The sequence below is a fragment of the Thermomonas sp. genome (assembly GCF_047606765.1).
Taxonomy (GTDB): Bacteria; Pseudomonadota; Gammaproteobacteria; order Xanthomonadales; family Xanthomonadaceae; genus Thermomonas.
In genome coordinates, this window is sequence record NZ_JASGED010000122.1 from 1 (window position 1) to 52475 (window position 52475).

The 52475-nt window shown below is 65.0% G+C and carries 49 protein-coding genes, 1 tRNA gene and 2 rRNA genes; 17 read left to right on the forward strand and 35 right to left on the reverse strand.

Going from position 1 to position 52475, the window contains the following annotated elements:
- Positions 1 to 751 (forward strand): dihydrolipoamide acetyltransferase family protein (locus tag QM612_RS11235; RefSeq protein WP_415253972.1); only part of this gene is annotated, 751 nt, incomplete at its 5' end.
- Between the two features lie 103 nt (positions 752 to 854).
- The gene (locus QM612_RS11240; protein ID WP_415253973.1) at positions 855 to 1241 is read left to right on the forward strand and encodes a VOC family protein; all 387 of its coding nucleotides are present in this window, start codon (positions 855 to 857) and stop codon (positions 1239 to 1241) included.
- A 54-nt stretch (positions 1242 to 1295) separates the two neighbouring features.
- Here QM612_RS11240 and QM612_RS11245 read toward each other — a convergent pair whose 3' ends face one another.
- Both QM612_RS11245 and QM612_RS11250 read right to left on the reverse strand, forming a co-directional pair.
- Positions 1296 to 1607 carry a hypothetical protein gene (locus QM612_RS11245; protein WP_415253974.1) on the reverse strand — a complete coding sequence of 104 codons (312 nt, stop codon included), beginning with the start codon at positions 1605 to 1607 and terminating at the stop codon, positions 1296 to 1298.
- Positions 1604 to 2923 (reverse strand): tryptophan--tRNA ligase, encoded by a 1320-nt coding sequence (locus QM612_RS11250; RefSeq protein WP_415253975.1) that lies wholly within the window; start codon positions 2921 to 2923, stop codon positions 1604 to 1606. The genes QM612_RS11245 and QM612_RS11250 overlap by 4 nt, the downstream gene beginning before the upstream one ends.
- A 170-nt stretch (positions 2924 to 3093) precedes the next feature.
- On the opposite strand from QM612_RS11250, the gene QM612_RS11255 reads away from it, so the two are divergent.
- Positions 3094 to 3855, forward strand: coding sequence for a hypothetical protein (locus tag QM612_RS11255; RefSeq protein ID WP_415254017.1), 762 nt, complete (start codon positions 3094 to 3096; stop codon positions 3853 to 3855).
- Between the two features lie 126 nt (positions 3856 to 3981).
- Here QM612_RS11255 and QM612_RS11260 read toward each other — a convergent pair whose 3' ends face one another.
- The 8 genes from QM612_RS11260 to QM612_RS11295 form a co-directional block, all read right to left on the reverse strand.
- On the reverse strand, positions 3982 to 4134 hold the full coding sequence (locus QM612_RS11260) for an entericidin A/B family lipoprotein (RefSeq protein ID WP_415253976.1): 153 nt from the start codon (positions 4132 to 4134) through the stop codon (positions 3982 to 3984).
- A gap of 126 nt (positions 4135 to 4260) precedes the next feature.
- The gene (rocF, locus tag QM612_RS11265; protein ID WP_415253977.1) at positions 4261 to 5184 is read right to left on the reverse strand and encodes an arginase; all 924 of its coding nucleotides are present in this window, start codon (positions 5182 to 5184) and stop codon (positions 4261 to 4263) included.
- Positions 5185 to 5236: 52 nt separating this feature from the next.
- Positions 5237 to 5312: transfer RNA gene (locus QM612_RS11270), tRNA-Thr, on the reverse strand.
- A 45-nt stretch (positions 5313 to 5357) separates the two neighbouring features.
- A complete protein-coding gene (locus QM612_RS11275; RefSeq protein WP_415253978.1) occupies positions 5358 to 6053 on the reverse strand; it encodes an SPOR domain-containing protein in 696 nt (231 codons plus the stop codon).
- A 9-nt stretch (positions 6054 to 6062) separates the two neighbouring features.
- The gene (locus QM612_RS11280; RefSeq protein ID WP_415253979.1) at positions 6063 to 6782 is read right to left on the reverse strand and encodes a type III pantothenate kinase; all 720 of its coding nucleotides are present in this window, start codon (positions 6780 to 6782) and stop codon (positions 6063 to 6065) included.
- Positions 6779 to 7750: a bifunctional biotin--[acetyl-CoA-carboxylase] ligase/biotin operon repressor BirA gene (birA, locus tag QM612_RS11285; protein ID WP_415254018.1), complete on the reverse strand. Its 972-nt coding sequence runs from the start codon at positions 7748 to 7750 to the stop codon at positions 6779 to 6781. The genes QM612_RS11280 and birA overlap by 4 nt, the downstream gene beginning before the upstream one ends.
- A gap of 16 nt (positions 7751 to 7766) precedes the next feature.
- Positions 7767 to 8429 carry a glycerol-3-phosphate 1-O-acyltransferase PlsY gene (gene plsY / locus QM612_RS11290; protein ID WP_415253980.1) on the reverse strand — a complete coding sequence of 221 codons (663 nt, stop codon included), beginning with the start codon at positions 8427 to 8429 and terminating at the stop codon, positions 7767 to 7769.
- A gap of 26 nt (positions 8430 to 8455) precedes the next feature.
- Positions 8456 to 10261 carry a DegV family protein gene (locus QM612_RS11295; RefSeq protein ID WP_415253981.1) on the reverse strand — a complete coding sequence of 602 codons (1806 nt, stop codon included), beginning with the start codon at positions 10259 to 10261 and terminating at the stop codon, positions 8456 to 8458.
- Between the two features lie 148 nt (positions 10262 to 10409).
- Here QM612_RS11295 and QM612_RS11300 point away from each other — a divergent pair, with 148 nt between their 5' ends.
- The gene (locus tag QM612_RS11300; protein ID WP_415253982.1) at positions 10410 to 10700 is read left to right on the forward strand and encodes a hypothetical protein; all 291 of its coding nucleotides are present in this window, start codon (positions 10410 to 10412) and stop codon (positions 10698 to 10700) included.
- A gap of 44 nt (positions 10701 to 10744) precedes the next feature.
- Here the strand turns inward: QM612_RS11300 and QM612_RS11305 are convergent, their stop codons facing one another.
- The 5 genes from QM612_RS11305 to dusA form a co-directional block, all read right to left on the reverse strand.
- A complete protein-coding gene (locus tag QM612_RS11305; RefSeq protein ID WP_415254019.1) occupies positions 10745 to 12112 on the reverse strand; it encodes an ATP-binding protein in 1368 nt (455 codons plus the stop codon).
- Positions 12113 to 12212: 100 nt separating this feature from the next.
- Positions 12213 to 12896 (reverse strand): response regulator transcription factor, encoded by a 684-nt coding sequence (locus QM612_RS11310; protein ID WP_415253983.1) that lies wholly within the window; start codon positions 12894 to 12896, stop codon positions 12213 to 12215.
- A 52-nt stretch (positions 12897 to 12948) separates the two neighbouring features.
- On the reverse strand, positions 12949 to 13314 hold the full coding sequence (locus QM612_RS11315) for a PepSY domain-containing protein (protein ID WP_415253984.1): 366 nt from the start codon (positions 13312 to 13314) through the stop codon (positions 12949 to 12951).
- Between the two features lie 114 nt (positions 13315 to 13428).
- Positions 13429 to 14340 (reverse strand): arginine deiminase-related protein, encoded by a 912-nt coding sequence (locus QM612_RS11320; RefSeq protein WP_415253985.1) that lies wholly within the window; start codon positions 14338 to 14340, stop codon positions 13429 to 13431.
- Positions 14337 to 15281 carry a tRNA dihydrouridine(20/20a) synthase DusA gene (dusA, locus tag QM612_RS11325; RefSeq protein ID WP_415253986.1) on the reverse strand — a complete coding sequence of 315 codons (945 nt, stop codon included), beginning with the start codon at positions 15279 to 15281 and terminating at the stop codon, positions 14337 to 14339. Before dusA ends, QM612_RS11320 begins: the two co-directional genes overlap by 4 nt.
- 185 nt (positions 15282 to 15466) lie before the next feature.
- Here dusA and QM612_RS11330 point away from each other — a divergent pair, with 185 nt between their 5' ends.
- From QM612_RS11330 to prpF, 8 genes are all read left to right on the forward strand, one after another.
- Positions 15467 to 15748: a DUF4160 domain-containing protein gene (locus QM612_RS11330; protein ID WP_415253987.1), complete on the forward strand. Its 282-nt coding sequence runs from the start codon at positions 15467 to 15469 to the stop codon at positions 15746 to 15748.
- A gap of 7 nt (positions 15749 to 15755) precedes the next feature.
- Positions 15756 to 16175, forward strand: a complete 420-nt coding sequence (locus tag QM612_RS11335) for a DUF2442 domain-containing protein (protein ID WP_415253988.1) — start codon at positions 15756 to 15758, stop codon at positions 16173 to 16175.
- A gap of 165 nt (positions 16176 to 16340) precedes the next feature.
- A complete protein-coding gene (gene acnD / locus QM612_RS11340) occupies positions 16341 to 18968 on the forward strand; it encodes a Fe/S-dependent 2-methylisocitrate dehydratase AcnD (protein WP_415253989.1) in 2628 nt (875 codons plus the stop codon).
- 91 nt (positions 18969 to 19059) lie between these two features.
- A complete protein-coding gene (locus QM612_RS11345; RefSeq protein ID WP_415253990.1) occupies positions 19060 to 19317 on the forward strand; it encodes a type II toxin-antitoxin system ParD family antitoxin in 258 nt (85 codons plus the stop codon).
- The gene (locus QM612_RS11350; protein ID WP_415253991.1) at positions 19304 to 19645 is read left to right on the forward strand and encodes a type II toxin-antitoxin system RelE/ParE family toxin; all 342 of its coding nucleotides are present in this window, start codon (positions 19304 to 19306) and stop codon (positions 19643 to 19645) included. The genes QM612_RS11345 and QM612_RS11350 overlap by 14 nt, the downstream gene beginning before the upstream one ends.
- Positions 19638 to 21206, forward strand: coding sequence for a type I restriction-modification system subunit M (locus QM612_RS11355; RefSeq protein ID WP_415253992.1), 1569 nt, complete (start codon positions 19638 to 19640; stop codon positions 21204 to 21206). Before QM612_RS11350 ends, QM612_RS11355 begins: the two co-directional genes overlap by 8 nt.
- Positions 21203 to 22264 (forward strand): type I restriction endonuclease subunit R, EcoR124 family, encoded by a 1062-nt coding sequence (locus QM612_RS11360; protein WP_415253993.1) that lies wholly within the window; start codon positions 21203 to 21205, stop codon positions 22262 to 22264. The genes QM612_RS11355 and QM612_RS11360 overlap by 4 nt, the downstream gene beginning before the upstream one ends.
- A 47-nt stretch (positions 22265 to 22311) precedes the next feature.
- Positions 22312 to 23496, forward strand: a complete 1185-nt coding sequence (gene prpF, locus QM612_RS11365; protein WP_415253994.1) for a 2-methylaconitate cis-trans isomerase PrpF — start codon at positions 22312 to 22314, stop codon at positions 23494 to 23496.
- 158 nt (positions 23497 to 23654) lie between these two features.
- On the opposite strand, the gene QM612_RS11370 is transcribed toward prpF, so the two are convergent.
- The 3 genes from QM612_RS11370 to QM612_RS11380 all read right to left on the reverse strand — a co-directional run bounded on the left by QM612_RS11370 (position 23655) and on the right by QM612_RS11380 (position 25507).
- Positions 23655 to 24392, reverse strand: coding sequence for an HAD family hydrolase (locus tag QM612_RS11370; protein ID WP_415253995.1), 738 nt, complete (start codon positions 24390 to 24392; stop codon positions 23655 to 23657).
- A gap of 130 nt (positions 24393 to 24522) precedes the next feature.
- Positions 24523 to 24912, reverse strand: a complete 390-nt coding sequence (locus QM612_RS11375; protein ID WP_415253996.1) for an EF-hand domain-containing protein — start codon at positions 24910 to 24912, stop codon at positions 24523 to 24525.
- Positions 24913 to 25168: 256 nt separating this feature from the next.
- On the reverse strand, positions 25169 to 25507 hold the full coding sequence (locus QM612_RS11380; protein WP_415253997.1) for a zinc ribbon domain-containing protein YjdM: 339 nt from the start codon (positions 25505 to 25507) through the stop codon (positions 25169 to 25171).
- A 195-nt stretch (positions 25508 to 25702) separates the two neighbouring features.
- On the opposite strand from QM612_RS11380, the gene QM612_RS11385 reads away from it, so the two are divergent.
- Positions 25703 to 26101, forward strand: a complete 399-nt coding sequence (locus QM612_RS11385) for a response regulator (RefSeq protein WP_415253998.1) — start codon at positions 25703 to 25705, stop codon at positions 26099 to 26101.
- A gap of 62 nt (positions 26102 to 26163) precedes the next feature.
- Here QM612_RS11385 and QM612_RS11390 read toward each other — a convergent pair whose 3' ends face one another.
- The 6 genes from QM612_RS11390 to QM612_RS11415 form a co-directional block, all read right to left on the reverse strand.
- The gene (locus QM612_RS11390) at positions 26164 to 27189 is read right to left on the reverse strand and encodes an HNH endonuclease (RefSeq protein WP_415253999.1); all 1026 of its coding nucleotides are present in this window, start codon (positions 27187 to 27189) and stop codon (positions 26164 to 26166) included.
- Positions 27137 to 28186 (reverse strand): DNA cytosine methyltransferase, encoded by a 1050-nt coding sequence (locus QM612_RS11395; protein WP_415254000.1) that lies wholly within the window; start codon positions 28184 to 28186, stop codon positions 27137 to 27139. Before QM612_RS11395 ends, QM612_RS11390 begins: the two co-directional genes overlap by 53 nt.
- Positions 28187 to 28250: 64 nt before the next feature.
- On the reverse strand, positions 28251 to 29027 hold the full coding sequence (locus QM612_RS11400; RefSeq protein ID WP_415254001.1) for an NrdJb: 777 nt from the start codon (positions 29025 to 29027) through the stop codon (positions 28251 to 28253).
- A 79-nt stretch (positions 29028 to 29106) separates the two neighbouring features.
- Positions 29107 to 29589, reverse strand: a complete 483-nt coding sequence (locus tag QM612_RS11405) for a hypothetical protein (protein WP_415254002.1) — start codon at positions 29587 to 29589, stop codon at positions 29107 to 29109.
- Between the two features lie 114 nt (positions 29590 to 29703).
- On the reverse strand, positions 29704 to 31854 hold the full coding sequence (locus QM612_RS11410) for an adenosylcobalamin-dependent ribonucleoside-diphosphate reductase (RefSeq protein ID WP_415254003.1): 2151 nt from the start codon (positions 31852 to 31854) through the stop codon (positions 29704 to 29706).
- 714 nt (positions 31855 to 32568) lie between these two features.
- Positions 32569 to 34809, reverse strand: coding sequence for a hypothetical protein (locus QM612_RS11415; RefSeq protein ID WP_415254004.1), 2241 nt, complete (start codon positions 34807 to 34809; stop codon positions 32569 to 32571).
- A gap of 94 nt (positions 34810 to 34903) precedes the next feature.
- Here QM612_RS11415 and QM612_RS11420 point away from each other — a divergent pair, with 94 nt between their 5' ends.
- Together QM612_RS11420 and QM612_RS11425 are read left to right on the forward strand one after the other, a co-directional pair.
- Positions 34904 to 35467, forward strand: a complete 564-nt coding sequence (locus tag QM612_RS11420) for an ECF-type sigma factor (RefSeq protein WP_415254005.1) — start codon at positions 34904 to 34906, stop codon at positions 35465 to 35467.
- Positions 35464 to 38331: a protein kinase domain-containing protein gene (locus QM612_RS11425; protein ID WP_415254006.1), complete on the forward strand. Its 2868-nt coding sequence runs from the start codon at positions 35464 to 35466 to the stop codon at positions 38329 to 38331. The genes QM612_RS11420 and QM612_RS11425 overlap by 4 nt, the downstream gene beginning before the upstream one ends.
- A gap of 397 nt (positions 38332 to 38728) precedes the next feature.
- Here QM612_RS11425 and QM612_RS11430 read toward each other — a convergent pair whose 3' ends face one another.
- The 6 genes from QM612_RS11430 to QM612_RS11455 all read right to left on the reverse strand — a co-directional run bounded on the left by QM612_RS11430 (position 38729) and on the right by QM612_RS11455 (position 47201).
- Positions 38729 to 40393 (reverse strand): hypothetical protein, encoded by a 1665-nt coding sequence (locus tag QM612_RS11430; protein WP_415254007.1) that lies wholly within the window; start codon positions 40391 to 40393, stop codon positions 38729 to 38731.
- 60 nt (positions 40394 to 40453) lie between these two features.
- A complete protein-coding gene (locus tag QM612_RS11435) occupies positions 40454 to 42136 on the reverse strand; it encodes a PQQ-binding-like beta-propeller repeat protein (protein ID WP_415254008.1) in 1683 nt (560 codons plus the stop codon).
- Between the two features lie 67 nt (positions 42137 to 42203).
- Positions 42204 to 42779 carry a hypothetical protein gene (locus QM612_RS11440; protein ID WP_415254009.1) on the reverse strand — a complete coding sequence of 192 codons (576 nt, stop codon included), beginning with the start codon at positions 42777 to 42779 and terminating at the stop codon, positions 42204 to 42206.
- A 109-nt stretch (positions 42780 to 42888) separates the two neighbouring features.
- Positions 42889 to 44148: a sialidase family protein gene (locus QM612_RS11445; RefSeq protein ID WP_415254010.1), complete on the reverse strand. Its 1260-nt coding sequence runs from the start codon at positions 44146 to 44148 to the stop codon at positions 42889 to 42891.
- Between the two features lie 109 nt (positions 44149 to 44257).
- Positions 44258 to 46147, reverse strand: coding sequence for a tRNA uridine-5-carboxymethylaminomethyl(34) synthesis enzyme MnmG (gene mnmG, locus QM612_RS11450; RefSeq protein WP_415254011.1), 1890 nt, complete (start codon positions 46145 to 46147; stop codon positions 44258 to 44260).
- Between the two features lie 385 nt (positions 46148 to 46532).
- Positions 46533 to 47201 (reverse strand): hypothetical protein, encoded by a 669-nt coding sequence (locus QM612_RS11455; protein ID WP_415254012.1) that lies wholly within the window; start codon positions 47199 to 47201, stop codon positions 46533 to 46535.
- Between the two features lie 128 nt (positions 47202 to 47329).
- Between QM612_RS11455 and QM612_RS11460 the strand changes: the two genes are divergently transcribed.
- Positions 47330 to 48316 (forward strand): pyridoxal-phosphate dependent enzyme, encoded by a 987-nt coding sequence (locus QM612_RS11460; protein WP_415254013.1) that lies wholly within the window; start codon positions 47330 to 47332, stop codon positions 48314 to 48316.
- Positions 48313 to 48738, forward strand: coding sequence for a ketosteroid isomerase-related protein (locus QM612_RS11465; RefSeq protein WP_415254014.1), 426 nt, complete (start codon positions 48313 to 48315; stop codon positions 48736 to 48738). Before QM612_RS11460 ends, QM612_RS11465 begins: the two co-directional genes overlap by 4 nt.
- A gap of 266 nt (positions 48739 to 49004) precedes the next feature.
- Here the strand turns inward: QM612_RS11465 and QM612_RS11470 are convergent, their stop codons facing one another.
- The 5 genes from QM612_RS11470 to QM612_RS11490 all read right to left on the reverse strand — a co-directional run.
- Entirely contained in the window at positions 49005 to 49979 is a 975-nt protein-coding gene (locus tag QM612_RS11470) for a multidrug resistance efflux transporter family protein (RefSeq protein ID WP_415254015.1), read from the reverse strand.
- On the reverse strand, positions 49976 to 50905 hold the full coding sequence (bioC, locus tag QM612_RS11475; protein ID WP_415254016.1) for a malonyl-ACP O-methyltransferase BioC: 930 nt from the start codon (positions 50903 to 50905) through the stop codon (positions 49976 to 49978). The genes QM612_RS11470 and bioC overlap by 4 nt, the downstream gene beginning before the upstream one ends.
- The gene (gene bioH / locus QM612_RS11480) at positions 50902 to 51675 is read right to left on the reverse strand and encodes a pimeloyl-ACP methyl ester esterase BioH (RefSeq protein WP_415254020.1); all 774 of its coding nucleotides are present in this window, start codon (positions 51673 to 51675) and stop codon (positions 50902 to 50904) included. Before bioH ends, bioC begins: the two co-directional genes overlap by 4 nt.
- A 261-nt stretch (positions 51676 to 51936) precedes the next feature.
- A 5S ribosomal RNA gene (rrf, locus tag QM612_RS11485) occupies positions 51937 to 52051 on the reverse strand.
- 205 nt (positions 52052 to 52256) lie between these two features.
- Positions 52257 to 52475: ribosomal RNA gene (locus QM612_RS11490) — 23S ribosomal RNA — on the reverse strand; the annotation flags it as partial.

A 52475-nucleotide genomic window follows, 5' to 3' on the forward strand; every position in this document is an offset into this window, starting at 1 on the left:
TCCCTCTCCCCCGCTGGCGGGGGAGAGGGTGCCGAAGGCGGGTGAGGGGGCGCGCAGCACGCTCTCGCAATCCGGCAAACCCATGCGCACCCAGCCACCGGGCGTGACCGCCAGCGGCCAGCCGGAACAACTCAAGGGCGTGCGCCGCAACATGGCCCGGGTGATGGCCGATGCGCATGCGCAGGTGGTGCCGACCACATTGGTCGATGATGCCGACCTGCATGCATGGCTCGGCAGGCAGGACATCACCGCGCGCCTCGTCCGCGCCATCGTGGCTGCCTGCAAGGCCGTACCCGCGCTCAACGCATGGTTCGACGGCGGCAACCTCACCCGCACCCTGCATCCGCATGTCGATATCGGCATCGCGGTGGATACCGACGATGGCCTATTCGTGCCGGCGCTGCGCAATGCCGACATGCTGGACGCAGCCTGCGTGCGCGCCGCGATCAAGCGCCTGCGCACGCAGGTGGAAGATCGCAGCATCCCGCCGTCGGAACTGGCCGGCTACACCATCAGCCTGTCCAACTTCGGCATGTTCGCCGGCCGCTACGCCACGCCGGTGGTGGTGCCGCCGTGCGTGGCCATCGTTGGCGCGGGCAAGCTGTCCTTTGATGTGGTGGCGGTGATGGGCGGCATCGAAGTACATCGCCGCATGCCGATCAGCCTGACCTTCGACCACCGCGCCTGCACCGGCGGCGAAGCGGCGCGCTTCCTTGCTGCGTTGCTGGATGATTTGGCGCAACCGAACTAAAAACTCCGTCGCCCCGGCGAAAGCCGGGGCCCAGCTCTTCTGCCATTTCCGAAAAAGGCTGGATTCCGGCTTCCGCCGGAATGACAGCATCAGAGAATCCACCATGACCCATCGCAGCCGCCTTTCCGGCTTCATCATCGACTGCAACACCGGCGACCTTGATGCCGCTGCGGATTTCTGGGCGCAGGCGCTGGGCTGCACCGTCGCCGACCGCAATGCCGGCCACGACGCCGCCGAATACCAGATGTTCGGCAACACGCCTGGTGACCTGCACATCGAAGTGCAGAAGGTCGATCATCCATCGCGCGTGCATCTGGACATCGAAACCGATGATGTCGATGCCGAGGCCAACCGGCTGGAAACACTGGGCGCGAAGAAAATAGCGTTCGTGCATCGCTGGTGGGTGATGGAAGCGCCGACCGGGCAGCGGTTCTGCGTGGTCAGGACGAAATACCCGGAGCGCGGCGTTGCGTGGAACGACTGGGATTAGGTGAGTCCTGCCTTTGCTCGTCATACCCGCCATTCGCGGGAATGACGAGCAGTTCTAACGCGCAACCAACAATTTTCGGCGCAGCCAGAACGCACCGCCCAGCACGGCAAGGAACACGCCGTAGCCAACCGAAGTCGCCAGAATCTGCGGCCACAGTTGGCCGTAGCTGCGATCGGCGACACCGAAGCTCCAATGCAGGCTGAGCAGGCAACCGATGAAGGCAAGCGCGAGTGCGGCCACATCGAACAAACGCCTGCGCGCATCACGCGGCTGGCGTGGATAGCACCAGTACAGCGTGGCAAGGATCAGGAACCACGGCGCGAACAGGATCAGTGCCAACGCCGGCTGCGCGGCGACATTGCTCATGCCTTGCCGGCCTCGCCCTCCAGTTGCGCGGCGACGAAGGCGGCCAGCGCGGCGTTCACTTCCTCGTCGCTCACGCCCTCGCCCAGCATGAAGTCGCTGGCCGCATCGCCCACTTCACCCTGCTTGATCGCGGCGATGCGCTGGCCGGCATCGCGCGGCGAGGCAAAGCCCACGCTCTGCAACAACACGCGCTCGCCCTGCACCAGCTTGAAATAGAACTTGCCGTCGGCGTCGCGGTATTGCTTGAACACGGGCACCGCGCCCGCTTCCTTCTTCGCAGGCCTCACATCGGCAACGGCGACTTGCGACAGGTCACGCAGGCCCACGGCTTCGCGCAGGCGCAGCAGCGCGGGCGTGGCATGCACGGCGCGCAGGCGTGCGGCACCGTCGCGCAGGATCGCTTCGATCTCGGCAGGTTTCGCCATCAATGCCTCGTACTTCTCGCGCAGCGGCGCGACCTCCGCATCGATGCGCTCGAAAAGCTTCTGCTTGGCATCGCCCCAGCCGATGCCGTCGGCAAAGGCCTGCGCGAACGCGGCGGTTTCTTCCGGCGTGGCGAAGGCCTGATACAACTGGAACAGCGCGGAGCCTTCGGTGACCTTCGGTTCGCCCGGTGCGCGCGAATCGGTGAGGATGCCGGCAATCAGCTTCTTCAACTCGCCGCGCGGCGCGAACATCGGGATGGTGTTGTTGTAGCTCTTGCTCATCTTGCGGCCATCCAGGCCCGGCAAGGTCGCAACAAAGTCGTCCACCGCCGCTTCCGGCAGGACAAAATACTCATCGCCATACACATGGTTGAAACGCTGGCCGAAGTCGCGCGCCATCTCGATGTGCTGCACCTGATCGCGGCCCACCGGCACCTTGTGCGCGTTGAACAGCAGGATGTCGGCGGCCATCAGCACCGGGTACATGAACAGGCCGGCGGTGATGCCGGCATCGTCGTCCTCCCCCTCGGCGCGGTTCTTGTCCACCGCCGCCTTGTAGGCATGCGCGCGATTGAGGATGCCCTTGCCGGCCACGCAGGTCAGCAGCCAAGTCAGTTCCGGGATTTCCGGGATGTCGGACTGGCGATAGAACCAGACCTTGTCCGGCTCCAGCCCGCAGGCCAGCCACGCCGCTGCGATTTCAAGCGTGCTGCGCTGGGTGCGCGCCGGGTCCTGCGCCTTGATGAGGCTGTGGTAGTCGGCGAGGAAATAGAAGCTCTCTGCATCCGGCGCGCGCGAGGCGGCAATCGCCGGGCGGATGGCGCCGACGTAGTTGCCGAGGTGCGGGGTGCCGGACGTGGTGATGCCGGTCAGGACGCGGGTCTTGCTCATGCGATGAACGTCGTCGAAACGAAAAATCGGTTGCACAGTGTACCCGCGCATCCCATGACCCCATCCGCCGGACGTGTGCGTTGACATGGACGCAGCGCAATTCCTGCGCTTTCGGAGACACCGCCATGATCCGCCGCCTGCTGCTTGCCCTTGCCCTGACCACCGCCGCGATGCCCGCCTTCGCGCGCGAGCTCGCGCGTCCACCCCTGCCCCGCCCGCTGGTGGAGCTTGACGTGATCGACCGCGACACCGGCCACGCCCTGCCCGAATACCGCCATCGCGGGCAGGACTGGATCGCCGGCACGCCCGGCCATCGCTATGCAGTGCGCCTGACCAACAACACCGGCGAGCGCGTGCTGGTGGTGCTGTCTGTCGATGGCGTCAATGCCGTGAGCGGCCAGACCGCCGCGCCTTCGCAGGCCGGCTACGTGCTTGATCCGTGGGAAAGTGCGGAGATCGCCGGCTGGCGCAAGTCGTTGAATGACATCGCGCAATTCGTGTTTACCGACCTGCCGGACAGCTACGCCGCGCGCACCGGCCGTGCGGACAACGTGGGCGTGGTGGGGATCGCGGTATTCCGCGAGCGTCGCACGGTGTATGCGCCACCCGCGCCGCCTTCACCACCGGTTGCGATGGGCCGGCAGCGCGAAGCCGCCAAGGCCGGCGCACCGGCCAGCGCCGACCGCGCGGTGGCCGCAGAAGCGATGCCGCAACGCATCGGCACCGGCCACGGCCAGCATGAGTTCTCGCCAGTGGGCCAGACCGAGTTCATCCGCGCAAGCAGCGCGCCGCAGCAGCTCAGCCAGATCCGCTATGACGATACAAGCGCTCTGGTGGCGATGGGCATCCTGCCGCGTCCGTATCGGCAGTATGCGCAGGACACGCCGCGTGCGTTCCCCGGCGGTTTCGTCGCCGATCCGCCGCGCCACTGAAGCAGCATCCGCAAACGACGATGGCCGGCATGCGCCGGCCATCGTACGTGTACAAACAAAGCGGGCCAGGCATCCTGCCCGGCCCGCTGGCATCCCTGCGGTGCGCGCTTCCCTGTCAGTAACCGATCAGCACTTGCCGTCCTTGCAATCCTGCGCCTTGTCCTCAACCTTCTCGCCGACCTTCTGCACGTCCTTGCCGGCACCGGCAATCGTGTTGCAGGCGGTCAGCGCAGTGGTGGAAAACATCGCGAGCAGCAGCAGGGCGAATACACGCTTCATGGCATCTCCTTCGTCGGTTACCGGCACGCCGGCGTTGGTGCCCATTGAGCGTGCGCAGGCGTGAAGCCCGTGTGCAGCAATGCGGATTTTCCGAAACAGGAGATGAACGCCTGAAGCCAAGACGCCTCAATCACGCATCAAGGTCGATTTGCCGAACAGGCTTTCCACCAGATCCACCGCGAGCCGTGCGGTGGCATTGCGCTTGTCCAGCGCCGGATTCACTTCGACCAGATCCAGCGAGCCCATGCGTCCGGTGTCCGCCACCATTTCCATGATGAGCTGCGCCTCGCGGTAGTTCACGCCACCGGGTACGCGGGTGCCGGTGCCAGGCGCGATCGACGGATCGAGCATGTCCACATCGAAGCTGACATGCAGATGGGTATCGGCATCCACGCCCGCCAGCGCTTCCTCCATCACCCGGCGCATGCCGACCTCATCGATGTAGCGCATGTCGTAGATGTCCAGCGCGTATTCCTTGACCAGCCGCTTCTCTTCCGGATCAACCGAGCGGATGCCGATCTGCCGCACCTGCTGCGGGGTGATGGCCGGATGCATGCCGCCAAGATTTGTCAGCGCATCCGGCCCCATGCCGCACAGGCAGGTGACCGGCATGCCATGGATGTTGCCGCTGGGCGTGATTTCGCGGGTGTTGAAGTCGGCATGCGCGTCCAGCCACAGCACGCGCAGCTTCTTGCCGGTGTCGCGGCAGTGCGCGGCCACGGCGGCGATGGAACCGATGGCGAGGCAATGGTCGCCGCCCAGCATGATCGGCATGCGCCCGGCGCGCAGTTCGCGCGTGCTGGCATCGAACACCGCGCGGTTCCACGCGACCACTTCGTCCAGATGGCGATAACCGTCCACCGGCGGTGATACCGGGTTGCGCGGGCCAGACACGTCGCCGATGTCGCGTGCATCCACACCACGCGCGGCGATGGCTTCCACCAAGCCCGCAACGCGCAATGCTTCCGGGCCCATCGAAGCGCCACGACGCGATGCGCCAATGTCGGTGGGCACGCCGAATACGGAAACGGGCGGATGGCGATGCGTCATGGGCTCTTCCTCTGATCGGCGCTGCGGCACACACACGCAGGCGCTGGAATGGTGGTGCCGCTTATCCGAATCGAACGGATGACCTACCGCTTACAAGGCGGTTGCTCTACCAGCTGAGCTAAAGCGGCGCAGTGCAATTCTAGCCCGACCGCCGCCAGTCGCCCAAGCCCGGTTCAGCGCAAGCTGGCGCAGTCCAGTTCACGCGACGGCGCGACATTGCCCAGCGCGGCGCGGTTGGCGTTTGCCGGCAGGCGCGCATCCAGCCAGGCCTGTGCGGGCGTGTTGTCCAGCGACGCGGCCTGCGCCTCGACACCCTTGCCGCGCAATTCGGCCTGCCTGCGGCGTGCCGCTTCCTCGCTGCCATAGCGGCCCAGCGCGATGCTGTTGGCGTCCGCACCTTCGCGCATCACGTACAGATCACTGACGCCAGCGGCCTTGATCCGCTCGGCCATCGCGGTGGCGGCTTCACTGGACGCCTGCGGCGGCAGGAACACCTTCCAGCCGCGTGCCGAACGCGCGGCGGTGTCACGCGGGAGGGCATTGATGCCGAGGCCATTCAGCGCATTGCGCGCGGCATCGCGCGCGGCGGCATCGGCGAACGGGCCGAAGCGCAGGCAGACCGCCACCTGCGAAGGCGCGTCGATGGTTTCTGCAGGTGCGGGGATTGATGGTGCCGGCGGTTCCGGCACTGCGGGCGCAGCTGCTTCCGGCTTGGCGACCGGCACGGCTTCGCCCAGCAGGCGCAGCGTCGGTGTGTCCGGTGCCAGCGCAACCGATGGCGTCGCCTGCACGGGCGGATGCAGCAGCCACCACGCGGCAGCGCCCAGGTTGAGCGAGACAAGCATGACGATGGCGGCGCGCAGCAGCATGCGTGCAGTTTATGCGATGCGCAGCGCGTGCCAACGCGCCAGCCCGCGCAACACCGCATCCGGCTGCCAGCGATGCGCCGGCAGGCGGTCACGCAAGGCCGCAGCACCGCCGCCGTGCAGCACCAGCACGGGCCGCGCGCCAAGTGCCGCCTCAGCGGCCTGCAGGCTGCGTTCGATCAGGGCAAGCGCCGCACCTTCGCAGCCCGAAGCCAGCGCATGCACGGTGTCATCGGCGAACTCGGCGTACTGCCCGCCTTCCACGGGCAATTGCACGGCGCGCGCATGCAAGGCATCGCGCATCAGCATCGGCGAAGGCGCGATGCGACCGCCACGATGCAGGCCATCGGCATCCAGCAGGTCGATGGTGAGCGCAGTGCCAACACCAGCCACCAGCGCCGCGCCATTACCACACAGGCCCAGCATCGACAGGAAACGATCCACGCCAAGGTTCGCGGGCGTGGCATAGGCAATCCGCAGCGGCCCGAGCACGGCCTCGGTGTGTACGCGATGGATGCGCACAAAGCGCGTACACAACCCATCCAGCAGCGCCACCCGGCGCGCTTCGGAGGCCACGCTGGCGATGCAGGCCACATCGCCCGAAGGCAGCGCATCCCGCCATGCGTCGGTATCGCCGTGGGTGATCGCCAGCGTTTCGCCCAGCGTGCCATCTGCGCGCAGTTCGGCGCACTTCACGCGGGTATTGCCGAGATCGAACAGCCACACGCTCATGCGCGCACGCTCACATCGCCGGCATGCACGCGGCGTTCGTTGCCGGCGTCATCGCGCACGCGCAGCGCGCCGTCATCGGCGATGCCCAGCGCAACAGCGGGCCACACACCGCCGGCTTCATGGATGGAAACCGCGCGTCCGGCCAGCACGTCACAGGCCGCGTAGCGCGAAAGAAACGGCGCAAGTCCCTGCGCATCGAACCGGTCCAGCGCCGGCAGCAGATGCGCCAGCACGCCGGCCACCACTGCGTTGCGCGAAACAAACTGCGGCGACAACGATGCAAGCTGCGTCCAAGGTTGGTCGATGCCGGCAGCGAAGGCTTCGGGCATGCGCACGTTCAAGCCGATGCCGATCACCGCGCGCGCCGCGCCTGCGGCCTCGCCACCGCCTTCCACCAGCAGCCCGCCGAGTTTGCGCAGGCCATCGTCTTCGACCACCACCAGATCGTTCGGCCACTTCAGTCCGACCTGCGCGAAGCCCAGCGCGTGCAGCGCTTCGCAGACCGCGATGCCGGCCACCAGACTCAGGCCACCCAGCCGCGCCAGCCCGCCATCGAAGTGGCGCGCGACCGACAGATACACATGCGCAGCCAGTGGCGAGGCCCAGCCGCGCCCACGCCGCCCGCGTCCACCGGTCTGGCGTTCGGCCAGCAGTGCCGCGCAGCCCTGCGCTGGCGTTTCGCGACGCAGCAGTTCGCTGTTGGTCGAATCCAGCGACCACGCCACGTCCAGTTCAGCGGGCCGCGCATGCGCAGGCAACGCGGCGAGGATGGCATCGGCATCCTGCAGATCCAGCGCTTGTTCCAATGCATAACCGCGCCCCGGCGATGCGTTGATGGCGATGCCCGCCTCGCGCAATGCGGCGATCCGCTTCCACACCGCCGCGCGGGTCAGGCCGGCTTCGCGCGCCAGTGCATCACCGCTGACCGCACCTGCGGACAGGCGTTGCAGCAATTCGCGTTCGCGCAGGGATTCGGCCATCGCGTCAGTAGCGGCTGCGTCCGCGCAGGCGATGCAGCAGGCGCGCGCGTTCAAAGCGCGATTCATTGCCCTGCCACAGCCGGCGGAGGTTTTCGCGATGGCTGAACACAACGAACAGCGCCACGCCGATGCAGAACGCCATGCGCGCAGGGCTGGCATCGAACCACCATGCCCACAGCGGCATGCAGGCTGCCGCGATCACGGTGGCAAGACCGACGTAGCCGGTTGCCACCAGCAGCACGCCCCATGTCGCGATCAGCAGCGGCACGATCCACGGCCACAGCACCAGCAATCCGCCGATGGCCGTCGCCGCGCCCTTGCCACCGCGAAAGCCATGCCAGATCGGCCAGACGTGGCCGACCACGGCCAGTGCCGCCGCCAGATAGCCGTGCGCGGTGACGCTCAATCCGGTGCCGACCGGCGCAAGCCGCAGCGCCAGCCAGGCCGCAAGCGCACCCTTGGCGATGTCGATGACGACCACGCCCACGGCGAACTTCCAGCCCAGCGTGCGCAGCGCATTGGTGCCACCGGCATTGCCGCTGCCATGCTGGCGGATGTCCACGCCGCGCAGGCGACCCAGCAGCAGGCTGCCCGACACCGAACCGATCAGGTAGGCAGCGAGCATCAGCAGTCCGGTCTGGACGGGCGTGGGGAGGAAATCCGGCATCGCGCGATGATACGTGGCCGGCGCGCTCAGGTTGGCGCGGGTTGCAGTCCGACGACCAGCGTGCCCGGCCCGGCATGTGCGCCCACCGCCGGCCCGACTTCAAGCAGATGGGCCTCGGTGACCGGCAGGCGCTCACGCAGCGCAGCCAGCAGGCGCTCGCCGTCGGCCCGCGCATCGGCATGGCCCACGATCACCCGCCAGCCGCCACCATCGGGCAGGCGTTTTGCGATGTAGCGCGCGAATGCTTCCGGCGCGCGGCTGCGCGCAAACAGGCCACCCGCCACCTTCAATCGGCCCTGCGCATCCATCGCGGCAATCGGGGTCAACCCGCTCCATCGCACCAGCGGCCCGGCCCAGCGCGGGATGCGCCCGCCCCGCACCGCATGCGAGATGTCGCGCGCCAGCGCCCATGTGCGGGTGAGTGGACGCAGACGCTGCAATTCGGCAGCGATGGCATCGGCATCCAGACCCGCCTGCGCCAGTTCGCCCGCGCGCCATGCCAGCAGCGCCTGTCCCGCACAGACATGGCCGCTGTCGATGCAGCGCATCGGCTTGTCCTGCCCGCGCGCGGCGGTTTCACCCGACTGCAGGGTACCCGACAGCGCACGCGACACGCCCACATAGACGCCACCGCGCTGATGCGCCAGCACATGCCCGAACACGCGGCGGAAATCGCCGGGCGGCGGCTGGCTGGTCTGCGGCAGTTTTTCGCTTGCGGCCATGCGCCGGTAGAACTCGGCGGCGGTCAGGCCCAGCCGGTCCAGGTAATCGCGCCCGTCCAGGCTGACCCGCACCGGCACGATGTGGATGTCGAAGCGTTCCGCCAGTTCCACCGGCAAGTCGGCGGCGCTGTCGGTGATGACACCCACCCGATCCGGCATCGCCGCGCTGCGCTGCTGCAGCAGCATGTCGTCGGCCTTCATCGCATCGACATTGCCGAACGCCGCGCAGGCATCAAACAACATCTGCGGCATGCCCGCATGGCCGTGTACGCGCACCCGCGCGGCGCTGCCGGCGACCACCAGCGAATCGATGCCCCGTGCAGCCAGCGCAGCGCGCAGTGCGTCGCGATCAATATGGGTGCCGGTCACCAGACATTCGGTACACCAGCGGCGCGCGGGATCGACGTCCTCATGCACGTGCGGCACATGGCCGGCATCGTGCGCAGTGACTGCGCCGCCCTGCATGCGCAGTGCGCGCGGGCCACCCTCGATGTAGTCGGCGATACCTTCCAGCCAGTCCACGAAGCCCTGCGCGCCGGCATCCACCACGCCTGCCTTCTGCAGCAGGAGCATCTGCTTCGGGGTATCGGCCAGCGCGCTGCGGGCGCGTTGCAGGGCGCGTGCGAAACCACCGCGCAGGTCGCCGGGCTGCTGCCGCGCCGCATCGCCCAGTGCATCGGCAAACGCCGCGATCACGCTCAGGATGGTGCCTTCCACCGGCTGCGCCAGCGCTGCACGCGCACTGTCCGCACCGCGCCGCACGGCAACGGCCAGCGTGGCCGCACCCAGCGCATGCGTATCGCGCGCCTGTTCGGCCAGACCCACGAAAAATTGCGCCATGATCGCGCCGGAATTGCCGCGCGCACCGTCGATGGCGTCATTGCCCACCGCGTCCAGCAGCGCGCCGGCGTGCCGGCTGCGACGGGCCAGCGCACCCTGCAACACATGGCCCAGGGTCGCCGCCAGATTGCTGCCGGTATCGCCGTCGGCCACCGGAAACACATTGATGCGATTGAGCTCCTCGCGCGCGGCGATGACCCGACGCGCGCCGGAAATCAGGGCGCGGCGCAGGGCCGGAGCGGAGATGGCAGACGAAACGGCAGCATCCATGCGACCGGAGTCTGCCCGCATTCAGGCCAGTGGCGCGCGCTGCGCCGCAGCATCCACCGCACGGGCCCGCGTTCAGCCGGAATCCTGCACGCCTTGGTATAGTGGCCGCTGGCTGCGCACCCGCGCCGCCCATGCCCCGGTGATCGCCATGCGCCTGCCCACGCTGCGTCGAATCCTGTTCTGCCTGATCCTGTCGATGGCGTGCAGCCACGCACTGGCCGCGCAGTCACGGCAGATGGATGCCGATGGCAGCAATGCCGACTGCCCGGACACCACCGCCAGCAGCGACAACCGCAGCGACGAAGCCAACCCGGAACCGCAGCCCGCCGCGCCTTCGGCCAGCCGTACGCAAAAGCCACGGGCCAGCGCAACTGCAACCCCGCGCAGCCGTGCGCCCGCCCCGCGCTGGCACAGCTTCCTGCCCGGGATGATCCGCTGATCTGAACCGATTGCTTCGCCCCGCGCCGCCCGGCCCGGTTTCGGTTACAAGCCCGGCGGCAGCTCCACCTCGAACTTCGCTCCGCCGAGTTCATCGGAACGCCCGACGCGCAAGTCGCCGCGATAGCTCTTGATGATGTCCTGCACGATGGCCAGGCCGATGCCATGGCCCTGCACGCGCTCGTCGCCGCGCACGCCACGTTGCAGCACACGGGCGATGTTGTCCTCGGCGATGCCGGGGCCATCGTCCTCCACCACCACGCGCAGGCCCGGGCGGCGACCGGCAAGATGCTCACCCTCGGCCACGGTCAGCAGCACCCGCGACTTCGCCCACTTGAAGGCATTTTCCAGCAGGTTGCCCAGCAGTTCCTGCAAGTCGCCGGTCTCGCCATGGAAGCGTGCCTCGGGCGCGATCTCGAACTCGCACAGCACGCCCTTGGCGGCATACACCTTTTCCAGCCCGACCACGATCTGTTCCGCATGCGGCTCGATCGCAATCGGCGCGGCAAACAACTGGTGACCGGAACGCGCGGCGCGCGCCAGCTGATAGCCGACCAGATCATTCATGCGCCGCAACTGGGTATCGACCTCGGCACGCAGTTCGTCCTCGCTCGCGCCACTGTCCAGCCGTGAACGCAGCACCGCCAACGGTGTTTTCAGGCTGTGTGCGAGATCGGCCAGCGTGTGGCGCTGGCGGTCGAGGTTCTGGCGTTCGCTGTCGATGAAGGCATTGATGCTGTCGGTCAGCGGTTCCAGCTCGCGCGGATGCGCCTCGCTCATGCCCGAGGCCGCGCCCATCTGCACGCGCTTGAGTTCGGCGATCACGTCGCGCAGCGGGCGCAGGCTCCAGCGCAGCACCAGCATCTGCAACAGCAGCAGCACCACGCCGGCACCACCGAGGTAACGCCACAGCGCGGCACGGAAGGCCTGCACCTGCCGCCCCAGTGCGGTGGTGTCTTCCAGGATATAGACGGTATAGGGGATTTCGCGCCCGCTGTTCTCATCGGTGGACAGCAGCCCGTAGCCGTAGCGATAGACCTGCCCGGGTTCGCCGCTGATCTGGATCAGCGGCAGCGGGCCTTCGAACACCTGCACGCCCGCCTCCAGCATCGGCGCTTCCGGCAGTTGCGGGCCTTGTGCGGAATCCGATTCCCATTGCCCGGATGTCAGCACGATCTGTGCGTACAGGCCGCTGCCCGGGCGCTTGAAGCGCGAATCAGGCGCGTCCCACGGCGGGATCACGCTGCCATCGCGGGCGAAGTCGCTGCCGGCATAGGCCAGCGCATAGCTGTGCAGGCGCTCGCGCACGCCACTTTGCGCAGTGCTCTGGAAGGCGCGATCCAGCGCGAAGCCGGCCAGCGCGAGGAAGGCGACCAAGCCAAGGCTGGCCGCCCACAACTGGCGCGATTGCAGCGAACGCGGCTGGGCGATGCGCAGCCGCCGTGGACGCGGCGGCGATGCCTGCGATTCGCCGGGCACCGGTGGCGCGGGCGTCATCCGCCAGCGCTCGGAATCAGTCGCCGCTGCGCGCGATGGCGAAGCGGTAGCCGCGACCGCGCACGGTCTCGATCGGCTTCAACGCGCCATCCGGGTCCAGCTTCTTGCGCAGGCGACCGATGAAGACTTCCAGCACATTGGAGTCGCGGTCGAAATCCTGCTGGTAGATGTGCTCGGTGAGGTCGGCCTTCGAGACCAGTTCACCGGCATGCATCATCAGGTATTCCAGCACCTTGTATTCGTAGCTGGTCAAATCGACATTGCTGCCGTTGACGCTGACCGTCTGCGCGGCCAGATCCAGCGCCACCGGGCCGCATTCCAGCGTCGGCTTGCTCCAGCCGGCAGCGCGACGCACCAGCGCATTGATGCGCGCCAGCAATTCCTCGACGTGGAACGGCTTGACCAGATAGTCGTCGGCACCCTGCTTCAGGCCATCGACCTTGTCCTGCCAGCTGGAACGCGCGGTCAGGATCAGCACCGGGAACTTCTTGCCCTCGTCACGCAGGGCCTTGATGAGTTCCATGCCGGACATCTTGGGCAGGCCAAGGTCGATGATGCCGACATCGAACGGCACCTCGCGGCCCATGTACAGGCCTTCCTCGCCGTCCTGTGCGGCATCCACGGCATAGCCTTCGCGCTTCAGGCGGGCGGCAAGGGTTTCGCGCAGCGGGGCTTCGTCTTCGACGAGCAGGATACGCATGTGACCTCCTCAGGATGGGGAACGAACGTCCGGCGTGGGCCAGCGTGCGTGATCAATCGTCATTGTCGCGTGCAGGCGGCGACGGACGGCGCGAATCAACGCCACGCGGCTGCCCGGTGTCGCGCTGTGCCGGATCCTGCATATAGACGCGCACGCGGCCCTGCCCGTCCACCACCTTGACCCGGTGCATGTCGCGCCCGTCGTACTGCACGCGCTCGGCGGACAGCACCTGGCCACGGGCATCGCGCTCGGCGCGGCGCACGGAATCGGACATGCCGCGCCGTTCGGGCGCTCTGTTGTCGCCGCCCTGCCCGTTGGCCGGCGGCGAAGGCTGCTGCTGCGCCCATGCCGAAGCCATCGGCAAGGCCGCGAGGGTCGCGGCAGCAAGCAGGTTGGGCAATGTGCGTGAACGGGACATGGCGTGCGTGGTTCCGGCTGTAACGGGTGCCATTCTTGGAAACGGGCGGTGAATCGCCCCTGAAGTTTCCTGAACAGGATAGCGCGCCATTCAGCCGCGCGCCTGCCCCGCGCCTTAATAGACCTCGCCGATGCAGCAGCGCAGCGAGCCGCCAGCGGCCTCGATGGCGTCCAGTGCCACCGTTTCGACCCGGAACCCGGCATCCGCCAGCAGCTTGCGATGGGCCGGCGACAGCGCCGCGCCGGCCCGGTCACTCATCCAGACGGTATCCGCCGACAGCGCGATGCAATTGCCGACGAAGGCGGCGTGTTCGGCCCCGTCGCAGACCACCGCGTGCGGGGCATACAGATCGGCGATGGCCGCGGCCACGGCAGGATCGGCAAAGCCGTTCGGACAAACCACCGCCGCGCGCCCGGCCAGCACCGCCAGCACCACATTGGCGTGGTATTCGCCGGGGGCCAGATCAAACAGCAAGGTCGCGCGCAGCCCGAACGCCTCGTGCATCAAGCGCGCGCCTTCCTCATCGCAGCGCTCGGACAGGCCGCAGAAACCCAGCCCGCGCGCACGGTCGATCACCAGTGCGCCGGTGAGTTCGCAGGTGTGCGGCTGCGCGGACAGGTCGATTTCGGCAAGACCGGCCACATCGCGGAAAAACGCGCGAATGTCGCCACGGGTGGCTTCGCGCTGGCGCACTTCATGGCGCATGCGCCCGACGATGTACGTCCCCGATGCGGTGCCAAACACGTTGTTGGGGAACACCGCATCCGGCGTGGCCGGATCACCGGCGAAGCAGACCGTCGGCAACACCTGCGAAATCGCGCGTTGCAGATTGCGATGCTGCATCGAGGCGCGCTGCGCATCGAACGCGGCGGCATCGGCCATGTAGGCATTGTCCTGCGCGGACTGCTCGGCCAGCCGAAACCCATCCGGCGCGACGAGGAAAGCAGCATGCGCGGTAGCCGGGCCGAAGTTCGGCTGCACGGCGCGCGCGAACGCAACAAATGCATCAAGGTCACGAGTGATCATGCGGCTTGCCTGTCGCGCCCGGTCAATGCCAGCGCCTGCTCCACCAGCGACCAGTCCGCGCCGGGCTTGTGCGCGCCTTCGCTCAATACCTGCCGGAATGAGCGCCCACCCGGCTGGCCGGCGAACAGACCCAGCACATGGCGGGTGATGTGCTTGAGGAACACGCCGCGTTCAAGCTGCGCTTCAACATACGGGCGATACGCACGCAGCAGTTCGGCACGCGTGCGCAATTCACCACCAAACCAGCGCACATCGAGCTCATGCAGCAGATACGGCGTGTGATAGGCCGCGCGCCCCAGCATCGCACCATCGACATGCGCCAGATGCGCCGTGGCTTCCGCACTGTCTGCGATGCCGCCATTGACGATCACCTGCAACTGCGGGCGCTCCGCCTTCAACTGATACGCCCAGTCATAGCGCAAGGGCGGCACCTCGCGGTTCTCCTTCGGCGACAAGCCCTGTAGCCATGCATTGCGCGCATGCACCACGAAGGTGACGCAACCGGCAGCGGCTACCTCGTCGATGAAGGCGAGGAAGCGCACCCAGTCGTGATCGTCATCCACGCCCAAACGACATTTCACCGTCACCGGCACATCGGGTACCGCCTCGATCATCGCCGCAACACTCTGCGCCACCAATCTCGGCTCACGCATCAGGCAGGCACCAAAGCGCCCCGCCTGCACGCGGTCGGACGGACAACCGCAGTTGAGGTTGATTTCATCGAAACCGGCATCCGCACCAATCCGCGCCGCCTGCGCCAGCAACTCCGGCTCGCTACCACCCAATTGCAACGCCACCGGATGCTCCGACGCATCCATCGCCAGCAAGCGCGTGCGGTCACCGTGGATCACCGCGTTTGCATGCACCATCTCGCTGTACAACCGCGCATGCGGTGCCAGCACACGATGGAAGGCACGGCAGTGGGAATCCGTCCAATCCATCATAGGAGCGACGGACAGGCGCAGGGAGTCCTCGTAGCGTGTTTTCCCACGCAACGCCGGGGCTTTGCCTGATTCCTTATGCGGACTGGTTGCGGTCATCGTTCGGTCATGCCGCAGCGCCGTGGCTGCAGTGGGGCGATAGGGTACATGGCCACAGGTTCGCATCCGTAGCGAACTGCCTCGCCATGAAAACCCAAGAATCTTGGGATTTTGATAACATGGCTACCGTTCTTAAATTCCTTGGCTACCGGGTCGTCATCTACTCGAACGATCATCGCCCGTGCCATGTGCATGTCATGAACGTTGAGCACGAGGCCATCTTCGAATTGCATTGCCCGCATGGCCCGCCCTCTCTGAGGGAGAACCATGGATCCAGAAAGGCCAGATTGAACCTGATCGCATCGCGCTTGCAGGACAACCTCAACCATCTGTGCAGGCAGTGGAGAAACATCCATGGCAATTACTGAACGTCAGATGCAGGCAGCCCGCAGGCGCGCGCAGGCGCTCAAAGCGCATGTGCCGCAGGCGACGGACGCTGCCTACAACCCGAATACCGGCCTGGTGTGCATCCGCTTGTCCAACGGCATCGTGATCGGATTGCCGGCCGCACAAACACTGGGACTGGAAACCGCCAGTACCGAAAATCTGTCAGCAATCCGCATCAGCCCCAGCGGCTATGGCATCCATTTTCCTAAACTGGATGTGGACATTTACCTGCCCGCGCTCATGGAAGGCATCTTCGGAACCAAGGCGTGGATGACAGAACGCGGTCGCAAGGGCGGTCAGGCGAAAACCAAGGCCAAGCAGGCTGCGGCACGTGCCAATGGCAAATTGGGTGGGCGTCCGCGCAAGAACGCCGACGCCGAACCCAAATCGAACCGAAGGGCGGCATAGCCGGGGAACAACGACGGGGTTGCACAGTCACGCCACCCGGCACAACGCATTGATCGGTTCAATCAAGATTGATCAATGCAAGCCACGGTGCCAGATTGGCTGCCGTCCGCGCGGCCCGTGAAGGCCTGCTGCGGGCACAGGCCAGCCTGATCCCGGACGCCCGCCATGAACACCGCTTCCAACCACCCGTTCCGCAAGCCGCTGCCCGGCACCACGCTCGACTGGTTTGATGCCCGCGCGGCGGTCGAAGCCATCCAGCCCGGCGCGTATGCCGGACTGCCCTACACCGCCCGCGTGCATGCCGAGAACATCGTGCGCAAGGCCGATCCTGCGATGCGCGATGCGTACCTGACGCAGTTGATCCAGCGCCGCCGCGACCTGGACTTCCCGTGGTTCCCGGCGCGCGTGGTCTGCCACGACATCCTCGGCCAGACCGCGCTGGTTGATCTTGCCGGCCTGCGCGATGCCATCGCCGAGCAAGGCGGCGATCCCGCAGCGGTGAACCCGGTGGTGCCGGTGCAGTTGATCGTGGATCACTCGCTGGCGGTGGAATGCGGCGGTTTTGATCCCGATGCGTTTGCGAAGAACCGCGCCATCGAGGACCGCCGCAACGAGGATCGCTTCCACTTCATCGACTGGACGAAGCTGGCCTTCGAGAATGTCGATGTGATTCCGCCGGGCAACGGAATCATGCACCAGATCAATCTGGAGAAGATGTCGCCCGTCATCTACGTACAGAATGGTGTCGCCTTCCCGGATACCTGCGTCGGCACCGATTCGCACACGCCGCATGTGGATGCGCTGGGCGTGATCGCCGTGGGCGTTGGGGGGCTGGAAGCGGAGAACGTGATGCTGGGCCGCGCCTCGTGGATGCGCACGCCGGACATCATCGGCGTGGAACTGGCCGGCAAGCCACAGCCCGGCATCACCGCCACCGACGTGGTGCTGGCGCTGACCGAGTTCCTGCGCAAGGAGAAGGTGGTTGGCGCGTATCTGGAATTCCGTGGCGAAGGCGCATCCGCACTGACAATCGGCGACCGCGCGACGATCAGCAACATGGCGCCGGAATACGGCGCGACCGCGGCGATGTTCTTCATCGACGACAACACGCTGGACTACCTGCGCCTGACCGGGCGCGAAGCAGCGCAGGTGCAACTGGTCGAAACCTACGCGAAAACCGCCGGCCTGTGGGCCGACGATCTTGCAAGCGCGCGATACGAACGCACGCTGCATTTCGATCTGTCCACCGTGGTGCGCAACATGGCCGGCCCCAGCAACCCGCATCGCCGGCTGCCGGTGAGCGACCTTGCCGAACGCGGCATCGCCGATGAAGCCAAGCTGCAAGCCGGCAAGGCCGAACAGGCAGCGGGTTTGATGCCGGATGGTGCGGTCATCATCGCCGCTATCACCAGTTGCACCAACACGTCCAACCCGCGCAACGTGATCGCCGCCGCGCTGCTGGCGCGCAATGCGAATGCACGCGGACTTGCGCGCAAGCCGTGGGTCAAGACCTCGCTCGCACCCGGCTCCAAGGCCGTGCAGTTGTATCTGGAGGAAGCTGGCCTGCTGCCGGAACTGGAACAACTCGGCTTCGGCATCGTGGCGTTTGCCTGCACCACCTGCAACGGCATGAGCGGCGCGCTGGATCCCGCGATCCAGCAGGAGATCATCGACCGCGACCTGTACGCCACAGCCGTGCTCAGCGGCAATCGCAATTTCGACGGGCGCATCCATCCGTATGCGAAGCAGGCGTTCCTTGCCTCGCCGCCGCTGGTGATCGCCTACGCCATCGCCGGCACCGTGCGCTTCGACATCGAAAAAGACGTGCTGGGGCATGATGCCGAAGGCAACGAAGTACGACTGAAGGACATCTGGCCGAGCGATGCCGAAATCGACGCGGTGGTACGCGCCAGCGTGAAGCCGGAGCAGTTCCGCAAGGTGTATGGCCCGATGTTCAACGTGCGCGTGGAGCACGGCGAACAGGTCAGCCCGCTGTACGACTGGCGTCCGATGAGCACCTACATCCGCCGCCCGCCCTATTGGGAAGGCGCGCTGGCCGGCGAACGCACGTTGCGCGGCATGCGCCCGCTGGCGGTGCTGGGCGACAACATCACCACCGACCATCTTTCGCCAAGCAACGCGATCCTGGCATCAAGCGCCGCAGGCGAATACCTCGCCAAAATGGGCCTGCCGGAAGAAGACTTCAATTCCTACGCGACGCATCGCGGCGACCATCTCACAGCGCAGCGCGCGACCTTCGCCAACCCCAAGCTCATCAACGAGATGGCGGTGGTCGATGGCGAGGTGAAGCAAGGCTCGCTGGCGCGCGTGGAGCCGGAAGGCAAGGTGATGCGCATGTGGGAAGCCATCGAAGCCTACATGCAGCGCAAGCAGCCGCTGGTCATCATCGCCGGCGCGGACTACGGGCAAGGTTCATCGCGCGACTGGGCAGCGAAGGGCGTGCGGCTGGCCGGTGTGGAAGCCATCGTTGCAGAGGGTTTCGAGCGGATTCACCGCACCAACCTGATTGGCATGGGCGTGCTGCCGCTGGAGTTCAAGCCGGGCGACACCCGCAAAACCTATGCCATCGACGGCACCGAAACCTTCGACGTGATCGGGCAGCGCACACCGCGTGCCGACCTCACCCTTGTCATCCATCGCAGCAGCGGCGAGCGCGTTGAAGTGCCCGTCACCTGTCGGCTGGATTCGGACGAAGAAGTGTCGATCTATGAAGCCGGCGGCGTGCTGCAGCGCTTCGCCCAGGACTTCCTTGCTGCAAACAAGGCCGCATGATTTTCCTCCCCCCGCTTGCGGGGAGAGGCGCTTGCACCCCATTCCCGCCCAGCGCACACTTCCATGGCAATTTTTGCCATAGGAGTCCGCCATGGCCACCATGAATATCTCCCTGCCCGACGAACTCAAGCAATTCGTCGATCAACAAGTCGCCGAGGGCGCATACGGCTCCAGCAGCGAATACCTGCGGGAATTGATTCGCCAGAGCCAGCGCGAAAAAGCCGCGGCCTTCCTGCGCCAGCTGATTGCGGAAGGACTCGCGTCCGGGCCTGCGGAGCCGGTGACGAAAGGCACCTTCCAGCAGATGCGCAAGGAATTGCGCGAACGGATGATGCGTGAAGCCGGTTGAATGGCGTCCACAAGCCCGCCGCGACGCAGCGGCAGCGGCGTATTGGTATGCACAGCAAGGTGGCCTGCCGCTGGGCGAAGCATTCCTGACGGAAGTGGACACCACGCTAGACCGCATCGCCCAGCACCCTGCCATCGGCTCCACCCGCCATGCCGAACAAGCGCCTGATCTGCCATCACTGTTGCGCTTTCTGCCACTCAGGCGTTTCGAACACCACCTTGTCTATTACATCGACCTGCCCGAGCACATCGAAGTCCTGCGCATCTGGCACGCCGCGCGTGGGTTGGCGGCGTTGATGGACGCCACCATGGATAACGACCTTGAATAACAACAAAGAAGCCGAACGGGCGGAGCTGCACAAGACCATCTGGCGCATCGCCAACGACCTGCGCGGCAGCGTCGATGGCTGGGACTTCAAGAGCTACGTGCTCGGCATGTTGTTCTACCGTTTCATCTCGGAGAACCTCACCGCCTACCTGAACGATGAAGCCCATCGTGCCGGAGAGAACGACTTCGACTACGCCGCGCTGTCCGACGCCGACGCCGAACAGGGCCGTGCCGAAACGGTCAAGGAAAAAGGCTTCTACGTCTTGCCCTCGCATCTGTTCGCCAACGTGCGCGAACGCGCGCGGCACGACGCCAATCTCAACGAAACCCTGTCCCGCGTGTTCAAGGACATCGAAGGCTCGGCCATCGGCGCGGACAGCGAGGACGATTTCAAGGGTCTGTTCGACGACCTCGACGTCAACAGCAGCAAGCTCGGTCCCACGGTCGCCAGGCGCAACGAAAAACTGGTGAAGCTGCTCGATGCCATCGGCGACCTGCCGCTCGGCAGCTTCACCGACAACACCATCGACCTGTTCGGTGATGCCTACGAATACCTGATGCAGATGTACGCCTCCACCGCCGGCAAATCCGGCGGCGAGTTCTACACGCCGCAGGAAGTCTCCGAACTACTGGCGCGCATCGCCGTCAGCGGCAAGACCGAGGTCAACAAGGTGTACGACCCAGCCTGCGGGTCGGGTTCGCTGCTGCTCAAATTCGCCAAGGTGCTGGGGCAGGACAAGGTGCGCCAGGGCTTCTACGGGCAGGAAGTCAATCTGACCACCTACAACCTGTGCCGCATCAACATGTTCCTGCACGACGTGAACTACGAGAAGCTCGACATCGCGCACGGCGACACGCTCACCGACCCCGCACACTGGGACGACGAGCCGTTCGAGGCCATCGTTTCCAATCCACCGTACTCCATCAAATGGGCGGGCGACAGCAATCCGTTGCTCATCAACGACCCGCGCTTCGCGCCTGCGGGCGTGCTTGCGCCCAAGAGCAAGGCCGACCTTGCCTTCACCATGCACATCCTGTCGTGGCTGGCGACCAGCGGCACGGCGGCCATTGTCGAGTTCCCCGGCGTGCTGTATCGCGGCGGTGCGGAACAGAAAATCCGCCAGTACCTGATCGACAACAACTTCGTCGATACCGTCATCCAGTTGCCGCCCGACCTGTTCTTCGGCACCACCATCGCCACCTGCATCATCGTGCTGAAGAAGTCCAAGCGCGACAACAGCACGCTGTTCATCGACGCCAGCGCCGAGTTCGTGCGCAGTGGCAACAAGAACAAACTCACCGAAGCGAACCAGAGGAAGGTGCTTGATGCCTTCACCGCTCGCAAGGATGTAGCGCACTTCGCCAAACTGGTCGAGAACGGCGACATCGCTGCCAACGGCTACAACATCGCCGTGTCGTCGTATGTCGAACAGGAAGATACGAGCGAAGCGGTGGACATCCAGGCGCTCAATGCCCGCATTGCGCAGATTGTGGCGCGGCAGGCCAAGCTGCGCACCCAGATCGACGCCATCGTGGCCGACCTGGAAGGAGCCGCCGAATGAGCAACAAGAAGATCGACGTGCAGGGAACTCCGGTCACGGTCTATTCCGACAAGGACATGGACTTCATCTCCCTGACCGACATGCTCAAGGCCAAGGACGGGGATTTTTTCATCTCCGACTGGCTGCGCAATCGCAACACCGTGGAGTTCCTGGGCATCTGGGAGCAGGTCAACAACCCCGATTTCAACTATGGCGGATTCGCCATAATTAAAATTCAGGCGGGCCTGAACAACTACAAGCTCAGCGTCAAGGAATGGGTGGAGCAGACCAACGCCATCGGCCTGACCGCCAAGGCCGGGCGCTACGGCGGCACCTACGCGCACAAGGACATTGCCTTCGAGTTCGGCATGTGGATCAGCGCCGAGTTCAAGATTTACCTCATCAAGGAGTTCCAGCGCCTGAAAGAGGCGGAAAGCGCGCAGCTTGGATGGGACATCCGCCGCAACCTGACCAAGATCAACTACCGCATTCATACCGATGCGATCAAGGCCAACCTGATTCCGCCGGAACTGACCCCCGCGCAAACCAATTTGGTCTATGCCAATGAAGCGGACTTGTTGAACATGGCGCTGTTCGGCAAGACCGCGAAACAGTGGCGGGACGAAAACCCCGACAACAAGGGCAACATCCGCGACGAAGCCAACGCCGCGCAACTGGTCTGCCTGGCGAACCTGGAAGACAAGGAAATCCGCTCGACCATCGAGCGCGCAATCAATTCCAGCCCGTCCCTGCGCAACAAGAAAGACCTCATCGAAGCGTTCGTGGATTCGGTTTCCCCGAAAGCCCAGGTAGATGCGGAATGGCAGGCGTTCGTCGCCAGGAAGAAGGTCGAGGAGCTTGACCGCATCATCGCCGACGAAGGCCTGAACCCGGACGAGACGAAAACGTTCGTGGACAACGCCTTCCGCGATGGCAGCATTCCGACCACAGGCACAGCCATCACCAAGATACTGCCGCCCGTCTCGCGGTTCTCCAGAAACAACAACCATTCGGCGAAGAAGCAAATGGTGCTGGAAAAGCTGGCAGCATTCTTCGAGCGTTATTTCGGGTTGAGCTGAAATACCTCTCTGCAAGCAGGGAGAACATCAGAAAAAAGAGCAATGCCATGACCACCTTCGCCTCCCAACTCCGCATCCCCGCCACCTACATGCGCGGCGGCACGTCGAAGGGCGTGTTCTTCAAGCTGGATGACCTGCCGGAGGCCGCGCGCGTGCCGGGTGCTGCGCGTGATGCGCTGCTGATGCGTGTCATCGGTTCACCCGATCCCTATGGCAAGCACACCGACGGCATGGGCGGGGCGACGTCGAGCACCAGCAAGGCGGTCATCATCGCGCCGGCGTCCGTGCCGGATCACGACGTGGACTATCTGTACGGGCAGGTCAGCATCGACACCGCGTTCGTGGACTGGTCTGGCAACTGCGGCAACCTGTCCACGGCGGTGGGGCCGTTCGCGATCGCCAACGGGTTCATTCCCGCCGCGCGCATTCCGCAGGACGGCAGCGTGACCGTGCGCATCTGGCAGGCCAACATCGGCAAGATCATCCTCGCGCATGTGCCGGTGACGAACGGACAGGTGCAGGAAACCGGCGACTTCGAGCTGGATGGCGTGACCTTTCCGGCGGCGGAGATCGTGCTGGAGTTCCTCGATCCATCGGACGACGGCGAGGCCGGTGGCGCGATGTTCCCGACCGGCAATCTGGTCGATGATCTCGACGTGCCGGGCGTGGGCACGCTCAGGGCAACAATGATCACCGCCGGCATCCCGACCGTGTTTGTCGATGCCGCCGCGATTGGCTATGACGGCACGGAATTGCAGCCGGCAATCAATGAGGACAAGGCCGCATTGGCGAAGCTCGAAGCAATCCGCGTGGCCGGTGCGCTGCGCATGGGGCTGATCCGTTCGCCGGAAGAAGCCGCCACGCGCCAGCACACGCCGAAGGTGGCGTTCGTCGCGCCGCCGAAGGATTACGTCTCGTCCAGCGGCAAGCGCATCGCCGCCGCCGACATCGACCTCAACGTGCGTGCGATGTCGATGGGCAAGCTGCATCACGCGATGATGGGCACGGCGTCGGTCGCCATCGCCACGGCGGCGGCGGTGCCGGGCACGCTGGTGAACATTGCCGCAGGTGGCGGCACGCGCGAGCGCGTGTGCTTCGGGCATCCCTCCGGCACGCTGGCGGTGGGCGCTTCGGTTGCACAGGTCGATGGACAGTGGACGGTCACGCGCGCGGTGATGAGCCGTAGTGCGCGGGTGCTGATGGAAGGCTGGGTGCGAATCCCGCAGGACTGACCGCGTAACGGGGGGAGCGCCAGCAGGCTTCCTCCTGTAGCGAAATCAAGGAGGAGGCAGCGGGCGCAAGCACGCTGCCGGGGGACATTCGCGTAAGGGGGAAGCCTGCTGGCGCATGCGACGCAAGCCGCAACCGCCCGCCCCTTCTGGATATTCATTCAATCGGCGTGACGCGCGATGGCGTCCAGTTCGCGCAGTGCCTGCGGCAATTCGCTGATGCCGGCGATGGCGCGCATGCGTTCACCGCCGTGGCGAAGCTCCGCTTCGGCCTCGTGCGCCCATGTCGTGTGGTAGGGCACATGCACGCCCCAGCCGCCCAGTTCCAGCACCGGTGCGATGTCCGAGCGCAGCGAATTGCCGACCATCAGGAAGCGCTTCGGCGTGACATCAAACTCCTCGAACAGGCGCGCGTAGGTACTCGCATCCTTCTCGCTGACGATCTCGATGCGACGGAACAGATCGGCCAGCCCGCTGTCGCGCACCTTCTGTTCTTGATGAAACAAATCGCCCTTGGTGATGAGCACCACCGGATGATTTTCCGCCACGGCTTCCACCGCTCCGCGCACGCCATCCAGCAGTTCAACAGGGTGACGCAGCAATTCCTTCGCCAGGCCGACGATGCGGTGCAGATCCTGCGCGCTGATGCGGGCATCGGTGATTTCCACCGCCGCTTCCACCATCGACAGCGCCATGCCCTTCACGCCATAGCCGAAAAACGCGATGTTGCGCTTCTCCACCGCATACAGCCGCTCGCCGACATCGGCCAGGTCAACATAGGCGGAGACGATGCGCTCGAAGCGCGCCTGCGCATCGTCGAAATAATCCTGGCTACGCCAGAGGGTGTCGTCAGCATCGAAGCCGACCAGCGCGATGCCGCGCGTGTTGTGTGTCTGCATCCGCGCAGTTTACGGCCTGCACAAAAGCAAAGGGCAGCCGAAGCTGCCCTCTGCACATGCCACACCGTGTCCGGTGGCGCGTCCTTGCTTGTTGTTGTGATGAACGTGGGGAATGGACGGCCCGGCCGCGTTACTTCTGCTCGGGCGTGGTTTCGGTCTTGCTCTTGTCGTTGGCCGCAAGCCAGGTCTTGTACTCGTCTGCGGTCAGCTCGCCATTGGCATCGGCATCCGCCTGCGGGAACACCTTGGCCAGGCTGTCCAGGGTGGCGACCTCGCTGGCGCTCAGGCTGCCGTTGCCATCGGCATCCAGATCATTCCAGCTCTTCTTCTGCTCCGGCTGGGCGGCGGCGTCCGCAGAAGTCTGCGCCTGCTGCGCTTCCGCTTCCTGCGGGGGCACCGACTGTTGCTTCTGTTGCTCCTGTGCCTGTGCGTCGGTGGCGCTCTGGGCGAACGCAGCCGGTGCAGCGAACGCCGCAGCAAGGGCAATGGACAGGATCGACAGGGTATTGGTCTTGCGCATGTGCTTCACCTCTTGTTCGTTCTGCGGGGGATCAAAACGGATCGGTTGGTTGGATGTGATCGCATGGCGCTTCGTCTGTTTCGACAACCGCGCAACGCAACGCACGATCCACACCTTACGGATCGGTTCTGAACATGTACTGCCCCGAAAACTGAACCTCCACGCGCACTTAACCACAGCGCGTGCGAACCGCGTTATTCGCGCGGCGCATTCACCTTCATGGCGCAGATGCAAGGCCAGTGCGATGCCGTTCGCATCAGGCCTTCTTCACGAACTCGGACTTCAGGCCCATCTGGCCCACGCCGTCGATCTTGCAGTCGATGTCGTGGTCGCCATCGACCAGACGGATGTTGCGCACCTTGGTACCCACCTTCACCACCAGCGAGGAACCCTTCACCTTCAGATCCTTGATGACGGTGACGGTATCGCCATCCTGCAGCACGTTGCCCACTGCATCCTTCACCACTTTCGTTTCCTCGGCGGCGTCTTCCTGCGTCATCGACCACTCATGCGCGCATTCGGGGCAGACGTAATTGCCGCCGTCCTCGTAGGTGTATTCGGAATTGCATTTCGGGCAGGACGGCAGTGTGGTCATCGCGTGGATCGCATCATCGTGTGGAGCCGCAATTCTACGCCGTCACGTACTGTAGCCGTGGTTGTGGCCTACCGCAGCCAGCGTCAGCAAGGTGAAGAAATCCTGACCGCGTGGCTGCGCCATGGGCGATCTTCACGCCATGCATGCCATGCCCGGGCCGACCATGCCGGCATCCCCCACTCGATGGACACGGCCATGACCGATCAGATTCTCATCGTCGATGACCAGCGCGACATCGCCGGCATGATGTCGGACTTGTTGTCCGACGCCGGCTACGCCACCCGCACCGCAGACAACGGACAGGAAGCGCTTGCCGCCGTGCAGGCCGACCCACCCGACCTGTTGCTGCTCGACGTACACATGCCGGAGCTGGACGGCTTCGAGGTTGCCACCATCCTGAAATCCGACCCGACCACCGCCACCATCCCGATCATCATGGTGTCGGCAGAGGAAGGACGCGGCGCGCGCCTGATCGGGCTGGAAAGCGGCGCCGAGGACTTCCTCAGCAAGCCTGTTGACCCGGCGGAACTGCTGGCAAAGATCCGCAACCTGCTGTTGCTGCGACAGCGCACGAAGCGCGCTGCGGTGCATTGATCGACAGCTCGATCGCCAATCATCACGTGCATGGCGGGTCACGGCACCGCTTGAACGCAGCATCATTGTGTTATTAGCCTCAGTTCCGATGGCGTCAAATCCGGCCTGCGACGATGCACCATGCGGTGGCAGTTCGAACACAGCAACAGCAAGTCATCCAGACAGGTCATCGTACTTGGCAGCAGAGCCGCCAATGCGATGACATGATGCACTTCGATGAATCCATCGCCGCGTTGACCGTATTTTTTCGAGAAATCAAAGGCGCAGTTCTCGCAATACACAGCCCCATGCCGACGCTTGAACTGCTCGATCTTCGCGGCCCTGATCTTTCGGCTTCTGTCGATTTTGTAGTGCGTCCTCAATTTTCGCCTGGTCTCGTCTGCAGTCAGTTCGGTCAACTCGACCGCCATGACTTCCGCTGCCTGCGGGCGATCGACGATGATTTCACCGGGAGCATCGAGAAAAGACGCGGCCTGTGCGTCCTGCGCCAGCCATTCGGTCAACGTGTCCGCGCATGTTCGCAGCCTCGATGAAATCGAACCCTGCTCGATCAAGCCCAGGAAATCCGCCGCCGCATCCATCACGCCATGCGGAACAAGCTCGGGATTACGAAGCAAATCCCCGATTCGATGCAATCTGGCCGTCAAATCAATCTGACCAGCATCGTGAAGAATCCGCATCGACAATGGCGTGCATACCGCGAGGTCAGCGCCCTTTTGTTCCACATTGAACGTGATGGAACTGATGACATACCCCTTTGATCGCAAAGGGAAAACCGCTGCGCCCTGATCCTCGCGTATTGGCTCCGGAAGCAACGCCAATGCAGCCACCAGCTGCGGCAAATTCAGTGTTGATCGGTCATTGGGGTTTTCACGACGCAGCCTCGGTTTTCCATCCCGAATGCGGCCCCAGACATCCGTGCGAATCATCGCGGCATCGGAGACCAGCGGCGCCAGCCATACGCTCCTGCCAAGCAACATATCGACCGGGACATGCTCGTATTCCCCACGTCCACCACTTGGTCGCCACCTGACATCAACGACGGGCATATTCCAGAGCGCCTTGCTCGGCATACCCTTGCTGGACATAGTCCGCGATGCGCGCGCCTAACCACTGTGCCACCGCTGGCGTCACCGAATTGCCCACGGCGTGGTATCGCAGGCTGTCTGCGTCTTCTTTCTCACCTGCCGGAATATCCGTCCAGCCAGCCGGGAACCCCTGCACCCGCTCGACTTCAACCGGGGTGAAACGACGAACACGACCGTCTGGATACCAGACGTAGTTGCGGCTCCAATCCGTACCGGTATGCCTGGCGGACTCCGCGTAGATGCAATGCGCACGCGCCTTGACTAACGGCCCTTTGAGAGGATTTCCAAGGATTTTCTGAAAGAGGCTGGGAGATTTCTTCCCATCCGATCCACGCGCCTCAATATCCCGACCGCCGCGTTCTGGCTCAAAAAGTATTTTTCCGGCACCTTCCGGGTCTCGATGCACGGCAACAACATAGACTCGCTTGCGTGACTGGGGGACTCCGAAATATTGGCTGTTAAGCACTCGCCACGCCAAACCATACCCGAGCTCATCCATCGTCTTGAGTACGATGGCGAAGTCTCGTCCTCGGTGGCTAGTGAGAAGGCCGTGAACGTTTTCGAGGACAACAACTTGCGGGCGACGGGCATCAACCAATGCCGCGAAATCGTGGAAGAGACCGGATTGGGAGCCTCTGAGTCCTGCCCGAGGACCCATTCGCGCAAGTGAAAGATCTTGGCAAGGAAAGCCGGCGGTCCAGATTTTGGCTTCGGGGATTTCTTTGGGATCGACATTCGTTACATCCTCGAACAAGGAAACGCCAGGCCAGCGCTCTGCCAACACTCGCCTGCAAAATTCTTTTTTCTCGCAAAGCGAAACCGTCTTGATCCCGGCCTGCTGAAACCCGAGATCAAAGCCGCCAATTCCGGAGAAAAACGATGCGTGCGTCAAACCACGCCGAGCATTGCCCAGCGCCAACGCATCTTCTACGCCGATCCCATCCGGCACATCGGCCCGATGATCCGTTTTTTCTCGCGCGGCAGCATCCAGACTCATGCGGAAACCCTCTCGACGTCCGCACAATCATGCACTTCGTCATGTCTCAGGAACCGAGACTGGCTCATCCGCACTTGCTGTAGCCGCAGTTGAGGCAAGTCGCGCAGCCGTCCATCAGCACCAGTGCCTTGGTGCTGCACTTGTGGCACATCGTGGCGGACGGCGGGAAGGACGCGCCATCACCGGTGACTTCGATGTCTTCGGGATGGTCGGCGGCGCTGCTCATCGCGCCGCCCATTTCACCGGCGGTATTTATTTCACTGTTTTTTTTTGAGCGTTGTTCGAAGGCGCGACGCTTCTCGGCGATCAGCGCACGCTGGGCATCGCTCATTTCCGGGTCGTGCAGCAGGCCGATGGACTTCAGGTGGTCTTCGACGATGCTGCCCAGTTCCGCCACCAGCGAGGGCATGTACACGCCGCCGGCCTTGAAGTAGCCGCCGCGCGGGTCGAACACGGCCTTCATTTCTTCGACCAGGAAGGTCACGTCGCCGCCCTTGCGGAACACGGCGGACATGATGCGGGTCAGCGCCACGATCCACTGGAAGTGCTCCATCGACTTGCAGTTGATGAAGACCTCGAACGGGCGGCGGTGTTCGTGCTCGGTGCCAGCGTTGAGCACGATGTCGTTGATGGTCACGTACATGGCGTGTTCCACCAGCGGCGACTTGATCTTGTAGGTGCTGCCGATCAGGACTTCCGGGCGCTCGATGCGCTCGTGCATCTGGATCACGTTGTCTTCGGGCGCGGGCGCTTGTTCGGTGGCGCGTGCGACTTCCTTCGCCTTGTCCTCGGGGGTGAGGACGGCGTAGCCCTTGATTTTCTTCTCGATCCTGACGGCCATGGTGATCCTGCGTGTTGCGTGTGCTGATTGGGTGTCGATGCGGTTCCCCTCCCGCGCGGGAGGGGAACCGTGTGCTGCCTTACTTCTTCTTCGCGGCTTTCTTTGCAGTCTTCCTGGCGACCTTCTTTGCCGGTGCCTTCTTCACTGCCTTCTTGGCTGCGGCTTTCTTCGCAGGTGCCTTCTTGACTGCCTTTTTGGCCGGTGCCTTCTTGGCGGGTGCTTTCTTCGCAGCTGCCTTTTTGGCCGTGGCCTTCTTCGCCGCCTTCTTCGCGGCGGGCTTCTTGCCGGTGGCCTTCTGCTTCAGGCTGGCGACTTCCTTCTTGGCTGCGGCACTGGCGCTGGCGAGTTTCTTCTTTGCCTTCGCCACGGTCTTGCCGACCGCCTTCTTGGCCTTGGCAACGTCGTCCTTCACCGTCTTGGTCGCCTTCTTCGCAGCCTTCTTCGCCTTCTTCACCGTGGTGCTGGCGGTGTTGGCAACGGCTTCGCCGACTTCGGCAACCTTCTCTTTCGCAGCTTCAACGGCATCGGACAGCTTTGCCGCCACTCCATCTCCATTGCTCATGTGCCCTCCTCGTGGGGCGTTGGTTGGTGGGTTACAACAGCGCGATCCTATACCTGCAAAAGCCGCGTGTGCAGGGGGTTTGCGAGCCAGCGTGCAAGCTGCCCGGCACACCCGTCAGAACTTGCCGTAGTACCCCTCCTTGAGGGCGTCGAACAGGTTGGCGGCGGTGTGCAGTTCGCCGTCGTATTCGATCTGCTCGTTGCCCTTGACCTCCACCACCTGGCCGTCTTCCAGTTCGAAGCGGTAGGTAGTGTTTTCGAGGTCGGCTTCCTTGACCAGCACGCCCTGGAAGGCGGCGGGGTTGAAGCGGAAGGTGGTGCAGCCCTTCAGGCCCTGCTGGTGGGCGTAGCGGTAGATGTCCTTGAAGTCCTCGTACGGGTAGTCCGTGGGGACATTCGCCGTCTTGGAAATCGAGGAATCCACCCACTTCTGCGCCGCGGCCTGCACGTCAACGTGTTCCTTCGGGCTGATGTCGTCGGCGGCGATGAAGTAGTCGGGCAGCTTGGCGGCGGCGTCCTCGGCGTAGGGCATGGCCCTGGGGTTGACCAGCTCGCGGTAGGCCAGCAGCTCGAAGGAATAGACGTCCACCTTTTCCTTGGACTTCTTGCCCTCGCGGATCACGTTGCGGCTGTAGTGGTGGGCGAAGCTGGGCTCGATGCCGTTGCTGGCGTTGTTGGCAAGGCTCAGGGAAATCGTGCCGGTCGGCGCGATGGAGCTGTGGTGGGTGAAACGCGCGCCGGTTTCGGCCAGTTCCTCGACCAGTTCCGGGGCAACTTCAGCCACCTTCTGCATGTAGCGCGAATACTTCGCGTGCAGCACCTTGCCCTGGATCTCCTGACCAGCCTTCCAGCCGTCCTTCGCCATTTCCGGACGCTTGCGCAGCATCTCGGCGGTGATGGTGAAGACCTCGTCCATGATCGGGGCCGGGCCTTTCTCCTTCGCAAGGGCAAGGCCGGTTTCCCAGCCAGCCACCGCCATGTCGCGGGCGATGCGCTCGGTGAACTCGCAGCTTTCCTTGCTGCCGTACTTCATCCGCAGCATGGTCATGGTGCTGCCAAGGCCAAGGAAACCCATGCCGTGGCGGCGCTTGCGCATGATCTCGTCGCGCTGCTGCTGCAGCGGCAGGCCGTTGACCTCGACCACGTTGTCCAGCATGCGGGTGAACACGCGGACGACTTCCTTGTATTCCTCCCAGTCGAACTGCGCCTGGTCGGTGAAGGGATGCTTCACGAACTTGGTCAGGTTGACCGAACCCAGCAGGCAGGCACCGTAGGGCGGCAGCGGCTGCTCGCCGCAGGGGTTGGTGGCGCGGATGCTTTCGCACCACCAGTTGTTGTTCATCTCGTTGACGCGGTCAATCAGGATGAAGCCCGGCTCGGCGTAGTCATACGTCGAGACCATGATCATGTCCCACAGGTGGCGGGCGCGGATGTGGCCGTAGATCTTGCAGGCGACCAGACCGTCATCACGGGTGATGTAGTTCTTCGTCGTCGGCCAGTCGCGCCAGACCACTTGCTCTGCATTGGCAAGGTCGATCTCGCCGGCTTCCTTCTCGTTGATCGGGAACACCAGCGGCCAGTCGGCATCGTGTTCCACCGCCTGCATGAAGCCGTCGGTGATGAGCAAGCTGAGATTGAACTGGCGCAGGCGACCATCCTCGCGCTTGGCGCGGATGAAATCCTTCACGTCCGGATGCGACACGTCGAAGGTGCCCATCTGCGCGCCACGGCGACCACCGGCGCTGGACACGGTGAAACACATCTTGTCGTAGATATCCATGAAGGACATCGGGCCGCTGGTGTACGCACCGGCACCGGCAACGAAGGCACCCTTCGGGCGCAGCGTGCTGAACTCGTAGCCGATGCCGCAGCCGGCCTTCAACGTCAGGCCGGCCTCGTGGACCTTGTCGAGGATGCCGTCCATCGAGTCGGTAATGGTGCCGCTGACTGTGCAGTTGATGGTGCTGGTGGCGGGCTTGTGTTCCTGCGCGCCGGCATTGCTGGTGATGCGGCCCGCCGGAATGGCACCGCGACGCAGCGCCCAGGTGAAGCGCTCCATCCAGTATTGCTGCAACTCGGCGGTGGGTTCGGCTTCGGCCAGCGCCTTGGCAACGCGGCGATAGGTGCCGTCGATGTCGGCATCCAGCGCCTGCCCCTGCTTGGTCTTGAGGCGGTACTTCTTGTCCCAGATGTCCACCGATGCCGGCTGCATCGGGATGTCCTGCTTCGTGTCCGTGGCCACCGCTTCCAGCCTCGCCGTGCTCATGTCTGACGACTCTCCTGCTTGTTTCACTCGCGGCCGTGGCCGCATGTCCTTGTCCTTTGCCGACGACGACAGGCAGGCTGCGCGTTGCGCATCGCCTGCCCATCACCTGTTTTTATGGCGTTTCCGCCCTGTCCTGCTTCGTCACGCGCCGCTCCCCCAACGGATTCGCAACCAAACCAGCCCTGTCTCCAAAGCCCAAGGATTGGGTCTGGATGAACAGGGAAACCACTAGATGTAGTGGCATGGCCGGGATCGAAGTTACCCAGCGAACGGGGCCAAGTCAACGCCGGAAATCGGCAAAATCCGCTTGCGTTCCCGGCGCGGGCGCTGACAACACGCAGCGGCGCGGGCTGTCCCGATTGCAATGGCTGGGCTGCTGTTATCTGAATGCGCGGGGATGTTGCGCCGCAGTCAGAGAAGGCCATGGCGGAATGCGCCCAGCCGCAACCAAAGCGACCGCCGGGCGTCCGCTCTGCCGCTCGAAATGCGGTGTAGCGCTCCTCCCGACGGTCGCGTTTGCTGTTCCTTCTCCCCGCGTTGCGGGGAGGACATGCTCTTTCTTCCTTCTCCCCGCTGCGCGGGGAGAAGGTGCCGAAGGCGGATGAGGGGCAAGCGTCACCGCAAGAACACCCTCACCCGGCTTCGCCACCCTCTCCCGCAAGCGGGAGAGGGAAAGGGGATGGGTTTACCCCACCACGATGAGCGCGTGATGCATCACAGGTCAAACCCGAAACCCGCACCCGCAGACGATTCGCCGCTGCCGAAGCTCGCGCCGATGGAGAACGAGCCGCGATCCCCCACGCGCTTGCCGTAGCCGATGGACACCGCGCCTTCGCCGCCTTGCACGCCAACACCAACCGCAAGACGCCCCTTCGCGCCGCTGCCGTTAGCGGCGTTGACCGCCATGTGGGTCATCGCGCTGCCCATCGCACCGATGGTGTCGATGCGCTTGTCCGTCTGCGCAAAGCGCTTGTCAACGGACTGCTGGTATTGGGTGAACTGGTCATTCCATGCCGCGAACTTCTGGTCGGTGTAGGCATTGGCCGAAGCCAGCGTCTGCGTGGCCTTGGTATTGGCGTAGTTGTTCGATGCGGTCAGCGTGGCGGTGTCACCTGCGTCTGCATACGTGTTGGCCGAAACCAGCGTGGCGGCATCACCCGCATCGGCGTATGTATTGGCCGATGCCAATGTCGCGGCATCGCCCGCATCCACATAGGCCGTGTCCATCGCGCCGCCACCCGTCCCCGGTTCACCCTGCGGGCCTTGCGGGCCAGCCGGACCTGCCGGGCCTTGTTCACCCTGCGGGCCAGCCGGGCCAGCCGGGCCTTGCGGGCCGGGCGTGCCACCGCTTTCCGCAAGTGCAGTGAGCTGCGCGTCCACGGCGGCGAAGGCATCCGCCACGTTGTTGTAATTCGTGCCCTGAATGGTGAAGGTCGGTGCCGTCCATGTGCCGCCCACCCAGTTTGCGCCACCACCAAAGGCGTTCGCTACCGGCAGCAGGTTGGTGCCGCCCACGCTCACGCCGGCAATCGCGGCATTCAACTGGCGCAGGTTCACTGCGTCGTAATCGTCGGTGCCATCGGCAAGATGGATGATCTGGCGTTCGTTGCCCAGGCTGCCCACGCTCACCGCGTAGTCACGGTCGGCAATCGCCATGTAGCCAATCGCGGTGCTGCCAATGTTCAGTGCCTGCGACTGATAGCCAAAGGCACTGCTCTGCGCAGCTTCGGCGCGGCTTTCGACACCAAACGCACTGGCATTGGCAGCGCTGGCATTGTTGCCACTGCCAACCGCGATGCCGGTGTTGCTGGCTTCGTTGCCACTGCCAATGGCGATGGATGACGGCTGCGCACGGTTGCCGTTGCCCAATGCCAATGCACCTTCATCGGCAAAGTTGCCGGCACCAACGGCAACGCCGCCGGCAATCGCATGATTGCCGCTGCCCATGGTGACCGTGTTCGACAGCTCGCTCTTGTTGTCTAAGCCGATGGCGATGCTGCCGCCGCCCCAGCCGGCATCGTTGCCGTTGCCGATGGCCACGCCGCTTGCGCCTTCCGCGATATTGCGCACGCCAACCGCCGTGCTCTCGTCGCCAAGCGCGGACACGGCCGAGCCCAATGCCACCGAGCGGTCACCGATGGCACGCGCGGTTTCATCGGTATCCACCAGACCATTGCCATTGAGATCGATGAACCCGCCGAACGCCAGCGCGCCAAGGCCACTGGCCGTGCTGTAGAAGCCGAACGCGGTGCTGTAGTAGCCACTGGCGCTATTGCCCGCGCCGAAGGCGCTGCTGGTTTGCCCGGTGGCGAAGTTGCCGGTGCCAAAGGCGCTGGCGAAGTTGAGGGTGGCCTGGTTGTAGCGCCCGACCGCGCTGCTGCCCTGCGAAGCCGCAGCGATGTTGTGGTAACCAAAGGCGCTGTTCTCCATACCGGTGCTCGTGACATTGCTGCTGCCGAAGGCACTGCTGTCCACGCCACCGGCGGTATTGCCCGTACCGAAGGCACTGCTCTTGATGGCCGTGGCGAAATTGTCGTTGCCGTAGGCGTTGCTGTAGTTCCCGCTCGCCGTGTTGAAGTTGCCGTAGGCGTTGCTAGCCGGCCCACTGGCAGTATTCTGGTTGCCGAAGGCGCTGCTGTACTCGCCGATGGCCGTGTTCCGGGAGCCGAACGCGCTGCTCCAGCCTCCCCAGGCGTTGTTCTCGTGGCCAAAGGCGCTGCTCGACATGCCGCTGGCATTGTTGACGTAACCGTAGGCACTGCTCTCGGCATCGACGCAGGTCGTGTTGTTGTTGCCGTGCTCGCTGCCCATGTCGGTGGAGGGCGCGGGCGTGACAGCAGTGCCATCCGGGTTGCGGCATACATCATCCGCCCACGCCGGCACCGCAAGCGCGCCCAGCAGGGCCAGAGTCAGGAGGGACAGGGCCGGCTGGCGGCGGCGGGTGTTCGCGTTCATGTGCTGCTTCCTCACGGTGGATGCCGGCGGAATGCCGGTTGTGAATCAGCTATGCGAAACTCCGCGACGAAACCGGACACGCCGGGGAGGCGCGATGGAAACCCCAGCCCCAGAGGCCCCCGTCACCCAGTTGCTGGCGCGCGCGCGCGCCGGTGATGCGCAGGCGATGAGCGCGGCCTATGCCGCCGTCTATGAGGAACTCAAGCGCACCGCGCGGTTGCAGTTGCGGCGCATGCGTGACGACTTCCAGACCACCGCACTGGTCAACGAGGCCTACCTGAAACTGGGCGGCGCGCAATTGGCGGCAAACGACCGCAACCACCTGCTGGCGCTGTCCGCGCGGGCGATGCGGCAGGTGCTGGTGGACGATGCCCGCATGCGCAAGTCCGACAAGCGCGGCAACGGGCAGGACGCACTCACCCTGTCCGCCATCGACATGGATGCAGGCAACCGCGCCGCCGTGGACGTGCTGGCGCTGGACGAATTGCTGCAAAGCCTGCACCGCGCCGACGAACGCGCCGCGCAGATCGTGGAGCTGCGCTACTTCGGCGGCTACGAGGAAACCGAAATCGCCGAAATGCTGGGCATCACCGACCGCACCGTGCGCCGCGACTGGCGCAAGGCGCGCGCCTTCCTGCTGGCGGAGATGGGCACATGAGCAACACCACCGACCACCGCCGCAAACGCGCACTGTCGATCTTCGACGAGGTGGCCGACCTGTCCGGCGCGGCGCGCGAGGCCCGCCTGCAAGCCTTGTGCGATGGCGATGCGGCATTGCTGGCACGGGTGCGCACATTGCTGGATGCCGATGCCGGCACGGAGGAACCGTTCGCCGATGCCGCGAACTGGGGCCAGGCATTGGCCGACGATGCCGAACCCGGCGACCGCCTGCAGGGCGCGACGCTGGGCGCATGGCGGGTGACGGACGTGATCGGGCGCGGCGGCATGGGCGCGGTGTATGCGGTGGAACGCAGCGACGGCGCATACGCGCAGCAGGCCGCGCTGAAACTGATCCGCGCAACAGCCGATTCACCCGCCGCGCGCGAACGCTTCCTGCGCGAGCGGCAGATCCTTGCACGCCTGCAACACCCCAACATCGCCAGCCTGATGGACGGCGGCATCAGCACGCAGGGCGAACCGTGGTTCGTGATGGAGCGCGTGGACGGTGAGCCCATCGACCGCTGGTGCGACACGCGCGCGCTGGGCCTGCGCGAGCGCATCGTGCTGTTCCTGCAGGTGCTGGATGCGGTGCGTTATGCACATCGCAACCTGGTGATCCATCGCGACCTGAAACCATCGAATCTGCTGGTGGATGCCGAAGGCCGGGTGAAGCTGCTGGACTTCGGCATCGCCAAGCAACTGGAAGGCGCGGAGGTCACCGCAACGCATGACCGAGCGCTGACGTTTGAATACGCATCGCCCGAGCAATTGCACGACGCGCCGATCACCACCGCCACCGACATCTGGCAACTGGGCGTGGTGCTGCATCGGCTGCTGTCCGGCGCGCATCCGTTCGGGCTGACCCGCGACACGCCGGTCGCCAGCCAGTTGCAACAACTGGAACGCGAGCCGGAACCACTGACCCGCGCTGCCGCGAATGCGCCGGTGGAAGAAGCCGCGAAGCGCGGTGGCCTGAGTCCGGCAGCGTTGGCAAAAGCACTGCACGGCAGCCTGGCCGACATCGTGCAAGCCTGCCTGCGCCGCGACCCCGACCAGCGCTACGCCTCCGCCGACGCGCTGGCCAACGACCTGCGCGCATGGCTGGACGACCGCCCCATCGCCGCCGTGCCGCTGTCGCGCGGCGCACGCGCGACGCTGTGGCTGAAACGCAACCGCATGCTGGCCGCGTCCATCGTGGCGGTATCTCTGGCGCTGCTGGCCGGCACTGGCGTTGCGCTGTGGCAGGCGCATGAGGCGCGGGCGCAGGCGCGGATTGCCGAACAGGAAAGCAGCAACGCGCGCGCTGCACTGTCCTTCCTGACCGAAACGCTTGCCGGCATGGACCCCGGCGAAACCCTCGACAGCAAGGTCAGCGTGCGCCAATTGCTGGACCGTGCGCGCCGCCAGCTCGATGCGCGCAAGGACGAGGCCAAGGTGCGCCAGCTTGTCCAGCGGATGCTGGCCACCCTGTATGGCATGCGCGGCGACTACCGCACCGCACTGGATCTCTACAAGCTGGGCCTGGCCGACGTGGCCGAACCCGACAGCCGGTATGAGGCGCTGGCGCTTGCCGATGATTTCGCCAATTACTCCTCCGTGCTCGGTGGCATGGAGCGCGCGGCCGAGAGCCTGGAGGCAGCCAAGCGCGCCGCCGATCTGCGTGTACGCCACGCCGCCGACGATCCCGTGCAACAGGTGATGACAGCCGCCGAACTGGGCTATGCCTACTTCCGCAACGACGATCCGAAGGGTGCGGAGCGCGAATGGCGGCGCGGCATTGCGCTTGCACAGAACCTTCCGGATCCACCGATCGGCGATGTGGCGCGAACCTATAGCAGCCTCAGCATCATGCTCACCCTGGGCGGGGACGGTGCGCGGGCACTTCCGGTGGCACGCGAAGGCCTGGCCTTCCTTGATCGCCACGGCGTATCACCAAAGGCACCCGAACGTACCGGCCTGCTGCGCGCCTTGTCCGATGCGCTGGCGGTCACCGGCGATGCCACCGGCGCGGAGAAGGCAATCCGCGAAGCGATCGCGCTGACGGTGAACATCGATGGCGAGGACAGCCCCGCACTGGGCAAGCTCTACAACAGCCTGGGACTGGTGCTGGGCGACCAAGGGCGCTATCGCGAATCAACCGCGGCACTGCTGCGCAGCGACGCCCTGCAGGGCGACGTGTTCAACGGGCCGATGGATGTCGCGCGTCGGCGCAACAATCTGGCCGATGCACACGAGCGCGAAGGCGACTACCCCAAGGCACTGGCGTTGTACCAGCAGGCGGTCGATGCACTGAAAGGCGCGACCGGAAGCGGGGCAGCGTTGCGGCGACAAGTCCAGGTGCGACAGGCGCGGGCCATCGGCCTAGCAGGCGAACCGGAGAAGGCCTTGCAGCAGCTGCTGGCCCTGCGCGCGGAACTGTCCAGGGAAGATGCCGGCAACCTGCAGGAATATGCCTTTGCCACACTGCTGGCAGCCTCGATGGCACGCAGCATCGGCGATGCCGACGCAGGCCTGCCGCTGATCGAGGAAGCCCGACAAAAATGGGCGGCGCTGGTGCCTGCCGACCATCCCGTCTTCGCAACACTGCTGCGGCAGCGTGCCGCATTTGCCGACAAGCGCGGAGACCTGGCGGCAGCGGAACGGGATCTGCGCGAAGCGCTGCAGCGACTGGAAGCCAAACCCGATGCATTCAGTCTTGCTGCGACCCGCGCCGAACTGGCGGCGCTACTGCTGGCGCGCAGTGACCGTGTACAGGCGAGCCGCCTGCTTGCACAGGCACTCCCGGTACTGCGCGCAGGCGCGCTGCCCCGGCAAGCTGATCGCGCCGCGGCCGAGGAACTGGCGCGCAAGCTGGGAATCTAGAACGCCACCACCGTCATTCCGGCGAAAGCCGGAATCCAGCTTTATGGAAGGTCTGAACAAGCCGTCATTCCGGCGAAAGCCGGAATCCAGCTGTTTGGTAAGTCACTGAAAAAGCTGGATCCCGGCTTTCGCCGGGATGACGTTTCGGGAGTTGTTCAGAGCTTCCTTATTGCTTCCTTCTCAAGAGCTGGATTCCGGCTTTCGCCGGAATGACGGTTTGGAAGTTTTCGCCGGGCTGGCCGAGAAGGCCGTAACCAATTCCGTTCGTGGTGAGGCTTCAATCCGATTCGTGGTGAGCCCTTCGAACCATGAACGGGATTAGCACATCACAAGCGGCATCAGCATGACGAAACGACAAGACCACGCGATGCATCGGCGGGACGAATCCCATCTTGTTTCACTCGCAATCCTCGAGCGGCGTCAGCACGCACTGCTCGCCTCCCGTTGTATGGGCGGAGGCCTGGACGGTGGCGGTGGTGCCGCCGGCATTGACCGTCATGGTGCCGGGCTGGTCTTCGCCGTCGGGGAAGGACATGACGTAGGTGCCCGAGCCGTTCCATTTCACTCCTGGCACCTGCGGATGGCGCACGATCTTCGTGGTGCCTGACTGCCCACCGCTGAGTTCATGGCCGAACAGCTTGCCGTTGAGCACGAAGGGCCGGTCGATGCCGCACACGTCCTGCTCGATCGGGTCGTGGCCGCCGCAGCTGAAGTGGTAGCCCTGCTTCCTCTTGGTGTCGAACTCCAGCGTGGCCTTGCCGACGCCGCGCTTGCTGCGCGCCTCGAAGGCGATGCTGGCCGATTCGTCCCTCTTCTCCGGTGCGGTATAGGTGTAGCGCGCATCGGCGGGCACCTTGACGCCGTCCTGTGACAGGCGGTTACCGCCGGACAGCGTCGCCTTGACCGTGCCGCCGGTCGGCGCGCCGTCGGATGCCGCGCGCGGCTCGGCGACGATCTCGAACTGCGTGGAGGGCTTGGCGCCCTTGCGCTTGGCGGGTGTAGTGGTGGGCTTGAGGTTGACGCAGCGGCCGCTTTCCCAAGGGCCGCCCTTCGTTCCCGCACCACGGAGCATGAATTCAGCCATCGCCTGCTGGAACCGGAATGCCTGCGCGATCAGCGTGTTTGCATGCGTGTATTCCTCCGGTCGGAACAGAATGTTGAAGCCGCTGTCGCCGTGCCGGGTGGCGAAACCCTTGCGGCCGCGTTCCACGCCGAGGGTCACGTCCATGTGCTGGCCTTCGTAGTTTTCGAAGCCGCCTATTCCGATGTGCATTTCGCTGGCGCTTCCGGTGTCGTCGTCGATGAGGTGCGCATCGTCGTCCAGATAGCGCTCGTATCGCAGCTGTGAGCGCACATAGCCGCCGGTGCCGGCCTTGCCGCTCACGTGCATCGACGAATCGGTATCCATCGTGATCGTCAGCTTGCCGTCGGCGTCCGGACATGCCTCTATCTTTATCTTGACCTTGGTTTTGCCGGAGACGCCACTTTCGTTGACTGCGAATTCCAGCAACTGGTCGAGACTGCCGTCCGCGCCGGTCTGGAATGCGGCGCTGCCATCCTTGTGCGCGTACTTGACCGGCCCGGCCGCTGCAAATTGCGCAAGGTCTTCGTCGGACAGGCTGTTGGCGGGACCGGTGAACAGTGCGCCAGTCATCGCGCCGACAGCGGTGCCGAATCCCATGCCGAGAAACCCGGCGTCCATGCCCTCGCCGGTGAACGCGACAGGAACCAGCCTGGGGATTTCGGCCTCGAAAACACGCATCTGGTGTTCGTAGGCGGCACCCATCGCCTTCAACGCGGCGATGGTTCGTTCCTCGCCCCCCAGCTCGGCTTCGATGCCGGTGGCCTGCATCATCTTGTAGTGCAGCCAGTAGTCGAGCGGTCGTAGCTGCCGACCCACGTATTCGGGCCCTTCTTCCCGGATGCGTCGTACGTCGGCCTGCACGGATGCGCGAATGTCCGGATTCTCCGAAGTCGCAGGCGCATCGCCGGATTTCGAGCACGCCGCCAGCACCACCAATGCGGCAAGCGGCAGAAAGGCGAAGGACGTTTTCTTGTTCATGGGAGTTCCGTGCCGCAGCGGAATGGAAGTTCGTTGCTTGCGTCGTTCGCCCGCAGCCACCTATTGCAGCTTGTAGGCGCCTTTCAGGGTCACGCCGTAGATCGCGCCGTCGCGGCCGATGCGCCAGCTCGGGCCCTGCGAGTTGCCGCCGCTCACGTCCTGGATGCTCCAGCGCTCGTCGATGTCCAGGTTGTGGCCGGGCAGGATCGTGCTCCACAGCAGGGTGCCGGTTGCGCCGTCGAGTCCCTGCAGGCGGAAGTCCTTGACGGATTTCCCGTCGCTGGCGGGCACGCGCTCGGACACATAGAACGCGCCGCCGGATGACGCCAGCAGGCGGGTGCCCTGCGTGACCGGACGTCGCCACGCCAGCCTGCCGTCGCCCAGGCGGTAGCCCCACAGTTCGCGATTGCCCGCACTTTCGACATCCACCACCAGCATGTCGCCGGCGGCGATGTAGTTGGCGATGGCCTGGCCGGGTACGGCCTGCGTGGTCCACTGCACCGCGCCGCTGCGCGGATCGAACGCGCGCAGCCCTTCGCCGTTGGGGTCGCGACCGATGCCGACCTCGCCCAGCAGCCCCTGTACGCGGATGATCGCCTTGCCGCCGGCGACCATCGGCAGGCCGTCGTCGGAGCGGTAGGCCAGCTTGGGGTTGCGCTCGGTCACCGGCTGGGCGTCGTGCCGCCACAGGGTGGCACCGGTGCGCATGTCGATGGCATGCAGTTGCCGCGTGGCCGGTTCGGGCTGGCGCTTGCCGCGCGCGGTGACGAACAGGATGCCGCCTGCGGCGGCGGGTGCGCTGAAGGTGGGCTTGTAGTGCGGATCGAGGTCGTTGGTCATCGCCAGCATGAAGCCGTCGTTGCGCCACAGGATCTTGTCCAGCGACGGGCCCAGCGCGGTCATGGTGCTGGTGGCATCCGGGGTGGACTGGGTGACGACGGTGAACACGTCGCCGACGCCGCGCATCGGCCCGCGCTTGGCGGGGGTGAGCGTGCGCACGATGCGACCGGCCTTGACGTCGATGACGTAGTGATCGGTGGGGCCGCCGTCGTTGCGCGGATAGACCAGCAGCACTTCGCCGGATGGCAGTTCGTGGAAACCCACCGCGCCAGTGGAGCCACGCCGGTGGCCTTCGCGACAGATGCTTGCGATGCGCCAGACAGTCTTGCCGGTGCCGGCGTCCAGCGCGGAGATGCCTTCGTTGCCGTCGTTGTTGCAACTTCCGGTCAGTACCAGATTGCCGACCAGGAACGGCGACCACACGCCCCACCAGCCCGGCTGGATTTCCCATACCTTCTGCGGCGCGGCAAGGATGGGCGGAGCGGGGAACTCGCGGCTGGCGCACGAGGTGCCAAAGACGCGGCCCATCTTCGCGTCGTCGTCGCAGACGTGGCGCGGCGGCGCGGTGCGCAGGCGGGCGATGGCCTGTTCGCGCGCGGCGGGGGAATCGTCAGGGATCGCGGCGGCCCGGATCGCGACGACGGCATTGCCCTTCTGCACCGGCACGGCGACGGGCGTATTGCGGTTGCCGGGCTTCCGGTCGTTCAGCGCCTCATCCACCGGCTTGGTCGCGGTGTCCACCACCTTGTCCTCGACCTTGCGCTGGACTTCCTGTTTGGCCTGCCTGGCCACGCGTTTGAACATGCCGCCCAGATCCTGCGCCTGCACGGCACCGAACGGCGACAGGATGCCAACCGCCAGCAGCGCGGCAAGCAACGGGGAATGGGAAAACGGGTGGCGCATGGCGCGGTCTCCTGGATCGGGGCAGTCGGAAACGGCGGCGGCAATCACGCGACGCCGCCGATGTCGCTCACAACGGGCGCTGGAACACCTGGAACGCCAGCATGCGTGGCGTGCCGTTCGGATCGGCATGCAGTTGCCAACCCGCCGCCGTGGAGTTCATGACATAGGAATAGTAGGGATAGGTCAGGCCCGCCGGTGCGCGCCACAGGCCGCAGGTGTCCTTGCCCCTGACCGTGATGATGAAGGCATAGCGCCCGGGCTTGAGTGCAGCAGGGCGCGCGAACTCGATCATCCGCATCGCCGCGCCGTAGTTGCCCGATTGCACGGCGTCCAGCACATAGCCCGGCACCCTCTGCTGCGCCAGCACGTTGCCGCTGGGGATGCCGCCGGGCGCTTCCTCGATGACCACTTCCACGATTGCATTTGCAGGACAGGACAGCGGCAGCATCAGGTGGCTCAGGTAGCCGGTGTCGTGCAGTTCGAACACCTGTGCGATGCGCAGGTAGCCGTTGGCACCGACGTGGGTGTTGTCGTTGACCTCGGTCTGGATCTGTTCGGCACCCAGTTCCGGCGGGTTTGCCGCCCATGCCTGCGCACTGGCGACCAGGGCCAGTGCGGCCATCATCGTTCGTATCGTCTTCACGTTCGCTTCTCCCAATCGCGGCGCGTGGTGCCGCGTGTCTTCAGGAGATGCGCAAGATCGATCCGAAACCGGACATGCCTCGCGAAAGTTTTGTCTGGGGATGGGTCGCCTAGCGACTCACACGCACGCCTTGCAGGTCGGCGGCACCGTCGATCACGTCGGTCCAGACCAGCCATGCGCCACCTGCATCCGCCGCCAGTTTGGGGATGCCGCTGGCAAGGCCACGCGCCTGCAACCTCGCCACTTCGATGCGTTGCAGTTGCTTCGACAGGTCGGGCGAGTAGCGGGCCAGCATCAGCGATTGCTGCTCGCCTTCCGCGCGCAGCCACGCCACCCAGACCTGCTGCGTATCCAGCGCCACCGCAACCCGGCCCAGCGCTGCGGCACCTTCGTCCACCGTTACCGGCGCGGCGAAGCTGCCGCCCGCATCCTTGCTGCGCGTGAGGTGCACGCGCGGCGTATCGCCGGCTGCGGTGTACCAGCCGACCACCGCATCCATGCCGCGCGCGGCCACGGCTGGGCCGTTGACCGGGCAGGCTTCGATCTTCCAGCCATCGGCATGCACGGTTGCGGGCTTGCTCCACGCGGCACCATCGAAACGGATGGCTTGGATGTCGCGCACTTCATCCGCACTGCGCCCGCGATAGACCAGCAGCGGCCCTTCGTCGGTCATCGCCACGGCCGTCTGGCAACAGTCGCAGACGCGCGCGTCCAGCAGTGCATCGGCATCGCGTTCCAGATTCATGTCGAAGCTGTTGGCACGTAACTGCATTGCACCGGCATGCGCGCCTTCGCCATGCGTGCCTGCACTGCGACCATCCAGCCATGCAATGCCGACGGCATCGCTGCTGCGCTGCCAGAGCGCGGCGAATCCGTGTTCGCCGCCGGCCTGGTCGTCATTGACGCGGGTGATCTGCGTCCACGTCATGCCGCCATCGCGCGAGCGTGCCAGCACGGTGTCATAGGCCATCGCATCCGCGCCGCTGGTTTGCAGCCACTGCATCCACAGCGCGCCATCGGCGGTGCCCAGCATGTGCGGCGTGTCCGCGCCATTGGCCATCAGCGAATGCCCCACCGCAACCGTGCGCGCCTGGCTCTGCCAGCCGCCGTCTGCGGTGTACGCGGCAAATTGCAATGCGTTGCGCCGCCCCTGCTGGCGATTGAGCCAACTCAACAGCACGCGCCCGTTTGGCGTGATGGAAAGGTCGGGTGCCATCGAACCGGGCTGCGCCGGCAACACCCATTCCTGCACGACGTAGTCGCCGTTGGCGGGTCTGGCGGTGGTGTCGGCATCACGCTTGCAAGCGGCAAGCGCAACGGTGGCGAGGACAAGGGCGAAGGCGGTGCGCGCGGTCATGAGCAAGTTCATGGGCGAAGGATACGCCGGGTCTGTAGGGGCAGGCCCCCGTGCCTGCCCCGGTTCTGCGAAGGGAAGCACGAGGAGGGCAGGCACGGGGGCCTGCCCCTACGGGGTTTTATCAAGCCGCGCGTTCGCGCCGCGCGCGTTCCAGATGCACCAGCAGCAGCGAGATCGCCGCAGGCGTCACGCCGGGGATGCGCTGCGCCTGCCCCACGGTTTGCGGGCGCACGCGCTGGAGTTTTTGCAGCACTTCGGCGGACAGGCCACGCACGCCGTCGTAGTTGAATGCGTCCGGGATCGCAGTGGCCTCGTTGCGGCGCTGGCGCGCAATCTCCTCGCGCTGGCGGTCGAGGTAGCCGGCGTACTTGGTTTCGATTTCCACCTGTTCGGCGACTTTCGCATCCGCGACAGCCGGGCCAAGTTCCGGCACACGCATCAACGTGGCGTAGTCCAGCTCGGGCCGGCGCAGCAGATCCAGCGCATTGCCCTCGCGACTGACTTCGATGCCGATATGCCGCGCCAGCGACGCACCCAGCGCATTGTTCGGCGCGGCCCACAACGTGGAAAGGCGGGATGTTTCCGCAGCGACGGCTTCGCGCTTCTCGCTGAAACGCTGCCAGCGCGCGTCATCGACCAGCCCAAGTTCACGCCCGACCGGCGTCAACCGCGCATCGGCATTGTCCTCGCGCAGTTGCAGGCGGTATTCGGCGCGGCTGGTGAACATGCGGTACGGCTCGCTGGTGCCGTGGGTGATGAGGTCATCCACCAGTACGCCGATATAGGCCTCGTCTCGGCGCGGACTCCATGCCGCCTTGTCCTGCACGAAGCGCGCGGCATTGACGCCGGCCAGCAGGCCCTGCGCGGCGGCTTCTTCATAGCCGGTGGTGCCGTTGATCTGCCCGGCGAAGAACAGCCCGGCGACGGCCTTGGTTTCCAGCGAAGCTTTGAGCCCACGCGGATCGAAGAAGTCGTATTCGATGGCATAGCCGGGACGGGTGATGTGCGCATTCTCGAAACCGACAATGCTGCGCACCAGTGCAAGCTGCACGTCGAACGGCAGCGAGGTACTGATGCCGTTTGGATAAATCTCGCTGACGGTCAGGCCTTCGGGTTCGACGAAAATCTGGTGCGATGCCTTCTCGGCAAAACGCACCACCTTGTCCTCGATGCTCGGGCAATAGCGCGGGCCGATGCCTTCGATCTGGCCGGAGTACAGTGGGCTGCGATGTAGCGCATCGCGGATGATCTGGTGCGTGTGCTCGGTGGTGCTGGTGATCCAGCAACTGACCTGCGCGGGGTGGTCGGCTGTGCTTCCCATGAAGGACATCACCGGGCGCGGATCGTCGCCGGGTTGCTCCTGCATCACCGAATAATCCAGCGTGCGCCCGTCGATGCGCGGCGGCGTGCCGGTCTTGAGCCGATCCACCACGAAGCGACCCTCGCGCAGCTTGTGCGCCAGCGCGGTTGAAGGCGGATCACCCATGCGCCCGGCGGCGTACTGGGTTTCACCGATATGAATCTTGCCGGCCAGGAAGGTGCCTGCGGTCAGCACCACTGCCGGCGCGTTGAAGCGCAGGCCGGTATTGGTGATCGCGCCGCGCACCGTTTCATTCTCGATGACCAGATCATCCACCGCCGCCTGGAACACGGTCAGGTTGGGCTGCGTCTCCACCGCGCGGCGGATGAAGGCGCGATACAGCGCGCGGTCGGCCTGGCAGCGGGTGGCGCGCACCGCTGGCCCCTTCGATGCATTGAGCGTGCGCCACTGGATGCCGGCAGCGTCAGCGGCCTTCGCCATCACGCCGCCAAGCGCGTCGATCTCCTTCACCAGATGGCCCTTGCCGATGCCGCCGATGGCCGGGTTGCAGCTCATCGCGCCCACGGTTTCGATGGCGTGGGTCAGCAGCAGCGTGCGCGCACCGGCGCGCGCGGACGCCAGCGCGGCTTCGGTGCCGGCATGACCGCCGCCGATGACGATGACATCGAAGTCGAAAAAAGTCTGGCTCATTGCGCGGGCATTCTAAGGCCGGTTGCGGATCGCTGCCGGAAGGGTTGGCATGCTTCCTGCTATGACCCCAGTGGCACCCGGCGTGGCACGCCGCGAGGCGATGACCGGACTGAACAGGGGCCGGTTTTGCGCACGCAGGGGATGCTACGGGGGCCGGACGTCGGGGGATGTCCGGCCCTCATCTTTTTCCGGGCCGGAAAGGCGCACACCGCCAGAAATGAAGCGCCGGTGCCTGCAGGACAAACGGAACAGGGGGGATCCGGGGAATCCTGCAGGGCACCGGCAGGCCGTAGATTACCCCGTCCGGGTCGCAGAGTGACGTTTCCGGTCAGTCCGCAACCTGCGCGCGATTCAGGCTGCGCACTGCGTCACGCTTCGGCTTCGCTCAATCCTGCTGCTCGGCGCGGCGCGCCTGGCGCATCGGCGCGGGCCGTGCTTCCCGCTGCGCCGGCGCGATCCGCATGGGCCGGCTTTCCGGTGCCTGCATTCTCGGAGCCGGAGCGCGTTCGAAACGCTGCGCGGGCTGCGCCACCTGTGGCTGCACGCGCTGCGCCGGAATGCGCGGCTCGCCATGCGGGATGTACTGCGGGAGCGCCTGTGGCTGCGCCGTGCGACGTGGCAGTTCCGGTGTCGGCAACCTGCCGATATTGCGCCACGGTGGCAAATTGTTCGCCCGGTCATCTCCATCATCCGGCGGCGGCTGCGGCGTACCGCCGTCCGGGCGCGGCGGATGCGGGCGGTACCAGTGCGGCGGATAGGTGGCGTACGGGCGTTGCCAGTACCCGCCATAGCCGTAGTAATAACCTGGGCTGCCGTAATAGCCGTAGCCGATGCCACCGTAATAACCACGGCTGCTGCCATAGCCGATGCCGCCGTAGTAGTCGTAGCTGCCGTAGCCGTACGTGCCGCCGTAATACCCGTATCCATAAGGATCGTAGGTGCGATACTCGATGCGCGGCTGGCTGTAGTAATAGCCGCCACCGTAACCGTCATCGGTCACGCAGCCAGCCAACGCGGCAATGGCGATGGCAGGAAGTGCGAGCTTGGCGAACATGGCTGGATCCCCCGTCTTGCGTGCGTGCAGGTTTGCGCCCGCGCATTGAATTCGTGCTGAATCCTGCCAGCTTCGGCGGCGCGTGTCCTGAACGGCCCGATCCGACCCGCCTGCGCTAGCATCGGCGGATGGAAACCACCACGCAGCACCCCTGTTTCAGCGACGTACTGGACGCCGCCGCGCGGATCGCGCCGTTCGCGCAGATCACGCCCGTCCTGCACGCGCATTCGCTGGATGTCGAAGCCGGCGCATCGCTGCACTTCAAGGCCGAACACCTGCAACGGGTTGGCGCGTTCAAGTTCCGTGGCGCCTGCAATGCCGTCTTCTCACTGGACGATGCCGATGCCCCGCGCGGCGTGGTCACCCATTCCTCCGGCAATCACGGCGCGGCACTGGCTCTGGCCGCGAAGCTGCGCGGCATTCCCTGCCATGTGGTCGTGCCGGAAGGCGCGATGCGCACCAAGCTTGCCGGCATCCAGCGCAGTGGTGCCATCCTGCATCGCTGCGCGCCGACCATCGCCGCGCGCGAAGCCGCCTGCGCACAGGTGCAGGCCGATACCGGCGCGACACTCGTGCATCCCTATACCGACGCGCGCGTGATCGCGGGGCAAGGCACGGCGGCGCTGGAACTGCTGTCCGCCCATCCCGGACTGGATGCCATCGTCGCGCCGCTGGGCGGCGGCGGACTGGCGGCAGGCACGGCACTTGCGATGCGCGCATTGGCACCGCACTGCCGGCTGTATCTGGCCGAGCCCGAAGGTGCTGCCGATGGCGCGCGTTCGTTCGCGCGCGGCAGCCTCGATCATGATTTCGTGCCCGATACCGTTTGCGATGGCCTGCGCGGCACCCTGGGTGCAATCAATTTCGACATCCTGCGCAGTGCCGGCGCACAGGTGCTGACCGTCGATGATGCCCGTACCGTCGCCGCCATGCGCCTGCTGCTGGCACGCTGCAAGCAACTGGTGGAACCGTCTTCGGCCATCGCGCTGGCCGCCGTGCTTGCGTATCGTGCGCAGTTCGCAGGCAAGCGCGTTGGCCTGATCCTGACCGGCGGCAATCTCGATCCCGATGCCCTGCCCGCCCTGCTCGCTCTCGCCCCCGGAGAAACGCCATGAAGATTGACGGCACCCGCGCGCACGACCGCACCACCGAACTCGTGCTGGCCTATTACGCGGCGTTCAATCGCGGTGACTGGGCGGGGATGCAGGCGCTGCTGGCCGATGATGTGATCCATGACCTCAACCAGGGCCCGCGCGAAACCGGCAAGACCGCATTCGCCGCGTTCCAGCAACGCATGGCGCGCTGCTATCGCGAGCAGCTGCGCAACGTGGTGGTGCTGGCGTCGCAGGACGGCAGCCGCGCCGCCGCCGAATACGTGGTGCATGGCGAATATCTTGAAGCCGACGACGGCCTGCCGCCCGCCAACGGACAGAAGTACGTGTTGCCCGGTGGTGCGTTCTTCGAGATTCGCGACAACCTGATCGCGCGGGTCACCAATTACTACAACCTCGAAGACTGGCTGGCGCAGGTGCGCTAACGAAGCTCTGGTTTTCGCCCGTCATTCCCGCGAAAGCGGGAATCCAAGAGCTTGGATGTTCGAACGGTTAAGGAAGCTCTGAACAACTCTCGAAACGTCATCCCGGCGAAAGCCGGGATCCAGCTTTTCAGTGACTTACCAAACAGCTGGATTGGACAAACATTCGTTTGTCAGAAGCAGCCGGCTTTCGCCGGAATGACGGCTTGTTCAGACCTTCCTTAACGTCCATGGATTCCCGCTTTCGCGGGAATGACGAGCTAGCGCATTCAACGCCTGCGTATCGGAATGCGCGACAGGGCGGCATCGCGCGCGACCACCCACGCAAACATCACGATACCGGCCACCACCAGCAACAGGCCACACAACGCCTGCCCGTTCGGCCATTGCTCGCCCAGCAGCAACACGCCCAGCAGCGCGGCAAACACCACTTCCGCCGCCTGCATCGCTTCCACTGCACCCAGCGCGGTGGCATTGCTGCGCACCATGCCGCTGGCCTGGAAGAAAAGCACGGTTGCAAGCACGCCGGCCACCATCGCAACCACGAAGACAGACACCAGCTGCGAGGACGATGGTGGCCCTGCCTGCATCCATGCCCACGCCGCAAGCGCAAGCCACGCAGGCTGGCTGGCCAATGTCATCCCGAACACGCGCTGGCTGGCATTGAGTGATTCGCCGCTGCCTTCCAGATGCAGCAGCAGGCCGCGGTTGCCAATCGGGTAGGCGAAGGCGGCAACCAGCACGCAGCCCAGTGCGATCCAGCTTGAAACATCGAGCGCACCCTGCGCGTGACCAAGCTGCATCAACAACACGCCCGTGATGATGACCAGCCCCACCGCCAAGCCTGCGCGCGGGATGCGCGCACGCTCATCGCGATACAGCATCGGCGCACACAACATCCCCGCCACCACCATCACCTGGAAGCTGCCTGCCACCAACCACGCCGGGCCGCTGGCAGCAGCAAAACAGAGCAGCACGTAAAACAGCACGAAGCCCAATCCGCTCCAACCCAGCCACGCACCCGGTGCGGCGCGGATCGAACGCCAGACCGGTGCGACGCCACCCTGCCATGGCATCAGCAGCAACATCAGCGGCAACATGAACAGGAAGCGCAGGCTCGCCGTCCATGCCCAATGTCCACCATCCAATGCCACCGCACGGTTGAGCACATAGGTGCTGGTGAACAGCAATGCGGACAGCAACGACAGCGCCACCGCAAGCAGGACATGGCGTTGCGCGCTCACGACCGCCTGCGGATCGGGATGCGCGACAGCGGGATCGCGGCGACATCCACGTCGCCTTCGCGCAGCGGCGTGCCGGCTTCCGGTGCCCACGCCATCGCAGTGATGGTTTCCCACGTTGCCGGCAGCGGGCCATCACCATTGCGCATCGCATCGTAGGCAGCAGACGCAGCCGCGAAACGCGCGCGCCCGGTCAGGCTGTGGCGGCGCGAGGCCAGCGCATTGGTCGCGCCGATCGCCCGCAGTTCGCGCATCAACGCAGGCAGGTCCGCATAGCGGGTGGTTTCGATTTCGCGATCCAGCACCGGCTGCTGGAAGCCGGCGCGCACCAGCGCATCACCGAAGCCGGCGATATCGGCAAACGGGCTGACGTGCTGGGCGTCATCGGCCTGTGCGAAGGCCTCGCGCAATTCCCACAAGGTATCCGGGCCGAAGGTCGATACCAAGAGCAGGCCATGCGGCTTCAGCACGCGGCGGAAGCTGGCGAACACGGCATCGAGGTCGTCCACCCATTGCAGGCACAGGTTGGAAAACAGGACATCAATACTGCCATCTACAAGTGGCAGCGCACGCGCATCCGCGCATACCTGCGCCGGCCTGCGTGCGAGCGGATTGGTTAACCACTGCCTCGGTGAACGCTGTGACGTGGCACGCGCCTGCTGCAACATCGGCAGCGCAAGATCGAGCGAAACAATCTGCGCCTTCGGCCAGCGCTTTTGCATTGCCGCGCTGGCGCGACCGGTGCCGCAACCCAGATCCAGCACGCGCTGCGGCGGCTGGCGCTGCAGGGCGGGATCGTCCAGATAATCCAGCGATTCCAGCAGGCGCGCTTCCACCGCATGCTGCAATTGCGCGGCAGCGTCGTAGCTTGCCGATGCACGCGAGAACGCGCGGCGCACCTGTCGCACATCAAACAGCGGCACACTCATGCGCGCGACTCCGCAAGGAACCCCAGCAAGGCGTCCGCCACCTCATCCGCATGCGTCAGGAACGGCGCATGCCCGGCATGCTCGATCTGCACGTAGCGGGCATCCATCGCAGCAGCGGCACTGGCCTGCATCGCCGCCGGATTCACCAGCCGGTCGCGGCGTCCGCCAAGCCACAGGCTCGGCATCTTCAACGTCTGCACTGCATTGCGCAGGTCGCTGTGTTCCAGCACACGCAAGCCTTCCGCCAGCACGCGCAGCGACGGTTCGCCATGCGCCAGCACCGCATCGCGCAGCATCCGCAGTTCCTCGCGCATGTGGTCGGAGCCGAACGCCTCCAGCGCGATGAATCTGTCGATGGTCGCGCGCCAGTCGCTGCGCAGTCCCTCGGCGAAACCGTGGAATACCTCCACCGGCATGCCCTGCGGCCAATCACCCGCGACCACGAATTTTGGCGTGGCACAGACCATCGCCAATGCAGGGACGCGCGCCGGCTGCAGCGATGCCGCGTGTAACGCGATCAGCCCGCCCAGCGACCAGCCGCACCACGGCGCATCGGGGACTGCATCCAGCAACGCATGCGTGCAGGCATCCAGTTCCAGCGGCACCCCGCTATCGCGGCTGTGACCGTGGCCGGGCAAATCGACGACGTACAGGGTGCGCTGCGCGCGCAGGCGTTTGACCAGCGGCGCGAAGATGCCGCCATGCATCGCCCAGCCATGCAGTAGTACCAGCGGCGGGCCGTTGCCGTTGCCGACGATTTCCACATGCAACTTGTTCATTGGGTTTGCAGAGACTCGCGCGGCATCCGCCCATTATCGCGCGAAGCTCACCTTGTCCGGCGCATCGCTCGCAACTGCACTTGCAAGCCATGCGCGGGCAGGCCAGCGTCACAACCACATAAAAGCCAAAACCCCAGCTCGATGAGCTGGGGTTTTGCTTTTATAAAGACCCTGACGATGACCTGTTGCGGGTCGTGCCTTCGGCACAAAAGGCGACGGGCTGACCCCGAAGGATCAGCCCGTCTATAAAGACCCTGACGATGACCTACTCTTGCATGGCTTGAGCCACACTACCATCGGCGCGTCTGTGTTTCACTTCCGAGTTCGGGATGGGATCGGGTGGTACCACAGTGCTGTAGTCGTCAGGGAGAGGGTGGAGGGTCGCGGTCTGCGGGCATTTGCCGGTGCAGTCGCGCACACGCTCTCATGGGGTGGGGAAGAGGTCAACGAGCGTTTGTTGCAAGGCTCAACGTGCGTTGAGGCCGAGGGTTGCTTTCAGAAGAGTCCGCACAGGGATGTGCGGGCTTTTGCGCAGGGACGCGCAAATGACTTCCGAAGAAACTTGAGGTGATATGGTCAAGCCACACGGATCATTAGTACAGGTAAGCTCAACGCATTACTGCGCTTACACACCCTGCCTATCAACCACCTGGTCTTGATGGTGCCTTCAGGGGGCTTGTGCCCCGGGAGATCTCATCTTGAGGCGCGCTTCCCGCTTAGATGCTTTCAGCGGTTATCGCTTCCGAACATAGCTACCCGGCAGTGCCACTGGCGTGACAACCGGAACACCA

What these genes read in the sequence shown, in the direction of transcription:
- QM612_RS11310 (WP_415253983.1), bottom strand. Translation starts at nt 12,896, where the DNA reads ATGCGTATCCTGCTCGTCGAAGACGAAGCCCCGCTGCGCGAAACCCTT.
- QM612_RS11275 (WP_415253978.1), bottom strand. Translation starts at nt 6,053, where the DNA reads ATGCTGCTGCGCGCCGCCATCGTCATGCTTGTCTCGCTCAACCTGGGC.
- dusA (WP_415253986.1), bottom strand. Translation starts at nt 15,281, where the DNA reads ATGGATTGGACGGATTCCCACTGCCGTGCCTTCCATCGTGTGCTGGCA.
- QM612_RS11400 (WP_415254001.1), bottom strand. Translation starts at nt 29,027, where the DNA reads ATGGCCGTCAGGATCGAGAAGAAAATCAAGGGCTACGCCGTCCTCACC.
- QM612_RS11385 (WP_415253998.1), top strand. Translation starts at nt 25,703, where the DNA reads ATGACCGATCAGATTCTCATCGTCGATGACCAGCGCGACATCGCCGGC.
- QM612_RS11300 (WP_415253982.1), top strand. Translation starts at nt 10,410, where the DNA reads ATGCGCCTGCCCACGCTGCGTCGAATCCTGTTCTGCCTGATCCTGTCG.
- QM612_RS11295 (WP_415253981.1), bottom strand. Translation starts at nt 10,261, where the DNA reads ATGGATGCTGCCGTTTCGTCTGCCATCTCCGCTCCGGCCCTGCGCCGC.
- QM612_RS11410 (WP_415254003.1), bottom strand. Translation starts at nt 31,854, where the DNA reads ATGAGCACGGCGAGGCTGGAAGCGGTGGCCACGGACACGAAGCAGGAC.
- QM612_RS11420 (WP_415254005.1), top strand. Translation starts at nt 34,904, where the DNA reads ATGGAAACCCCAGCCCCAGAGGCCCCCGTCACCCAGTTGCTGGCGCGC.
- QM612_RS11260 (WP_415253976.1), bottom strand. Translation starts at nt 4,134, where the DNA reads ATGAAGCGTGTATTCGCCCTGCTGCTGCTCGCGATGTTTTCCACCACT.
- QM612_RS11315 (WP_415253984.1), bottom strand. Translation starts at nt 13,314, where the DNA reads ATGTCCCGTTCACGCACATTGCCCAACCTGCTTGCTGCCGCGACCCTC.
- QM612_RS11380 (WP_415253997.1), bottom strand. Translation starts at nt 25,507, where the DNA reads ATGACCACACTGCCGTCCTGCCCGAAATGCAATTCCGAATACACCTAC.
- QM612_RS11465 (WP_415254014.1), top strand. Translation starts at nt 48,313, where the DNA reads ATGAAGATTGACGGCACCCGCGCGCACGACCGCACCACCGAACTCGTG.
- QM612_RS11255 (WP_415254017.1), top strand. Translation starts at nt 3,094, where the DNA reads ATGCCCGCCTTCGCGCGCGAGCTCGCGCGTCCACCCCTGCCCCGCCCG.
- QM612_RS11370 (WP_415253995.1), bottom strand. Translation starts at nt 24,392, where the DNA reads ATGCAGACACACAACACGCGCGGCATCGCGCTGGTCGGCTTCGATGCT.
- QM612_RS11415 (WP_415254004.1), bottom strand. Translation starts at nt 34,809, where the DNA reads ATGAACGCGAACACCCGCCGCCGCCAGCCGGCCCTGTCCCTCCTGACT.
- QM612_RS11320 (WP_415253985.1), bottom strand. Translation starts at nt 14,340, where the DNA reads ATGATCACTCGTGACCTTGATGCATTTGTTGCGTTCGCGCGCGCCGTG.
- QM612_RS11280 (WP_415253979.1), bottom strand. Translation starts at nt 6,782, where the DNA reads ATGAGCGTGTGGCTGTTCGATCTCGGCAATACCCGCGTGAAGTGCGCC.
- QM612_RS11375 (WP_415253996.1), bottom strand. Translation starts at nt 24,912, where the DNA reads ATGCGCAAGACCAATACCCTGTCGATCCTGTCCATTGCCCTTGCTGCG.
- bioC (WP_415254016.1), bottom strand. Translation starts at nt 50,905, where the DNA reads ATGAGTGTGCCGCTGTTTGATGTGCGACAGGTGCGCCGCGCGTTCTCG.
- QM612_RS11330 (WP_415253987.1), top strand. Translation starts at nt 15,467, where the DNA reads ATGAAAACCCAAGAATCTTGGGATTTTGATAACATGGCTACCGTTCTT.
- QM612_RS11460 (WP_415254013.1), top strand. Translation starts at nt 47,330, where the DNA reads ATGGAAACCACCACGCAGCACCCCTGTTTCAGCGACGTACTGGACGCC.
- rocF (WP_415253977.1), bottom strand. Translation starts at nt 5,184, where the DNA reads ATGACGCATCGCCATCCGCCCGTTTCCGTATTCGGCGTGCCCACCGAC.
- QM612_RS11425 (WP_415254006.1), top strand. Translation starts at nt 35,464, where the DNA reads ATGAGCAACACCACCGACCACCGCCGCAAACGCGCACTGTCGATCTTC.
- QM612_RS11435 (WP_415254008.1), bottom strand. Translation starts at nt 42,136, where the DNA reads ATGCGCCACCCGTTTTCCCATTCCCCGTTGCTTGCCGCGCTGCTGGCG.
- QM612_RS11430 (WP_415254007.1), bottom strand. Translation starts at nt 40,393, where the DNA reads ATGAACAAGAAAACGTCCTTCGCCTTTCTGCCGCTTGCCGCATTGGTG.
- QM612_RS11250 (WP_415253975.1), bottom strand. Translation starts at nt 2,923, where the DNA reads ATGAGCAAGACCCGCGTCCTGACCGGCATCACCACGTCCGGCACCCCG.
- QM612_RS11405 (WP_415254002.1), bottom strand. Translation starts at nt 29,589, where the DNA reads ATGAGCAATGGAGATGGAGTGGCGGCAAAGCTGTCCGATGCCGTTGAA.
- acnD (WP_415253989.1), top strand. Translation starts at nt 16,341, where the DNA reads ATGAACACCGCTTCCAACCACCCGTTCCGCAAGCCGCTGCCCGGCACC.
- QM612_RS11345 (WP_415253990.1), top strand. Translation starts at nt 19,060, where the DNA reads ATGGCCACCATGAATATCTCCCTGCCCGACGAACTCAAGCAATTCGTC.
- mnmG (WP_415254011.1), bottom strand. Translation starts at nt 46,147, where the DNA reads ATGAGCCAGACTTTTTTCGACTTCGATGTCATCGTCATCGGCGGCGGT.
- plsY (WP_415253980.1), bottom strand. Translation starts at nt 8,429, where the DNA reads ATGCCGGATTTCCTCCCCACGCCCGTCCAGACCGGACTGCTGATGCTC.
- QM612_RS11360 (WP_415253993.1), top strand. Translation starts at nt 21,203, where the DNA reads ATGAGCAACAAGAAGATCGACGTGCAGGGAACTCCGGTCACGGTCTAT.
- QM612_RS11240 (WP_415253973.1), top strand. Translation starts at nt 855, where the DNA reads ATGACCCATCGCAGCCGCCTTTCCGGCTTCATCATCGACTGCAACACC.
- QM612_RS11455 (WP_415254012.1), bottom strand. Translation starts at nt 47,201, where the DNA reads ATGTTCGCCAAGCTCGCACTTCCTGCCATCGCCATTGCCGCGTTGGCT.
- QM612_RS11395 (WP_415254000.1), bottom strand. Translation starts at nt 28,186, where the DNA reads ATGAGTCTGGATGCTGCCGCGCGAGAAAAAACGGATCATCGGGCCGAT.
- QM612_RS11245 (WP_415253974.1), bottom strand. Translation starts at nt 1,607, where the DNA reads ATGAGCAATGTCGCCGCGCAGCCGGCGTTGGCACTGATCCTGTTCGCG.
- prpF (WP_415253994.1), top strand. Translation starts at nt 22,312, where the DNA reads ATGACCACCTTCGCCTCCCAACTCCGCATCCCCGCCACCTACATGCGC.
- QM612_RS11335 (WP_415253988.1), top strand. Translation starts at nt 15,756, where the DNA reads ATGCAGGCAGCCCGCAGGCGCGCGCAGGCGCTCAAAGCGCATGTGCCG.
- QM612_RS11390 (WP_415253999.1), bottom strand. Translation starts at nt 27,189, where the DNA reads ATGTCCAGCAAGGGTATGCCGAGCAAGGCGCTCTGGAATATGCCCGTC.
- QM612_RS11445 (WP_415254010.1), bottom strand. Translation starts at nt 44,148, where the DNA reads ATGAACTTGCTCATGACCGCGCGCACCGCCTTCGCCCTTGTCCTCGCC.